Here is a 56,634-nt window from a genome sequence, read left to right on the forward strand (position 1 = left end):
GGACGAAGTCCATCGCGAAGCGACGCCGAAGGCGCCCTTGACTTTGGAGGGGCGGCCCCGTACGCAAGCGCCACCCCACCACCCGAACACCCCATATCCCCATTCGAGAGCCCGTCTCGCGCCACCGCCCGAACACCCCTTGAGAACGGCCTGAGCGCCCATGGGCCAACAACGAGCACGCCCTCGGTTCTGGTTACATAACCCGAGGTCGGAAGACACAGACCCACATAGAGCCCCAGCCCCAGCCCCAGCCCCAGCCCCAGCCCCAGCCCCAGCCCCAGCCCCAGCCCCAGCCCCAGCCCCAGCCCCGAGGATGATCGGTGAAGCTGCGTTGCTCGGTTCGCGCGATCGTTCTTGATGAAGAGGACCGCGTCCTGCTCTGCCGTTTTGTCTTTCCCGAAGAGGCCGGTGAGGTGGTCGTCTGGGCTGCTCCCGGTGGAGGTGTCGAGGACGGCGAGACGCCGCTTGCCGCGCTGCGTCGCGAACTGCGTGAAGAGGTGGGCTTGGCGGTCGGCGCCGATCCTCCGCATGTGTGGCATCAGGAGGTCATCGGTCCCGGCTACGCCGCCGGTCACGACGGCGTGATCAATGACTACTTCGTCGTCCGCACCGCGTCGTTCCAGCCTCGGGGCTCCATGTCGGACGACGAACTGGCCGGCGAGCACATCGTCGGTTTCCGCTGGTGGCGGCTTGAGGACATCGCCCGTCACCGCGGTCCCGAGGTGTTCTCTCCGCGCGACCTCGCCGCACTGCTGGGCGCGCTCATCACCGGCGAGGTCCCGGACGCACCGGTGCAGCTCGGCCTCTAAGACCGGTACAGGCTCAGCCTCTAAAACCGGCGCAGGCTCAGCCTCTAAGACCGGTACAGCTCGGCCTCTCAGACCGGCTCAGCTCAGCCTCCAAAACAGGTGCAGCTCGATCTCTGAAACAGGCACATCCACTCCGGACGACGGCCGACCGCCCCCTCTCCCCCTAGGAGCTTCGGCAGGTCACCGGTCAGTGGGTCTCGCACGCTGTCGGTGGTGGCGGGCATCATGGCGGGCATGACCTTCCAAGCGAGCGGCGCTTTCGACATCGACGCGTGGGAAGCCGAGAAGCCCTATGACGAGCAGGGCGGCAACAAGCTGACGCGGGTCCACGTCCGCAAGACGTTCCACGGGGACCTGGTCGGCATCAGCACCACCGAGCTGATCACGGTGGAGTCGGCGGCCGGGCCGGTGGCGTACGTGGGGATCGAGCACGTGCAGGGGATCCTGCACGGCCGGGAGGGCACGTTCGTGCTGCAGCACAGCGCGGGCACCGAGGACGGCACGCCCGGCACCCAGTGGCTGCGCTGGCTGATCGTGCCGACGTCCGGGACCGGGGAGCTGGCGGGCATCCGCGGCGTCGGGCAGATCACCGTCACCGACGGCGGGCACACCTGGTCGCTGGAGTACACGCTGGACTGACGCGCGGGACGTAGCGGCGCCGCGCCTGCCGGTAATGTTTCGGCCATGCCCCCGGCCAGTACCGACGCGACGCGCGAGCGGATCATCGACGCCGCCGAGGCGTGCTTCTCCCGGTTCGGCGTGGCGAAGACCACGGTGGAGGACATCGCCGCCGCGGCGAAGCTGTCGCGGGCGACGGTGTACCGGGCGGTCAGCGGCGGGCGGGACGAGCTGATCCTCGCGGTGGTCGTGCGGGACCTGCACCGCTTCCTGGACCGGCTGGCGGTGCGGTTGCGGCGCGAGCGGTCGGTGCCGGAGGCGATCGTCGAGGGAACGATGGACGCCGTCGAGTACGTCCGCAACGAACCGACGATCGCGCATTTCCTGGTGCCGGAGGCGGCGGGGCACATGCAGGCGGCGGTGGCGGGCGCGGCGGAGCACGTCCTGGCGCTGTGCTGCGACTATGTGCGGCCCTATTTCGAGCAGGCGCAGCGGCAGCGGACGCTGCGTCCCGACATCGAGGTCGAGGGGACGGTGGAGTTCCTGTTCCGGATCATCACGTCGCTGATCGTGATGGACCGGGAGCGGGAGCCGGACGACCTGCGCCGCTTCCTGCGCACATACGTGGTGCCGGGGATCGCGGGGCTCTGATCGGGCGCGGGGGCGTGTCCGCACCTACGAGACGGTAGCTTGCAAGGAATCGACGGCGCGGACCGGAAGGGGTCGGGGCGATGGTTGCGGATTTCACGAGGCGGAGGCGTTCGGCGGTGCAGCCGAGCCCGGTGTTCCTCGTGATCGTGGCGGCGACCGTCATCTGCGGCCTGCTCACCTGGCGGTACGGGGACAACCCGGCCAAGGGGGCGCGGGTCTCGCTGTTCGGTTTCGTGATCGCGGCGTGGGTGCTGTCGCTGTGCGTGCACGAGTTCGGGCACGCCTACATCGCCTACCGGTCCGGCGACCGGAGCGTGGCGGCGAAGGGGTACCTGACGCTGAACCCGCTGAAGTACTCCGACATGCTGCTGAGCTTCCTGATCCCGGTGGTGTTCATCCTGCTCGGCGGGATCGGCCTGCCCGGTGGGGCGGTGTGGATCGAGCGGCACCGCATCCCCGGCCGGCTGCGGCACAGCCTGGTGTCGGCGGCGGGCCCGCTGTCCAACGCCATCTTCGCGATCATGCTCGCGGTGATCTACAAGAACTTCGCGGCGCAGGGCCACGCGGTGTTCTGGCTGGGGCTGGCGTTCCTGGCGTTCCTGCAGGTCACGGCGGCACTGCTGAACCTGCTGCCGATCCCGGGGCTGGACGGCTTCGGGATCGTCGAGCCGTACCTGCCGCGCCGCCTGGTGGACCAGATCAGCGGGTACGGCGGCTACGCCTTCCTGGTGCTGATCGCGCTGCTGTGGATCGGGCCGATCAACCGGGGCTTCTTCCACCTGATCTACCACATCACGGACGCGCTGGGGATCGGCGCCATCTCGATCGAGATGGGCCACTCGCTGTTCCTGTTCTGGCAGAGCTGAGGCTAGTCCCCCGCGCCCCCGGCGCCGCCCGCATCGTCGGCACCGCGCGCGCCTCCCGCGGCGGTTCCCTTGCCGGCCTCCGCGCGGGGACGGCCCGCGAGGTGCCGGACGATCCGCCGGAGCTGTTCTGCGTAGTGCTCCTGGAACTCGGGTGAGTCGGGGCTGAGGCCGAAGACGCGGTGGACGGCGAGCGGCAGCACGACGGGCGCGGCGACGACGGCCATCATCACGAGCATGACCGCGGCCGGGTCCAGGTCGTCGGCGAGCTCGCCCTCGGCCTGGCGCCGCACCAGCTCCGACAGGTCCTCGCGCTCGATCGGCGGTTCGCCGTCGAAGGTGCCGGTGAGGCCGCGCAGGGCGTTCAGCCGGGTGCCGCGCGGGTCGTCGAGGGCGTGCCGCAGGTAGCGGATCAGCACCTCGTCCAGGCCGATGTCCGGGTCGTTGAACCGGGCCTCGGTCTCGCGCCAGTGGACGGAGATCTCCCGGTACAGCCCCTCCTTGCCGCCGAAGTAGTAGTTGATCAGCTGTTTGTTCACGCCGGCGCGGTCGGCGATGTCCTGCACGCGGGCGCCCGCGTAGCCCTTGGCGGCGAACTCGTCCAGGGCCGCGTCGAGGAGCAGCCGCCGGGACCGCTCGGCGTCCAGCTTGCGCTCGCCCGGGCCGGGCGCGCGCCGCGGCCGCCTCGTCTCCTCCGTCACGCCGTTCATCGTACCGCCCGGCTGACGGCGTCATACATCCGGCTGGTTGACGAGTTCATCCATTTGGTTGAAGATGGGCGGGACACCCCCGAGGGAAAGAGAACGAACGATGATCCTTGTCACCGGAGCCACCGGCAACGTCGGCCGCCACGTGGTCGGCGAGCTGCTCTGCGCGGACGTGAAGGTCCGCGCGCTGACCCGCGACCCCACCACCGCGCGGCTGCCCGGCGAGGTGGAGGTCGCCCGCACCGACGAGATGCCGCTGGACGGCGTCACGTCGATGTTCCTCAACCCCGCCGTGTTCTGGAACGGCCTGGGCGACGTGCTGGAGCGCGCCCGCGACCACGGCGTCCGGCGCGTCGTCATGCTGTCGTCGGCGGCCGCGCTCGACGACGACCCGCGCAACGTGATCGGCGCCCACCACCTGGAGTTCGAGCGCGCGATCGAGGCGACCGGCCTGGAGTGGACGTTCGTGCGCCCCGGCGAGTTCGCGACCAACGCGCTCGCCTGGGCGGACGCGATCCGCGCCGGCGAGCCGGTGCGCGAGCCGTACGCGCGGGCCCGCAGCACGCCGATCCACGAGCGCGACATCGCCGCCGTCGCCGCGCGGGCCCTGCTGTCGGACGGCCTCGTCGGCGCGAAGCCGGTGCTCAGCGGGCCCGAGGCGCTCACGCATCCGGAGATGGTCGAGATCATCGGCGCCGCCGCCGGCGTCCCGGTCCGGTTCGAGGAGATCTCCCCCGAGCAGGCGCGGGAGGAGATGCTGAGCCGCCCCTACATGCGCGAGGGGATCGTGGACGCGCTGCTGCGGGTGCGCGCCGAGGCGGTGGACCGGGAGCCGGAGATCTCGCCGGAGGTCGAGCGCATCACCGGACGTCCCGCCCGGACGTTCGCCGAATGGGCCGCGGACCACTTCTGACGGCCGCGCCGCACTGAGTCCTGCCCTCCGCCCGAAAGCGGAGGGCAGGACGGATAACGGCCGGGCAGGCCCCCGCCTTGCCCGGCCGTACGCTTGTCAGCCCCCGGCCTGCCCGGATCCCCCGGCCCTATCGGACGGCACCGCGGGGTCCGGCGCCCCGGCAGGGCGGCGCTCCTTGTACTGTTCGCGCGCCCAGACGAACCAGTCGCGGCGCATGGCCATGAAGCGCTTGCCGTACTCCATGGTCAGCCGGCCGTTGCCGGTGAGGCCGCCCTCCTCCTCCCACGGGACGATCTCCTCGAGCCGGGCGAGGTCGTCGAGCCGGCCGGAGAGGGCGTCGATCATCCGGTCCATGTAGGCGACGGCCTCCTCGGGCGCGATCTGGTCGAGGAAGAAGACCCGCAGCATCACCTCGTCGCGGCGGTTCGGCTTCGGGTCGGTGTCCACCATCCAGTGGTGCAGCTCGTCCCGGCCCGCGTCGGTGATCGCGTACTCCTTGCGGCCGCGCGGCCCCTCGGCGGAGACCTCGATCAGGCCGCCGTCGGTGAGCTTGCCGAGCTCGCCGTAGAGCTGGCTCTGGGTCGCCTGCCAGACCGTCCCGAGCGAGATCTCGAACACCTTCAGCAGGTCGTATCCGCTGGCGCCGTCCATCTCGGCGAGCAGCCCCAGCAGCGCGTGTCGCAGGCTCATGACTCGATTGTGACACGTCGCTGTTGACATGTCGATTGTGACACGTCTAGCTTCTGACATGTCGAAGTTGGAACGTCGCTCCCGACGAGAGGCTCGCGCCATGCTGCTCTACTACCTCCGGACCTTCCTCCCCTGGATCCTGCTCGCCGTGGTGAGCGGCTGGAGCGACCAGGCCGGCGCGGCGGCCGGCCTCGGGGCGGCCCTCGTCCTCCTCGCCCAGGACCTGCGCAGGGGCCACCGGCTCGACTCGCTGATCCTCGAACTGTCGACCATCGTCTTCATGGCGCTGCTGACCGCGCTCTCCTTCGCCGCCCCGGACTCGTCCCTGCTGGACTACGGCGCCTCCCTGGCGATCGGCTGGCTCGCGCTCACCGCCTGGGGCACGCTCCTCGCCGGACGGCCGTTCACCGAGGGCGTCGGCCGCCGCGACGTCAGCGCCGAGATCGCCGCGACGGACCTGTTCAAGCGCATCACCACGGTCATCGCGATCGTCTGGGCCGTCAGCTTCACGGTCATGGCGCTCGTCCTGGCCTACGTGCAGCACGCCGCGCCGGACGACACCGCGCTGCTCGTCGCCGTGAAGATCGCCGGATTCACCGTCCCGATCGTCTTCACCGCCCGCTACCCCGAGATCGCGCAGAAGCGGTACTTCGCCCGCCACGGCATCGACCGCGAAGCCGTCCGCTGAGCGCCGCCGCACCGGGAACGCCCAGGTAAGGCCCCTCGAACGGCTCAGCGGAGGACAGCGCATGGAGACGACGCGGAACGCCGGCTGGCTGGAGGGCGCCCTCGCCCCGGTCCCGGACGAGATCGACGCCACCGGCCTGGAGGTCACCGGAACGCTCCCTCCCGAGCTGACCGGACGGTACTTCCGCAACGGCCCGAACCCGCTGCCGGGCAGGCCGAGCGGTCACTGGTTCACCGGGCCCGGAATGATCCACGGCGTGCGGCTCCGCGACGGGCGCGCCGAGTGGTACCGGAACCGGTGGGTGCGGACCAGGACGTTCCTCGACGAGGACGCCCGGTTCGCCGCGGACGACGGGACGCTCGACTTCACGGCCGTCCCCGCCAACACCCACGTCGTCCCGCACGGCGGCAGGATCCTCGCGCTGGTCGAGATCGGCTTCCCTTACGAGATAACGCCGGACGCCGGGACGGTCGGGCCGTGCGACTTCGGCGGGACGCTCACCACCGCGATGACCGCGCATCCCAAGCAGGACCCGGTGACCGGCGAGCTGCTGTTCTTCGGCTACGGCGTGCTCCCGCCGTACCTGACGTACCACCGGCTGTCGGCGGACGGATCGCGGGTGGTGGAGAGCCACGAAATCGAGGTTCCGGGACCGACGATGATGCACGACTTCGCGATCACCGAGCACCACGTGGTCTGGCTGGACCTCCCCGTCGTGTTCGACCTGGAACTGGCGCTGGGCGGCCGGGGCATGCCGTTCCGCTGGGACGACGCCTACGGCGCCCGGCTCGGCGTCATGCGGCGGGACGCGCCCGGCGACGTGCGCTGGTTCGGCATCGACCCCTGCTATGTCTTCCACGTCGGCAACGCCCACGAGGACGCCGCCGGACGGATCGTGCTGGACGGCGTCCGGTACCGGCCCGAGGACTTCACCGCGATCTGGAAGGAGATCGGCGGCTCGGTGAACCCGGCGCGGGACGCGGCGCGCGACCCGGCGCAGCATGCGGCGCGCTCCGGGAGCGCGCACCTGTACCGCTGGACCCTGGACCCCGCCACGGGACGCGCCGTCGAGGAGCGGCTCGACGACCGGAACGTGGAGTTCCCGACCCACGACGACGCCCGGACCGGCCGCCGCCACCGCTTCCTCTACACGGTCGCGGGGGACGCCGTCGTGAAGTACGACCTGCTGGACGGTTCCTCGTCCGTGCGGGAGTTCGGAGAGGACGCGTCGGTGGGCGAGGCGGTCTTCGTCCCCGCCGAGGGGGCGCGCGGGGAGGACGAGGGCTGGCTGATGTCGATCGTCTCCGGGCCGTCCAGTGCCGAACTCGTCGTCCTGGACGCGGCCGACCTGTCGCGGACGGCGAGCGTGCGGCTCCCCCGCCGGGTTCCGGCGGGCTTCCACGGCAGCTGGATCCCGGACGCCTGAGCGGGTACGGACCGCCGGGCGGGGACACCCGGCCGCCTAGAGTGATTTACTAGCGAGTACACAAGTGCAAGTAACCACTTACCAGGCTCCTCCCGGGAGGTTCCGCATGTCCGTGGCCACGGAGAGCACCGAGACGTTCGCGTCCCTGAACCCGGCCACCGGCGAGGTCGTCGGCGAGCACCCCGTGCACGACGCCGCCGCCGTCGCGCAGGCGCTCGAGCGGGCCCGCGAGGCGGCCGGCTGGTGGCGCGCCCTCGGCTGGAAGGAGCGCCGCCTCCGGCTGCTGAACGTCAAGGGGGCGCTCACCCGCAACCTCAACCGGATGGCGGAGGTCATCCACCAGGAGACCGGCAAGCCGGTGCAGGACGCCCAGCTGGAGACGATCATGGCGATCTCCCACCTGGACTGGGCGGCCCGCAACGCCCGCAAGATCCTCGGCCCGCGCACCGTCTACCCCGGCCTCATGGCCATCAACCAGCGCTGCGAGCTGGAGTACCAGCCGCTCGGCGTGGTCGGCGTCATCGGCCCGTGGAACTACCCGATCTTCACCCCGATGGGCTCGATCGCCTACGCGCTCGCCGCCGGCAACGCGGTCGTCTTCAAGCCGTCGGAGTTCACCCCCGGCGTCGGGCTGCTGCTGGCCGAGCTGGTCGAGGGCGTCGTCCCCGAGCACCCGGTGCTGCAGGTCGTCACCGGCCTCGGCCCGACCGGCGCCGCGCTCGCCTCGTCCCCGGACGTCGACAAGATCGCCTTCACCGGCTCCGGCCGCACCGCGAAGCGGGTGATGGCCGCCTGCGCCGAGAACCTCACCCCGATCGTCGCCGAGTGCGGCGGCAAGGACGCCTGCATCGTCGACTCCGACGCCGACCTGGACGCCGCCGCCGACGCCGCGCTGTGGGGCGCGATGTCCAACGCCGGCCAGACCTGCATCGGCGTCGAGCGGATCTACGTGCTGGACGACGTCTACGACCGCTTCCTCGGCAAGATCACCGAGAAGGCGAAGGAGCTGCGGCCCGGCTTCGACCGCGAGGCCGCCTACGGCCCGATCACCATGCCGGGCCAGCTCGACGTCATCGAGCGCCACATCAAGGACGCCCTCGCCAAGGGCGGCAAGGCCGTCGTCGGCGGCGCCGAGTCGGTCCGCAAGCCCTACGTCGAGCCGGTCGTGCTCACCGACGTGCCGGACGACTCGTCCGCCGTCTGCGAGGAGACGTTCGGCCCGACCATCACCGTCCACCGGGTCAAGGACCTGGACGAGGCGGTCGAGAAGGCCAACCGGACCAGCTACGGCCTCGCCGGGACGATCTTCTCCGGCAGCAGGTCCCGGGCGATGGACGCCGCCCGCCGGATGCGCTCGGGCATGACGTCCATCAACGCGTTCGCCGCGTTCGCGCAGGTCGCGGCGCTGCCGTTCGGCGGCGTCGGCGAGTCCGGCTTCGGCCGCATCCACGGCGCGGACGGGCTGCGCGAGTTCGCCCGCCCGAAGGCCATCACCCGGCAGCGGTTCGCCACCATGAACCTGACGTCGTTCGGCCGCACGGAGAAGGAGATGGCGCGCGTCCTCGGCCTGATCAACATGATCCACGGCCGCCGCTACAAGCGCTGAGGCACGGGCGGCGCCCGCGACGCGGGACCGCAAGCGGCGCCCGCCAGGTGCGGGCGCCGCACCGGCGCGGCGGCTCAGGCGATGGTGAAGCCGCCGTCCACGGGCAGGATCGTGCCGGTCACGTAGGTCGCGCCGACGAGGTACGCGATCGCCTCGGCGACGTCCTCGGCGGTGCCGACCCGCTTGACCGCGAGCCCGCCCGCGGCCTCGGCGAACTGCGCCTCCCGGTGCTCGTCCGGCAGGAACGACCACCACGGGGTGTCGACGACGCCGGGCGCGACCGCGTTCACCCGGACCGGCGACAGCTCGGCGGCCAGCGGCGACACGATCCGCTCGATCGCGCCGTTCACCGCGGCGAGCGCCGCCGTCCCCGGCAGCGCCGCGCGGGCGGACGCCGCCGACACGAAGGTGATCGACCCGGTCACCTTCGCGTGCTGGATCGCCGACAGATACGGGAACAGCTTCCCGTCGAACGCGGCGCGGACGTCGGCCAGCCGCGCCTGCCCGATCGGGCCCATGCCGACGGCGCCGGGGCTGAAGGCGAGCACCAGGTGGTCGATCTCGCCGGTCCGCTCGAAGAACGCGGCGACCGCCTCCTCGTCGGTGCCGTCGACCCGTTCCGCGGTCGCGGACTTCACCGCGGCGAACTTCGCCGGGTCCCGGCCGGTGACGATCACCTCGGCGTCCCGCGCCGCCAGCAGTTCCGCGGCCGCCAGCCCGATGCCGGAGGTCCCACCCATGATCACAACGCGCATTCCGCGCCTCCATTTCAAGACGTGACGTCTCGATATTAAATCGAGACGCCGCGTCTTGTAAACTGGCCCGCATGGGACGGCCACGCAGCGAGACGGCACGGCGCGCGATCCTCGACGCCGCGATGGAGGGGCTCCAGGAGCACGGCTACGCCGCCCTCACCATGCAGGGCATCGCCGCCGCCGCCGGCGTCGGCAAGCAGACGATCTACCGCTGGTGGCCGTCCAAGGCCGACGTCGTCCTGGACGGCCTGGTCGAGCTCGCCGACGAGCGCATCACCGTCCCGGACACCGGCTCCCTCCCCGGCGACCTCGCCGAGTTCCTCGCCGCGACGTTCCGGGAGCGCGGCCAGCGCCCCGTCCTCATCGGCCTGATGGCCGAGGCGCTCCTGGACCCGGCGTTCGCCCGCGCGTTCCGCGACCGGTTCCTGTTCGCCCGTCGCGCCGCGCTCCGCGGCATCCTCGACCGCGCCGCCGAGCGCGGCGAGATCGCCGCCGGCACCGATCCCGAACTGCTGATGGACGTCGTCTACGGCGTGCTGTGGTACCGGCTCATGCTCGACCACGCGCCCCTGGACGAGTCCGCCGGGCAGGCCCTCACCGACCTCCTCGTCCGCGCCGTTTCCTGAGGTCAGACCCGTCCGCCTAAGGCGTCCGGCACCGCCTACGCCGCCCTCTAAGGCACCTGAGCCTCAGGCGCCTGGAACTAAGGCGTCCTAAGGCGCGCGAATAGGGCGTCGTCCCGATGTGGGCCCCGGGGCCTTAGGGCGAACCTTGTACATGTCGGGCCAAGAGGGCCCGGCGGAAACAAGGAGCAGGGCATGTACAGCACGGACATCAGCCGGGTCATCATCGCCGACCGCGTACGCGAGCGGCAGGCCGAGGCGCGCAACGCCCGTCGCGCCCGCCTCGCCAAGGCGCTCAAGCGCTGAAGCACGACCCGACCTGACCGAACCGCACGACGACGACGAAGGGAGCCGACCATGATCAGCTACGAGTTCATGAAGATCGCCGGAGAGGACCGGGCGCGCAGGCTGCGGGCCGAGGCCCGGCAGGCGCGCCGCGCCCGCCTCGCCAAGGCGCTCAAGCGGTGAAGCCCGCACAGCGACCCGAGCCGCCAACGCCCCCGTCATCCGACGGGGGCGTTCTCCGTTCACCGGGTCGTTCCCGACCGGCTCATTTCAGCAGGACGGCGCCGATGTTCTCCCGGGCCTCCAGGACCGTGTGCGCGCGGGCCGCCTCGTCCAGGAAGAACTCGGCGTGCACGCGGGGGCTCAGCTCACCGGACGCGGCGGCCTCCAGCGCCCGCTCCGCGGCGGCGCGCTGCTCGGCCGGCGGCTTGGCGAACGCGATCCCGAGCGCGCCGACGACCGTGAGCCCGCGGGCGCCGATCACCCGTGCGTCCAGCGGCGCCCACTCTCCCGACGTGAAGCCGTAGATCCCGATCCGGCCCCGTCCCGTGGCGGCCGCGTCCATGGCCCGCGCCGCCGTCGCGCCGCCCACCGCGTCGAGGACCACGTCCACTCCGCCGCCGGTCGCCTCGACCACCTCGTCCGCCCAGCCCTCCTCGCCGTAGTCGACGGTGAGGTCCGCGCCGAACCCGGCGGCGGCCGCGAGCTTCGCCTCCCCGTGCGCGGCGGCCACGACCCGCGCCCCGGCCGCCGCGGCGAGCTGGACGAGCAGCGACCCGACGCGTCCTGCGGCGGCGGTGACCAGGACCGTCTCGCCCGCCTCGACACCGGTCCCGGCGAGCAGTTCGAGCGCGACGGCGCCGGCCTGGAAGGCGGTGAGGGCGGTCCGGAGGTCCAGGGCGTCGGGAACCGCGAAGACGCCGCTCTCCTCGGCGACGGCGAGCTCGGCGTAGCCGCCCCTGTTCTGCGGGGTGGTGGCGACCACGCGGCGGTCGACGAGGGACGGGTCGTCGGCCTCGACGACGCGCCCCGCGACCTCGATGCCCGGAACGTACGGCAGCGGGAACGGGTGGCGGCCCGAACGGACGATGACATCGCCGAACAGCACGGCCGAGTAGTCGACGGAGATCAACACCCGGCCCGCCGCGCGGACGGGGTCGGGGACCTCTTCGAGGCGCAGGACGTCGGGTGCGCCGAAGGCGCGGACCTTGATGGCTTTCATGAGACAATGTGTCTCGTATGGGAGGATCTGTCCACAAGGTTCAGACCGGGCGATCCGTCCCAGCCGAGACAGGAGCCGGAAATTGCCCCGTAAAGAGGACCTGCGAGTGCGGCGGACGCGCACCCTGCTCCGCGAGGCGCTGATCGACCTGATCGGCGAGCGCGGCCTCGAACGGGTCACCGTCGGCGAGATCACCGAGCGCGCGATGGTCAGCCGGGCCGCGTTCTACCGCAACTACCGCGACAAGTACCACCTGGTCGAGCAGGTCTTCGACGAGGCGACGGCCGCGCTGTTCGGCGAGGTCGGCGGTGACGAGCGCCCGCCGCGCGAGCGCTGGACCGCGTTCTTCGAGCACATCGGCGAATACCACCGGCTGTACGGCGCGCTGCTCGGCCGCAAGGGCAGCCCGTGGTTCGCCGACCGGATGCGCGCCTCGCTGGCCGCCATGGTCACCGAGCACCTCTCCGGTGCCGGGCCGTCCGCGCGGGCGTCCGCGGACGGCCTGGTGCCGACCGTGCTCGGCGCGATGTTCGTCCAGTCGATCACCTGGTGGCTGGAGCACGACCGGGCCATGCCCGCGGCAGAGATCGCCGCGCGGACCGGCGAGATGGCGGGCGCCCTGCTCCGCGGGGCGGGCGCCGACCCGTCCTGACCGCCGCGGCCCCGTCCGGGGTTCGAGCTGGTCAGCGGTTGGCGGGGCGGAGCGGGGTGCGGCCCCGGATGAGGTCGGCGGCGCGCTCGGCGATCGCGATGGTGGGGGCGTTGGTGTTGCCGCGCGGCACCGACGGCATGACGGAGGCGTCCACGACGCGCAGGCCGTCGACGCCGCGGACGCGCAGCTCGGGGTCGCAGACCGCGCCGTCCGAGCCGCCCATCGCGCAGGTGCTCGTCGGGTGGAAGAGCGTCGCGCACTCGCGGCGGACGAACGCGGCGATCTCCTCGTCGGTCTGGACGCCCTCGCCGGGCGCGTACTCGCCGCCGGCCAGATGGGCGAGCGGCCCGACCGCGGCGATCTCGCGGGCCTGCCGGACGCCCGCGACCAGGACGTCCAGGTCGGCCTTGTCGGCGAGGTAGGCGGGGTCGATCAGCGGCTTGGCGTACGGGCTGGCGGACCGCAGCGTCAGCGACCCGCGGCTCGCCACGGCGATGGCCGTGACCAGCACCGACAGCAGCCGCTGGGACGGCTCGACGAGTCCCTGGTCCAGGAACGGGGTCGGCAGCACGTGGTACTGCAGGTCCGGCGCGGGCAGGCCGCCGGCCGTCCGGACGAACCCGCCCGCCTCGGCGAGGTTGGACGCGTACGGCCCGCGCGCGAAGGCGGCGTGGAGCGCCAGCGAGCGGGCGTTCGCCAGCTCCCACAGCGCCTTGGTGCGCGGGGTCGCGAACATGACGTTCACGAACGGGTGGTCCTGCAGGCCCTGGCCGACCGGGGAGTCGGCGACGACGTCGATGCCGTGCGCACGCAGGTGCCCGGCGGGGCCGACGCCCGACAGCATCAGCAGTTGCGGGGTGTTCACCGCGCCGCCGGACAGGATCACCTCCGTCGAGGCGCGCGCCTCGACCGTCTCGCCGCGCGCCTCGTACCGGACCCCGGCCGCCCGCCCGTTCTCGATCAGGACGCGGGTGGCGAGCGCGTCGGTGACGACGGTGAGGTTGGGGCGCCGCAGCGCCGGGCGCAGGTAGCCGTCGGCGGCCGACCAGCGCCGCCCGCGCCGCTGCGTGACCTGGTAGAACCCGACGCCGTCCTGGTCGGCGCCGTTGAAGTCGGGGTTCGCGGCCAGCCCGAACGCCATCGCCGACCGCACCCACGCCTGCGTCAGCGGGTGCTTGTAGCGCAGGTCCTCGACGCGGAGCGGGCCGCCGGTGCCGTGGTACGGGGTCGCGATGCGCTGCTGGTCCTCGGCGCGGCGGAAGTAGGGCAGCAGGTCCTCGTAGCCCCAGCCGTCGCAGCCGTACGCGTCGCGCCAGGTGTCGTAGTCGTGCCGGCTCCCGCGAATGTAGATCATCGCGTTGGTGGACGAGCTGCCGCCGAGGGTGCGGCCGCGCGGCCAGTACACCGCGCGCCCGGCGGCGTGCTCCTGCGGGACGGTCGTGTAGTCCCAGTCGTACGGGCCCTTGATCAGGCTCGCGACCGCCGCCGGGATGCGGATCTCCGGCGCGTCGTCGGGCGGCCCGGCCTCCAGCAGCAGGACCTTCGCCGACGGGTCCTGCGACAGCCGGGCGGCCAGCACGCAGCCGGCGCTGCCCGCACCGACGATCACGTAGTCGTACACGCGACGAACACTACCGAACGGTTTTCCGACGTCATCGGGCCGTCCGGGGCCGCCGGGCGGCGCCGCCCGCACGGCCCGGCGCTAGTGTGACGGCCATGGCGAAGAACAGGGAGACCCCCGTCGTCCTCTCGCGGATCTACACCCGGACCGGCGACGACGGCAGCACCGCGCTCGGCGACGCGTCCCGGACGAGCAAGACCGACCCCCGCCTGGCCGCCTACGCCGACGTGGAGGAGGCCAACGCCGCGATCGGCGTGGCCCTCGCCCTCGGCGGCCTGCCCGACGGGCTGAAGGCGCTGCTGGTCCGCGTCCAGAACGACATGTTCGACGTGGGCGCCGACCTGTGCGCGCCGGTGGTGGCCGACCCCGAGTACCCGCCGCTGCGCGTCGACCCGTCCTACATCGAACGGCTCGAGGCGGCGTGCGACGAGTACAACGCCGACCTGCCGGCGCTGCGCAGCTTCATCCTGCCCGGCGGCAGCCCCGGCGCCGCGCTGCTGCACGTGGCGCGGACGGTGACGCGGCGCGCCGAACGGTCCGCGTGGGCCGCGCTGGAGGCGCACGGCGCCGCGCCCGTCGGCGAATCGGGCGGCACCGCCCCGGACGCCGCCGACCGGGGCGTCAACCCGCTGACCGCCAAGTACCTCAACCGGCTGTCGGACCTGCTGTTCATCCTGTGCCGCGTTGCGAACGCCGAGCACGGCGACGTGCTGTGGAAGCCGGGCGGCGAGCGCTGACACGCGCGCCACCGGATGGGGTGGGGTTAGCCCCACCCCCGGGACGCCTGCCCGCCTCCTGTCGGCCCGGCCCCCCGGTCCGGCAGGCTGTCGCATGACGGGGTGCAGGGCGAGCGGCGGGGAGAGACGCGACGTGAGGACACTGGCAGGCGCGGCGGTGCTGGCCGGCTCGGCGGTGCTGGCGGGCGGGGCGCTGGCGGGCTGCGGGCTCAGCTTCAGCCGCCACACCGAGGACCGCACCTACACCGCGCCGGACGGCGTCGGCGCGCTCAAGGTGTCGCCGGGCGACGGGGCGGTGCGGATCACCGCCTCCGACTCCCCCGGCATCACGGTCACCGAGCATCTGCGCTGGTCCAACGGGCGCAACAAGCCGCAGCCGCGGCACGACGTCGGCGGGCGGACGCTGTCGCTGTCCGCGAGGTGCGGGCACAGCGTGATCGGCTCCAACCCGTGCCGGATCTCCTACGAGATCCGGGTGCCGCGCGCCACGGCCGTCGAGGTGCACGGCGGCTCCGGCTCGATCCGCGTCACCGGCCTGGCCGGCGCGGTGAGGCTCCACGGGGACACCGGCGCGGTCACCGCGACCGACCTGCGCACCTCCGCGGCGACCCTCAGCGCGGGGTCGGGCAACGTGCGGGTGTCGGGCCGCGCCGCCACCGCCGACCTCCGCGCCGACACCGGGTCGATCACCGCGACCGGCCTGACGTCCGACCGGCTGACGGCCCGGACCGGCGGCGGCGAGGTCCGGCTGGGCGGCCGCATCGCCTCCGCCGAGGTGCGCACCGACACGGGCGCGCTGCGGGCCGACGGCCTCACCGCCGACCGGCTGGCCGTCGAGACCAACGCCGGGACCGTCGCGGTCGCCCTGGCCGCGGCGCCGAGCAGCGTCCGGGCCACCACCGACACCGGCTCCGTCCGGCTGCGGCTGCCCGCCGACCGGCCCTACGCGATCACGCTGTCCACCGACACCGGCGGCAAGCGGATCGACCCCGGCGTCCACCAGGACTCGGCGGCGCCCCGGCACGTCACGGTCAAGACCAACGCGGGCGCCATCTCGATCAAGCCCGCCTGAGCAGGCCCCGCGCCGCCGCCGGCGGCGCTCACCGGACCAGGTAGGGCCCCTGCCATTCGGGACGGTACGGGGCCGCCGGCAGCGCCTCGACGCGCGCCTCCCCGTTCACCGGCAGCGTGCTGGCGGCGAACCGCTGCGTCGCGTACGCGACGCCGTCCACGTTGGTGTCGAGCAGCTTGAGGTCGACGTTCTTCATCCGGTCGCACTTGGCGTGGTAGCACGGGTCGTACGCCTTGCCGGGCCTCCCGCCGTACGCCTTGGCCTCCGCCGCGGTCTTCACGCCCTCCGCGCCCGTCTCGATGCCGCCGGCCGGGATGCCCTTCGCGACGAACGGCCCGTAGTCCGACCGGCCGTCGAACGCCGTCTGCGTCACCGGCAGGTGCCGTCCGGCGAAGTAGTCGCGGAAGACCTTCTCGATCGCGCCGGACCCGGCGGGCGGGACGGTGCCGAGGCGCCCGGAGTGGTCGCCGTCGTAGACGGCGCGGGTGCCGTTCGGCGAGCCGAGCATGTCGAAGTTCAGGGCCAGCGCGATCCTGCCGCGCTCGGCGGCGCTCAGCGACCGCACGTAGTGCGTGGACCCGACGAGGCCCTCCTCCTCGGCGCCCCACCAGGCGAACCGCACCCGGTTCCGCACGTCCCTGCCGCCCAGCTTGCCGATCTTCTCCGCGACGGCCAGCAGCGCCGCCGCGCCCGTCGCGTTGTCGTTGATGCCGGGGCCCGCCGGGACGCTGTCGAGGTGCGCGCCGACCAGCACGACGTTGCCGGCCCGGCCGCGCCGCGTGTCGGCGACGACGTTGCTCGCCGACCGCTTCCCGTGCGCGGCGTCGACCTTCACCCGCATCCTCAGGCCGCCCTTCTTCGCGGCCTTCGCCAGCTCGGACCCCGCCTGGTAGGACGGGCCCACGACCGGGATCGGCGCGAGCCTCTCCACCGTCCCGTTCACCGGGCCCTTCTCGCCCGGCTTGTTGAAGATGATCGCGGCGGCGGCGCCCGCGGCCCTCGCCTTGGCGACCTTCGTCGCGAAAGCGCACGTCCCGCGCTGCATCAGCGCGATCGAGCCCTTGCGGAAGCCCGCGAAGTCGCCGCTCTCGCAGCCGCTCGTCCCCTCGCCCGACGACGGCAGGTCCACCGCCGCCACCGGGGCCGTCACCTGGCCCACGCCCGAGTAGGCGAACGTCAGGAAGTCCGTCCCCACCTTGTAGGACGCCTTCGACGGCGCCACGCGCGCCAGTACCGGAGCCGTCCGCTCCCGCCAGTACGGGAACGTGAACCGCTGCACCCTCGGCGCGAACCCGGCCTTCTTCAGCCGCCCCACGACGTACCGGACGGAGACCCCGAACCCCTGCCCGCCGACCGCGCGGTTCCCGCCGTTGTAGTCGGCGATCTCCTGGAACGCGGACAGGTGCCGCTGGACGTCCTTCAACGTGACCAGCTTCGCCAGATCGGGCCGCGCCTGCGCCGCCGGCGCGGGCGCCCGTGAGGTCGTCGGAGCGGGCACAGGCCGGGACGGTTCCGCCTGCGCACCCGGCCCGACGGCGGCCAGCGCGCCCGGGACGGCGGCGGACAGCGCCACGGCGGCGCCGGTGAGCAGCTTGCGCACGTGCACTCCTGCGGAGACGGGAACGGAGCTCTGACCAGGGACGATCATGAACCCGCGACCCGCCCGCCTCAAGGATCACCGAGCGGACCAGGCCGTATCGATACCGCCGCCTTACCCTGCGCAAGCCGACACGCCCGGCGTCACGCCGCCCGGGTCACTCCGGCGGGTGCACCTCCACCGGGAAGCCGGGCGGCGCCGCCTCCAGCCACGCCAGGAACCCGGTCAGCGCCGCCGCGCCCATCGCCAGCTCCATCACGTGCGCGCCGTCCCGCACCTCGATCACGCTGACGTCCGGCAGCAGGCCGTCCGCCTCGTCGGGCCCCGGTGCCCGCCGGTTGGACACGACGAGGCCCCGGCGGTGGATCACCTGCCGGGGCCTTCTCCGGAAACCGAACACGCGGTGCCAGTGCAGCTCGTCGCCCCGGTACCGGCCGATACCGAGGCGCCACACCCCCGGAGCGGCCTCCGGGCCGGCGGTCTCCGCGGGCAGCGTGCGCAGGCTGCACTCGACCGCGCCGCCGCCGCGGACGAACAGCCAGCGGCGCACGGCCATCATTACGAACACGAGCGCGGCCACCAGGACCAGCCCGGCGAGCACCCCGCCCGCGTCAAGTGCCAGGTGCCCGCCCAAGTCCCCCCGCCGTTCGCTCGCGCTGAAAACTAGACCTCTATGCCCGCCGCGCGCAGCCGCGCCCGGGCCCGCCGCTCCGGCGTCGCGTCCTCGCCGCCGCCGGCCATCGCGTCCTCCAGCGCCTGCCGCGCGTGCTGGACGTCGATCTCCTCGCCCACCTCGGCCTGCTCCGCCAGGATCGCGACCTCGTCGCCCGCGACGGAGAAGAACCCGCTGCCGACCATCGCGCTGACCCGCTCGCCGCCGTCGGCCGGCTCGATGGTCACCACGCTGCCGTCCAGCAGCACGCCCAGCACCGGGGCGTGGCCCGGCAGGATGCCGAGCGAGCCCTCGATGGTCTGCGCGACCACCATCTTGGCCTCGCCGGACCAGATCTCGCGCTCCGGCGACACCAGCCCGACCTTCAGGGTTGCCACGTCTCAATCCTCCGAATACTGGAGCGGTTCCGGCGGGGCGCCCGGACGAGCGGTCCGGGCGCCCCGCCGGAGCGGACTACTTCTCCAGCTCCTTGGCCTTCTTCTCGACGTCCTCGATGCCGCCGCACATGAAGAACGCCTGCTCGGGCAGGTGGTCGTACTTGCCCTCCGCCAGCGCCTTGAACGAGGCGATCGTCTCGTCCTTCGGCACCGTCACACCGGGCTGGCCGGTGAACTGCTCGGCCACGTACATCGGGTGCGACAGGAAGCGCTCGATGCGCCGCGCCCGCTTGACGGTGACCTTGTCCTCCTCGGAGAGCTCGTCGATACCGAGGATCGCGATGATGTCCTGCAGCTCCTTGTACTTCTGCAGGATCCGGATGACCTCCTGGGCGACCGCGTAGTGCTCGTTCCCCAGGATCTGCGGGTCCATGATCCGCGAGGTGGAGTCGAGCGGGTCCACCGCCGGGAAGATGCCCTTCTCGGAGATGCTCCGCGCCAGCGTGGTCGTCGCGTCCAGGTGCGCGAACGTGGTGTGCGGCGCCGGGTCGGTGATGTCGTCGGCGGGCACGTAGATCGCCTGCATCGAGGTGATCGAGTGACCGCGCGTCGAGGTGATCCGCTCCTGCAGCACGCCCATCTCGTCGGCCAGCGTCGGCTGGTACCCCACCGCGGACGGCATGCGCCCGAGCAGCGTGGAGACCTCCGAACCGGCCTGCGTGAACCGGAAGATGTTGTCGATGAACAGCAGCACGTCCTGGTTCTGGACGTCGCGGAAGTACTCCGCCATCGTCAGCGCGGACAGCGCGACGCGCAGCCGGGTGCCCGGCGGCTCGTCCATCTGCCCGAACACCAGCGCGGTGTCCTTGAGGACGTCCGCCTCGTCCATCTCCACCCAGAGGTCGTTGCCCTCACGGGTGCGCTCGCCCACGCCGGCGAACACCGAGGTGCCGCCGAAGTTGCGGGCGACGCGGCGGATCATCTCCTGGATGAGGACGGTCTTGCCCACACCCGCGCCGCCGAACAGGCCGATCTTGCCGCCCTTGACGTACGGGCACAGCAGGTCGATGACCTTGATGCCGGTCTCCAGCATCTCCGTCTTCGACTCCAGCTGGTCGAACGCCGGGGCCTTGCGGTGGATCGGCCAGCGCTCGTTGATCTCCAGCGACGCGGTCGGGGCGTCCAGCGCCTCGCCGAGGGCGTTCCACACGTGGCCCTTGGTGACGTCGCCGACCGGCACCGCGACGGACTCGCCGGTGTCGACCACCGGCGCGCCGCGGACCAGGCCGTCCGTCGGCTGCATCGAGATCGCCCTGATCATGTTGTCGCCCAGGTGCTGGGCGACCTCGAAGGTCAGGGTCTTCTCCTCGCCGCCCAGCGTGATCCGGGCGTGCAGCGCGTTGTAGATGTCCGGGATGGCGTCGGCGGGGAACTCCACGTCGACGACCGGGCCGATGACGCGTGCGACGCGCCCGGTCGCGGTCGCCGTCTCTACCTGTGCAGTCATTTCACTCCCCGCCAGACTCGGCGAGCGCGTCAGCGCCACCGACGATCTCGCTGATTTCCTGGGTGATCGCGGCCTGCCGCGCCTGGTTCATCTGGCGCGTGTAGACCCCGAGCAGATCATTGGCATTGTCGGTCGCCGACTTCATCGCCCGCCGCACCGACGCCTGGAACGACGCCGCCGACTGCAGCAGCATGTGGAAGATGCGGCTCTCGACGTAGTTGGGCAGCAGGAGGTCGAGCGCCGCCTGCGCGGACGGCTCGAACTCGTAGGTCGGCAGGACCTGCCCGTCGCCGTCGCCCTCGGTGACCTCCAGCGGCATCAGCCGCCGGACCTGCACCTTCTGCGTCAGCATCGACACGAACTCGGTGTAGACGACGTGGATCTCCCCGACCCCGCCCTCGGCGTCGGTCTTCAGGAAGTCCTCCGTCAGCCGCCGCCCGATCCGCTCGGCGCTGGCGAAGTCGGGCCGGTCGCTGAACCCGTGCCAGGTCTCGGCGAGCTCCCGGCCCCGGAACCGGTACCAGTTGATGCCCTTGTTGCCGATGACGTACGGGACCGGCTCGCGGCCCTGCTCGCGCAGCGCGGTGATCAGCGACTCTGCCTCGCGGATGACGTTGGCGTTGTAGGCGCCGCAGAATCCGCGGTCCGAGGTGATGATCAGCACCGCGCTGCGGTTGTCGGTCGGCTGCTCGTGCAGCAGCGGGTGGTCGATCCCGACACGGTGGCTCACCAGCGCGGACAAGGCCTGCGTGATCCGGTCGGCGTACGGCTTGGAGGCCGCCACCGCCTGCTGGGCCTTGACGATCCGCGACGTGGCGATCATCTCCTGGGCACGCGTGATCTTGGCGGTCGACTTGACCGTCTTGATCTGCTGCCGGAGTTGACGAAGCTGTGCGGCCATGGCCGTCAGCCCTTCTTGACGCGGGTGATCGTCTCCTGCTCGACGGCCTCGTCCTCGATCGCCTCGACGGGCTCATCCGCGCCCAGCAGGTCGCCCTCGCTGGTCTGGAAGCCCTTCTTGAACTCCGTGATGGTGCTCTTGAGGCTGGTGAGGTCGTCGTCGGACAGCTGCCCGGTCTCCCGGATCGAGGTCAGCAGGCCGGCGTCCTCGCGCTCCACGTAGTCGAGGAACTCGCGCTCGAAGCGGCGGACGTCGGCGACCGGGACCTCGTCCAGCTCACCGGACGTGCCCGCCCACACCGAGATGACCTCCTGCTCGACCGGGAACGGCGAGCCCTGCGGCTGCTTCAGCAGCTCGACCAGGCGCGCGCCGCGCTCCAGCTGCGCGCGCGACGCCGCGTCCAGGTCCGACGCGAAGGCGGCGAACGCCTCCAGGTCGCGGAACTGCGACAGCGCCAGGCGCAGCGTGCCGGCGACCTTGCGCATCGCCTTGATCTGCGCCGAGCCGCCGACCCGGGACACCGAGATACCGACGTTGATCGCCGGCCGGACGCCCTGGTTGAACAGGTCGGTCTCCAGGAAGCACTGCCCGTCGGTGATCGAGATGACGTTCGTCGGGATGTACGCCGAGACGTCGTTGCCCTTGGTCTCGATGATCGGCAGGCCGGTCATCGAGCCGCCGCCCAGGTCGTCCGACAGCTTCGCGCAGCGCTCCAGCAGGCGGGAGTGCAGGTAGAAGACGTCGCCGGGGTAGGCCTCGCGGCCCGGCGGGCGGCGCAGCAGCAGCGACACCGCGCGGTAGGCCTCGGCCTGCTTCGACAGGTCGTCGAACACGATCAGGACGTGCTTGCCCTGGTACATCCAGTGCTGGCCGATCGCCGACCCGGTGTAGGGGGCGATGTACTTGTAGCCCGCGGGCTCGGACGCCGGGGCCGCCACGATCGTGGTGTACTCCAGCGCGCCGGCCTCCTCCAGCGACCGCCGCACGTTGGCGATCGTGGAGCCCTTCTGGCCGACCGCGACGTACACGCAGCGGACCTGCTTGGCCGGGTCGCCCGAGTCCCAGGCTTCCTTCTGGTTGATGATCGTGTCCACGCAGACCGTGGTCTTGCCGGTCTGCCGGTCACCGATGATCAGCTGGCGCTGGCCGCGGCCGATCGGGGTCATCGCGTCGATGGCCTTGATGCCGGTCTGCAGCGGCTCCTTGACCGACTGCCGCTGCACGACGGTCGGGGCCTGCAGCTCCAGCGCCCGCCGCTCGGTGCTCTCGATCGGGCCCTTGCCGTCCAGCGGGTTGCCCAGCGCGTCCACGACGCGGCCGAGGAAGCCGTCGCCGACCGGGGCCGAGAGGACCTCTCCGGTGCGGCGGACCTTCTGGCCCTCCTCGATCTTGCTGAAGTCACCCAGCACCACGGCGCCGATCTCGCGCACGTCCAGGTTCAGAGCCAGGCCACGGGTACCGTCCTCGAACTCGAGGAGTTCGTTGGCCATCGCCGAGGGCAGGCCCTCGACGTGGGCGATACCGTCGCCGGAATCGACGACGGTGCCGACCTCTTCGCGCGCGGCGGCCTCGGGCTCGTACGACTGGACGAAGCGCTCCAGCGCGTTCCGGATCTCATCCGGACGGATCGTCAGCTCCGCCATGATTCCTCTCTTGCTCCCTTTGGGGTCAGCTCTGCCGGCGTCAGCCGGTGCCGAGCCGCCGGCGGACGTCGTCCAGCCGTCCGGCGATCGTGCCGTCGATGATCTCGTCCCCGATCTCAATCGACAGGCCGCCGATCGCCGTGGGGTCGAGCTCGATGTTCAGGTGTACTTCGTGGCCGTAGGCGGCGGCGAGCACCGCGGCGAGCCGGGTGCGCTGCGCGTCCGTCAGCGCGACCGGGGTGCGGACCAGCGCGACCAGCCGCTGCCGCCGCTGGGCGACGATCCGGCCGTACTCGGCCAGCCCGCCTTCCAGGCTACGTCCTCGCGGGCGCAGCACCAGTTCCCTGATCAGCGTCAGCGTGGCCGGCTGGACCTTGCCGTCCAGCAGCGCCTCGACCAGGCCCGCCTTGCGCTCGGCGGGCAGGCCGGGGCCGGCGAGGGCGCCGCGCAGCTCGATCTCGCCCTCGAGGACCCGGGAGAAGCGGAAGAGCTCGTCCTCCAGGTCGTCGAGCCGGCCGGCCGCCTCCGCCCTGGCGGACTCGGCGGTGACCGCGAGGGCCTCCACCGCGTCCGACAGCTCCGAGGGGGTGGACCAGCGCATCCGGACCACGTCGGCGACCAGCCCGAGAGCGGCCGGCGACACCTTGCCCTCCAGCAGGATCCGGACGAGCTGCGCCTTGTCGGCACCGTCCCGCGCCGGGTCGGAGACCGCCCGCCGCAGGCCGTGCTCGCGGTCGATCAGGTGCAGCACCGCGAACAGGTCGTCGCCCAGCCCGTCGAGGTCGGGGCCGGCGGAGGAGATGACCGCCTCCAGCCGCTCCCTGGCCTCGGCCAGCGACGCCCTGCTCACCGCTCCCGTGATGGTCATGATGTGATCTGCTCCTGCGTGCGGGCGCGCTCCTCGAGCTCCTCGAGGAACCGGTCGACCACCCGGCTCTGGCGGGCGCTGTCCTCAAGGGACTCGCCCACCACGCGGGAGGCCAGCTCGACCGACATCGAGCCGATCTCGGCGCGCAGCGAGGACAGCGCCTGCTGGCGCTCGGCCTCGATCTGCGCCTTGGCGGCGTCGATGATGCGGCGCGCCTCGGCCTGGGCCTGCTCCTTCATCTCGGCGATGATCTGAGCGCCCTGCTCCTCGGCCTTCTTGCGCAGCTTCGACGCCTCGATCGCGGCGTCCTTCTGCTGGGCCTTGTACTGCTCCAGCGTCTGGCGGGCCTCCTCCTGCGCCTGCTCGGCGCGCTTGAGACCCCCCTCGATCGCGTCGGTCCGCTCGTCCAGCGTCTTCTGGATGCGCGGGGTGAGGATCTTGCCGACGACGACCAGGACGACGACGAAGGAGAAGATCCCGACGACCAGCTCGTACGGGTGCGGCATCAGAGGGTTGTTCTGCTCCGCGGCCAGCACGGACGCTGACGTGATCATGTGTGCAGCCCTCCTCGGGTCCGGCTCCTGATCAGACGCTCTTGAAGATGAACGGCGCGACCAGGCCGATCAGGGCGAGCGCCTCGGTGAGGACGAAGCCCAGCAGCATGTTGGTGCGGATCACGCCGGTCAGCTCCGGCTGGCGGGCGATCGCGTTGACGCCCTGGCCGAAGATGATGCCGATGCCGATGCCCGGGCCGATGGCCGCGAGGCCGTAACCGATCGCGGTGACGTTACCGTTCACGGCGGCGAGGACTCCCGTCATGGGTTCATTCCTTTTCTGTCGGCCGGCGGAGTGTCCGCCGGTCTGGGCTTTTCGAGGTTGTCGGTTTCGGGGCGCGCGCCGGGGGGCACTGTCCGACCCGGAGGTCTAGTGATCGGCTTCGAGACCGCTCTGGATGTACATCGCGGCCAGCAGCGCGAACAGGAACGCCTGCAGGAACTGGATCAGCAGCTCGAGGGTGGTCATCAGGATGGTGACGATCACCCCGATGATGCCGACGCCGAACCCGGCGACGGTGGGCTTCTCGAACAGGAACCAGAAGCCGACGAGGCTGAAGAACGCGAGGATCGTGTGGCCCGCGAACATGTTGGCGAAGAGCCGCACCGCGTGGGTGAACGGGGCGATGATGAAGGTCGAGAGGTACTCGATCGGCACCAGCAGGATGTAGACGGGCCAGGGCAGGCCCTTCGGCAGCATGTTGGTGAAGTACTTCGCGCCCTGGTGCCGGATGCCCAGGTAGACCTTCAGGATGTACACGAATCCTGCGAGCACGGCCGGGTAGGCGATGTGCGAGGCGATCGGGAACTGGATGACCGGGAAGACGGCCATGATGTTCCAGATCCAGATCAGGAAGAACAGCGACATCAGCAGCGGCATCCACTGCTTGGTGTTCTTGCCGAGGAACGGCCTCGCGACCTGGTCCCGGACGAACATGTAGCCGACCTCGCCGAGGTTCTGCGCGCCCCGCGGCACCAGCTTCGGCTTGGCGAAGGCGGCCCAGAAGAACGCGCAGACGACCAGGGAGCCGACGACCGCGAAGAGCACCGGTTTGGTCAGCCAGCTCGGCGCGCCGTCGAAGAGGGGCGGAAAGTCGAAGATCTCAGGCCCGGGGGCCTGGAACTCATCTCCACCGGAGGAGGCGAGGACCGTCAGCGCGTTCACGCGGCGTTCCCTTCATCAATGTGGTGATGTTTCACGTAGGCTTCTTCGGCGGCGGGGCCGCTCAGACGGAGTGGCGACCGTACTTGACGTAGACCAGGTAGATGGCGAGCGTCACGCCGATGATCAGGCCGACCGGGATCAGCCACTGCCACCCGCTCCACCAGGCCAGCAGCCACCCGATCCCGCCCCAGATAGTCATGCCGGACAGGAGGTAGCTGGGCACGGACCAGGCGACGTCGGCGAATTCCCGCTGGCCGTCCTCCGGCCGGGGCTTCTGCTCGCTCATCGCGCTCCGGACGATAGCAGGCCATGCCTGCGGTGGTCATATTGGAGTAGTCCGCCCGGACCGTGCGAGGCGGGATCATCACGGACTCCGGTCCAGGGCGCTTTCGGGGTCGTCAACGTAGGGCCTCCGCTGTAGGGCGACGCGGAACTCGGCGGCGATCCAGCACAGGGCCAGGGCGATCACCGCCCAGCCGAACACCGTGGTGTTCCAGAGGGAGACCCCGTCCATCGCCGTGACCAGCACCATCACCGCGAAGATCTTCACCACGTAGCTGGCCAGCGCGGCCAGCATCATCGTCTGGGCGGAGATCTTCCCGGCCCAGGAGACCGCGATCGCGCTGATGGAGAAGAAGATGAGCACCACGACGGTGGCCAGCGCCGCCGCCAGCGCGCCCTTGCCGCCCGCCGTCAGCAGGCCGATCAGGACGGCGCCCACCCCGACCGCCCCGGTCGGGATCGCGGCGCCGCGGAGCATCCGGGCGTCGGAAGATTGCATGAGGGCTCCGGCTGGTCACGTTCAGTGGTCGTCTCTTGTTCGTGAAAGGTATCACAAGCGTCCGGAATGTCCACAATTACCCTAGAGGTAACGCCCTGCCCGGGTGGTTTCCGGGCTGCGGGCCACACTCGCACCACGGACCTTAACCCAGGTCACGGCGCCCGATCCGGGGAACGGCCGGGACGCGCCGCGGGCCGCGGACCGCGGCGGACACGAGGCGTGAACACTGCGAGAGGGAGGTCGCCCCGCCCGCTCCGCACGTTCGATCCGAATGGTATTCGACGCGCTGTAGTAGACCGTCCGTCCGGCGGTCAGACCGGCAGTTGCGGGCGGGCGGCGGGCTGCTGCCCCGTGTCGCCCGGCTCCGCCGCGGCGTTCCGCCGCCGGCCGCGCGGCCGGCCGAGCCGCAGCATCAGCACGACCCCGGCGACCGCCACCACGACCGTGACCCCGAGGGTGATCCACGCGGCGTCGAACAGTGCCAGCCCGACCAGCCCGGACGCCAGCAGCCCGACCCAGAAGTACATGATCAGCACGGCCCGGCGGGTGGAGTGGCCGAGCTGCAGCAGCCGGTGGTGCAGGTGCTGCTTGTCCGGCGAGAACGGCGACTTGCCCTGGTTCGTCCGGCGCCACACGGCCAGCAGCATGTCCATGAACGGGACCGCCGCGACCGCCGGCACCAGCAGCAGCGGCACGTACAGCGGGAACAGCCCGTTCGACAGCACCGCCGGGTCGAACTGCCCGGTCAGCAGGATGGTCGACGCGCTCAGCAGCAGCCCGATCAGCATCGAGCCGGTGTCGCCCATGAAGATCTTCGCCGGGCTGAAGTTGTGCGGCAGGAAGCCCAGGCACATCCCGAACAGCACCGCCGCGGTGAGCGTCGCCCCGCTCAGCGTGGTCATCCCGTTGGTCTTGGTCAGCAGGTAGGCGTAGCCGAACAGGCCGAGCGCGGCGATCCCGACGACCCCGGCCGCCAGCCCGTCCAGGCCGTCGATGAAGTTCACCGCGTTGATCGTCGCGACCACCACGAACACCGTCAGCGGCACCCCGTAGGCGGGCGGCAGCGACAGCGACTCCCCGTTCGGCAGCGGGATCGAGTAGATCTGGATGCCCTGCATGATGAAGATCCCGGCGGCGGCCACCTGCCCGGCGAACTTGGTGAGCGGGTCGACCTCCCACCGGTCGTCGGCGATCCCGACCAGCACGATCAGCCCGCCCGACATCAGCAGCGCCTTGCCCACCCCGATGTCGCCGGCGGCCAGCACCTTGCGCATCTCCGGCAGCCCGGACGCGACGACCAGCGCCGCCACCATCCCGCCGAACATCGCCAGCCCGCCCAGCCGGGGCGTCGGGATGACGTGCACGTCGCGGTCCCGGGGGACGGCCTGCGCGCCGAACCAGACGGCGAAGCGCCGGACGGCGGGCGTCAGCAGGTAGGCGACCAGCGCGGCGACCAGGATGGTCAGCAGGTACTCCCGCAACTCCCCTGCGCCTCCCTTCGCCGATCACCGCCGTCCGCGACCGCGCCGTCCGCGATCACCCTGCGACATGCCCCGATTGAACGCACCGTCACCGCGCCGGGGTTCCCGACCGGGTAAGACGATCGTCGATCACGATCGGTTCGCCGTCACGACCGGCCAACTCTAGTCCCACCGGGCCACATCCGCCGCATATCGCGCCGTCCCGGACGTCGTGGAGCACATCACGGCCGTCCCGGCGATCACCAGCGCGAGGCCCGCCAGCGACCGGTCCCCCAGCGAGAACGCCCACGGCCCGCGGTCCAGCACGTCGTCCGCGGCGTCCGACAGGACGAGCAGCGCGCCCACCACCGCCAGCGCCGCGCCCGCCCTGCGGTGCGGCGCCGGCCTCCGCGCCGCCAGCGCCACCGCGGCCAGCGCCAGCGCGAGCACCGCCGAGCCCGGCCAGGTCCCCGCCCAGTGCGGCCGGGCGTAGTGCGGCGGCGGGACGGCCACCGCGTGCTTCGGCAGCCGGACCCGCACCGTCATCCCCTCGTGCGGGGCGAGGGCGCTCTGCATGAAGTCCACCGCGTACCGCCCGTCGCGGACGCCGAGGCAGCGCGTCGTCGCCCCCGGCGAGCCCGCCCGGCACGTCGCGTGCCGCAGCGGGACCGGCGCCTCCACCCGGACGACGGCGTCCCCGATCGGCACGTCCCAGCTCGTCCCGATCGCGTCCCAGACCAGCTCGTCGTGGTCGGCGTACGGGGTGAACGCCCAGCCCACCGCGTACTCGATCACGTACGCCTGGCGGCCGCGGACCTCGCGGTGCCGGTCCCCGACGGTGATCTGCAGGTCGTTCAGCCAGCGCATGGTCCGGGCGCGGGCCGGGGCGCCCGTCGACGAGCCCGCGCTGACGTCCCGCACGTCGAACAGCCGGTTCGCGCGGCGGAACGGCACCCGGCGCACGATCCCGTGCTCGCCGCCCCGGTCGAAGTCGTAGGTGATCGTCTCCCGGACGCGCACCACCCCGTCGCGGCCCAGCGTGAGGACCACGTCGTAGGTCGGGATGCTCTCGCGCGGCACGGGCGCGGCGGCCGCCGCGGGCAGCAGGAAGACCACGGTCACCAGGACCACGCCCGCGGCGATCACGGGCCTCCGAACACGGCCGCGCATTCCCCGAATGGTCTCACCGTTGCGCGCGCCGTGCCGGCAAGACCCGCCGCGCACCGCCCGCCGGCCGCGCCGCCGGATGAATGAGATCTTCGTCATGACCGGCCGTCCGCGGCGCCGTGGCGCACCGGGGAAGCCCGTCCGGAACCCCTCGGGAGACGGGTTCCGGCCCCGGCGCGTGCCGCGTCCGGACTGTTGGACGCGGGGACGGCCGCGCTGGTTCAGGTGAACCGATCTTTTCGGCCGCCCCTGGCCGTACGGTAAGAAAACCGTAAAGATGATCTTGGTATCACTGCTAGGTTATCCGCCGCTAACCCGTGATTCATGAGCATGGAGGGACCAATGCGGCGATTCGCAGCCGTAGCCCTGACCGCCGGCGCACTCCTGACCGGCACGGCCCTCGCCGGCGCTCCCGCCGAGGCCGCCACCACCCACAGCTGGGCGCCCTACAACTCCTACGGCGGCGTGAGCGCCTGGGGCACCTACACCCGCCAGGGCGGCAGCACCTACGTCACCGGATACCTCCGGGACAGCAAGAAGAACGGCTGGACAGCCTGCGTCCGGTTCCTCTTCACCGAGGGCACCAAGAAGTACTGGTCCCGCTTCAAGATCGTCGGCTACACCTCCAGCGGCACCCAGTACAACTACGACGGCAAGGCCACCGTCAAGATCAAGACCAGCTCCTCCTACAGCTGGCACCTGTGGGTCCAGGAGTGCGGCCGCAACAAGAAGACCGGCCAGTACCTCTACGGCAAGGGCAAGAAGCTGTTTTAACTGCATTCCCCTCGGCGGTCGGGCCCTGGGGGCCCTCCCTTCAACGGGCAACGCGGCGATCGCTGCATCGCTCCGACTCGCCCTGGGGGCTCGCTGCGCGATCAAGTTCTCGCACGCTCGAACTTGGCTTCGCACGCGATCGCAACGCTGAGGTCGGCGCCGGCTGAGGTCACGGACGGGGCCGTGACCGTCGGCGGTGGCCGGACATAGAACGGCCGGGCAGGTGATTCCCTGCCCGGCCGTTTCTGCTTGTGCCGGTGTCTACTCGTCCTTGGGCTTTGCCGTGGGCTCCGTGGGCGCCTCGGGGTCCGGCGCGTCGGCCGGCTCCGCCGGAGGCGTCGCGGATTCCGCGGGTGCGGCGGCGGGCTCAGCGGGGGCGGAGGCGGGCTCAGCGGGCGCCTGGGGCGCTTCGGCCGCGGGCTGCTTGGTGAGGGAGGGCTTGGACTCCACGGCGGCGGAGGGGGCCGCTGTGAGCTCCGCGGGCTCGGGAGCCTCGTCCTCCTCCGTGAGCAGCACGCCGACCACGGAACGGATCTTGTCCTCGGGGATGGCGCCGACCCGCAGGAGGCGCGGCACCGACCCCGTCAGGTCCACGATCGTGGACGGGTCGGCATGCCCCGACCGGCCCCCGTCCAGGTACACCTGGACCGAGTCGCCGAGCATCTTCTCCGCCTCCTCGGCGGTGCGCGCGGCGGGCTCGCCCGACAGGTTCGCGCTGCTGACGGCGAGCGGCCCGGTCTCCTTGAGCACCTCCACGGCCAGCTCGTGCATCGGCATCCGCACGGCGACGGTGCCCTTGGTCTCGCCGAGGTCCCACATGAGGTTCTGGTTCGCGCGGAACACCAGCGTCAGCGCGCCCGGCCAGAACTCGTCGATGAGGTCCTGGCCGTAGGTGCCGAGATCCTCGACCAGCGCGGTCGCGGCCCGGACGGAGCCGACCAGCACGGGCGGCGGCATGTCGCGGCCGCGGCCCTTGGCGTCCAGCAGCGCCTGCACGGCGGCGGGCGTGAACGCGTCGGCGCCGACCCCGTACACCGTGTCGGTCGGCAGGACGACCAGCTCGCCGCGCCGCACGGCCGAGACGGCCTCGGCGATTCCACGGGTGCGCTCCATCGGCTCGGAGCAGTCATAACGTCGGCTCACGGTCGCCCGTCTTCCCATCTCGCGGCGCTCGTCCTCTGGCACGCCCCAGGATAGCCGCGCCGCGCGGCCTGCCCGCGCCGCATGCGGCTAGTCGGCGGCGAGGCGGGCGGTGACGAACCGGTCCCGGTTGGTGAGGTCGCGGCGGTTGCGGACGTCCCGCCAGCCGTTCTCCTCGGCGAAGATCCAGTACACGCCGTTGCCCTGCAGGTCGCTGTGCTCGACCGCGACGTAGCCGCCGGGGCGCAGCAGCCGGCGGGCGGTGCGCTCGACGACGCGGATCGCGTCCAGGCCGTCGTCGCCGCCGCCCCACAGCGCGTCCGCCGGGTCGTGGTCGCGGACGTCGGGGGGCACGTACTCCCACTCGCTCATCGGGATGTACGGCGGGTTGCTGACGACGAGGTCGACGGTGCCGTTCAGCTCCGGGAGGGCGGCGGCGAAGTCGTCGAGGTGCAGGCGGACGCGGCCGCGCTCGTCGAGTTCCTCGATGTTGCGGGTCGCGTGCACGAACGCCTTGGGGTCCTTCTCAACGGCATGCACGCGCGCGCGGGGCGCCTCCAGGGCGATCGACAGGGCGATCGCGGCCGACCCCGTCCCGAGGTCGACGACCAAGGGGTCGCGGACATCCATGTCGCGGAGCGTCTCCAGCGCCCAGCCGACCATCACCTCGGTCTCCGGGCGCGGGACGAACACGCCGGGGCCGACCTTCAGCTCCAGGTAGCGGAAGAACGCCCGGCCCGTGATGTGCTGGAGCGGCTCGCCGGCCTCGCGGCGCGCCACGAACTCCCAGAACCGGGCGTCGAACGCGCTGTCGGGCACGGCGTGCAACTCGGAGCGCTTCACCCCGTGCACGGCCGCGGCCAGCTCCTCGGCGTCGGCGCGCGGCGACGCGGCCCCCGCGTCCGCGAGCCGCGCGGTCGCCCTGGCGATCTCGTCCAGCAGCAGCTTCATGCGCTCATGACTTCTGTGCTTCGGCCAGCCGGCGTTCCATGTCCGCGTCGACCAGCGCCTGCGTCACGTTGTGCAGGTCGCCGTCGAGCACCTGGTCGAGGTTGTAGGCCTTGTAGCCCACGCGGTGGTCGGAGATCCGGTTCTCGGGATAGTTGTAGGTGCGGACCCGCTCGGACCGGTCCACGGTGCGGACCTGGCTCTTGCGCTCGGCCGCCGCGGCCGCGTCCGCCTCCTCCTGCGCCATCGCCAGCAGCCGGGACCGCAGGATCCGCAGCGCCTGCTCCTTGTTCTGCAGCTGGCTCTTCTCGTTCTGGCAGGAGACGACGACGCCGGTCGGCAGGTGCGTGATGCGGACCGCGGAGTCGGTGGTGTTGACGCTCTGCCCGCCCGGCCCGGACGAGCGGTACACGTCGATGCGCAGGTCGTTCGGGTCGATCTGGACGTCGACGTCCTCCGCCTCGGGCGTCACCAGGACGCCGACGGCGCTGGTGTGGATACGGCCCTGCGACTCGGTCGCGGGCACCCGCTGCACCCGGTGGACGCCGCCCTCGTACTTCAGCCGCGTCCAGACGCCCTCGTCCTGGGAGCCCTTGGCCTTCACCGCGACCGTGACGTCCTTGTAGCCGCCGAGGTCGGACGGGTGGGAGTCGAGGACCTCGGTCTTCCAGCCGACCCGCTCGGCGTAGCGGAGGTACATCCGCAGCAGGTCGCCCGCGAACAGCGCCGACTCCTCGCCGCCCTCGCCCGCCTTGACCTCCAGGATCACGTCCTTGGAGTCGTTGGGGTCGCGCGGGACGAGCAGCCGCCGCAGCCGTTCCTCCAGCTCGTCCTTGCGCTTGCCGAGATCGGCGGCCTCGGCCGCGAACGTCTCGTCCTCGCCGGCGAGCTCGCGGGCGGCGGCCAGGTCGTCCTCGGTGGACGCCAGCTCCCGGTGCGTCTCGACGATCGGCCGGAGCTCGGCGTACCGCTTGCCGAGCCGCCGCGCCAGGGCCTGGTCGGCATGGACGGACGGGTCGGAGAGCCGCCCCTCGATGTCGGCGTATTCGCTGATGAGTTCGTCGAGATTCACGGTGTGTCCTGGCCCGTTCCGGCCCGGGGGCCGCGGCGGCCTCCGGATGCCGACTCCGAACGGCCCGGGGACCTGGAGAGTCCCCGGGCCGCCCCTGGTCGCTGTGCGGCGCTCCGCGCCGCGCGGCTCGGCGCTACTTGCCGGCCTTCTTCTTGCCGAAGCGCTGCTCGAAGCGCGCCACCCGGCCGCCGGTGTCGAGGATCTTCTGCTTGCCCGTGTAGAACGGGTGGCAGTTCGAGCACACGTCGGCGTGGATCACGCCGTTCTCGGCGGTGCTGCGGGTCTCGAAGGTGTTGCCGCACGTGCACGTCACGGTCGTGACGACGTAGTCCGGGTGAATGTCGGGCTTCATGGGTTCTCCTCGCATGAGGCGGTCGCCGGGCGCCCCCGCTCGCACGGCCGTCCGGCGTGGTCGTTTCCACGCGACGGCGCCATGGGAGATCCGGGAGGCGTGAACCGGTACCGCAGCGGTTGCAGTCCAAGTGTGCCAGATACCCGAACGTGCCGAGGTCACCGGTCATTCCCGATCTCCGATCGGGTGGCCCCCGGGTACCTGGCCGGTTCAGCCGTCGGCGCGGCCCAGGTAGGCGAGGACGGCCATCACCCGGCGGTGCCCGCCCTGCGCGGGCTGCAGGTCGAGCTTGGCGAAGATGTTGGAGATGTGCTTCTCCACCGCGCCCTCGGTGACGACCAGGCTCTCGGCGATGGCGCCGTTGGCGCGTCCCTGCGCCATCAGCCCCAGCACCTCCCGCTCGCGCGGCGTCAGCGCCTCCAGCGGGTCGCCGGTGCGGCGCCGGCCGAGCAACTGGCCGATCACCTCCGGGTCGATGACGGTCCCGCCGGCGGCGATCCGGCGGACCGCGTCGATGAACTCCGCGACGTCCGACACCCGCTCCTTCAGCAGGTAGCCGACGCCTTCCGCTCCGCCGCCGATCAGGTCCGTCGCGTACCGCTCCTCCACGTACTGCGACAGGACGAGGATCGGCGTGCCGGGGCGGCGCTCGCGGACGGCCAGCGCCGCGCGCAGCCCCTCGTCGGTGAACGACGGCGGCATCCGCACGTCCACGATGGCGAGGTCCGGCTCGTGCTCCTCGACGATCCCGAGCAGCCCCGGGCCGTCCCCGACCGTCGCGACCGTCTCGATCGCCGCGTCCGCGAGCAGCCGGACGAGCCCTTCGCGCAACAGCACCGAATCCTCGGCGATCACTACCCGCATGCGCCCATTATCGGGCCTCGCGGGCGGCGCCGGGCCGCGTCACCCGGGGCTCACCAGGGGGTCACCAGGTGCAGGGCAGGTCCGCGCGGATGATCGTGGGCCCGCCGGGCGGGCTGTCCACGATGAGCATCCCGTCGATGGTGGCGGCCCGGTCGGCCAGCCCCGCCAGCCCGCCTCCGGTCCGCGCCACCGCCCCGCCGACCCCGTTGTCGGTCACCTCGACGACGACCCAGCGGTCCTCCCGGACGACCCGGACGGACGCGCGGGTCGCCCGCGCGTACTTGGCGATGTTGGCCAGCGCCTCGGCGACGATGAAGTAGGCGATGCTCTCCACCGCGGCCGGCGGCCGCTCCGGCAGGTCGACGGAGACCTCGACGGGCACCGGCGCCCGCCCGGCCAGCCCGGACAGCGCCGGGTCCAGGCCGCGGTCGGTGAGGATCGCCGGGTAGATGCCGCGGGCGAGGTCCCGCAGCTCGGTGATGGCCTCCTTGGTGCCGGCGTGCGCCTGCTCGATCAGCGCCCGCGCGCCCTCCGGGTCGTCGTCGAGCTTCGCGCGGGCGCGGCCGATGTCCATCGCGACGGCCAGCAGCCGCTGCTGCGCGCCGTCGTGCAGGTCCCGCTCGATGCGGCGGCGCTCGAACTCCGCGGCGTCGACGCCGCGCGCCCGGCTGGCCCGCAGGTGCGCGGTCCGCTCCCGCAGCTCCATGTTCTCCGCCTGGGACGCGCTCGGACCGAGCATCAGCCGGGCCCACGCCGCGTGCGCGATCGCCATCCCGCGCGTCACGTACATCGCCGCCGCCAGGACGACCAGTCCCGCCGCCGACACCGGCAGCGCCTCGAACGGGTTCCCGGACCAGTACGTCACCGGCCCGAGGTTGATCTCCATGCCGCCGCCGAACAGCACGATCAGCGGCATGAACAGCAGCGTGCCCGTCAGCGCCCACGCGACGGCGGACACCATGAACTCCACCAGCGCGATGGGGAACAGCAGGACGAGGTAGGCGAGGTCCTTCCAGGTGGCGGGGTCGGCGGCCATCGACTTCAGCCGGACGAACGGGTTGCGGCCCTCCGGCCGCGGCCGGTACGGGTCGGGGACGGTGACGCCGAACGCGGCCCGCACCAGCCGGCGGTCCAGCCGCGCGCCGAACCGCCACGCCACCATCAGCAGCGCGAGCAGCGGGAACCCCACCCAGATGATCAGGGTGCCGAGCGACAGCGCCAGCCCGGCGGCCAGGACGACGAACCAGCCGAGCCCGAACGCCAGGCTCACCGCCAGGTACAGCGCGGACGTCCAGGTCACGGCGGACCGGGCCATCGCCGCGGGCCGCCACGGGCCGTCCGCGACGGACGCGGCGCGGCCGCCCGCCCGGGTCGCGCCCCCACCGGGGCTCCCGGCGCGCGCCGTCGGGTCCCCGGCGCCCCCGATGTCCCTGCTCAGCTCGCCCACGTCGTCCCTCCACGCCCGTTCCAACCTACGGTGCAAGCCTGCCTTCCGGGGCGCCCGGCCACCATGGAGGTCCCCGCCGGATCGGGGTGGGGCTAGCCCCACCATCGGCCTCCGGCACCGGTCCCGCCGTCCGGCGGCGGGACGCGGAACGCCCCCCGTCCGGGACGCGGAACGCCCCCGCCCGGGACCCGGGCGGGGGCGTCGCGGCGCGTGGATCAGCGGTCGTCGGAGACCGTCGTCTTCTGCACCTGCAGCAGGAACTCGGCGTTGGACTTGGTCTCCTTCATCTTCTCGATGAGGAGCTCCAGCGCCTGCTGGGTGTCGAGGGCGTGCAGCACCCGGCGCAGCTGCCAGACGACCCGCAGCTCCTCCGGCGCCATGAGGATCTCCTCCTTGCGGGTGGACGACTGGTCGACGTCCACCGCCGGGAAGATCCGCTTGTCCGCGAGCGACCGGTTGAGCTTCAGCTCCATGTTGCCGGTGCCCTTGAACTCCTCGAAGATGACCTCGTCCATCCGGGAGCCGGTCTCGACCAGCGCGGTGGCGAGGATCGTCAGCGAGCCGCCGTTCTCGATGTTGCGGGCCGCGCCGAAGAACCGCTTGGGCGGGTACAGCGCGGTCGAGTCGACACCACCGGACAGGATGCGGCCGGACGCCGGCGCCGCCAGGTTGTAGGCCCGGCCGAGGCGGGTGATCGAGTCGAGCAGCACGACGACGTCGTGGCCCAGCTCCACCAGCCGCTTCGCGCGCTCGATCGCCAGCTCGGCGACCGTGGTGTGGTCCTCGGCGGGACGGTCGAAGGTCGAGTGGATGACCTCGCCCTTCACCGTCCGCTGCATGTCGGTGACCTCTTCCGGACGCTCGTCCACGAGGACGACCATCAGGTGGCACTCCGGGTTGTTCTTGGTGATCGCGTTGGCGATCGCCTGGAGCACCATCGTCTTGCCGGCCTTCGGCGGCGACACGATCAGCCCGCGCTGGCCCTTGCCGATCGGCGAGACCAGGTCGATGATCCGGGTGGTCAGGATGCCCGGGTCGGACTCCAGCCGCAGCCGCTCCTGCGGGTACAGCGGGGTCAGCTTGGAGAAGTCGACGCGGCCCTTGGCCTGCTCCGGCTCCATCCCGTTGACGGTGTCGAGCCGCACGAGCGCGTTGAACTTCTCGCGCCGCTCGCCCTCGCGGGCCTGCCGGACGGCGCCGGTGATGACGTCGCCCTTGCGGAGGCCGTTCTTGCGGACCTGCGCCAGCGAGACGTACACGTCGTTCGGGCCGGGCAGGTAGCCGGTGGTGCGGACGAACGCGTAGTTGTCGAGGATGTCGAGGATGCCCGCGACCGGGATCAGGACGTCGTCCTCGCTGATCACCGGCTCCTCGTAGCGCTCGCGGCCGCCGCGGCCACGGTTGCGCTCGCGGAACCGGCGCCCGCGCCGGCTGCGGCCGCCCTCGTCGTCGTCGTGCTGGCCGCCGCCGCCCTGGCTCTGGCCGCGCTGCCGGCCGCCGCCGTCGCGGTCGCTCCGGTCACCGCGCTCGCCGCGGTCACCACGCTCACCGCGGTCGCCACGCTCGCCGCGGTCGCGGCCCTCGCCGCGCTCACGGCCGCCGCGCTGGCGCTGCCGCCCGCTCTCGCGGCCCTCGCGCCCGTCCCGGCCCTCGCGGCCGCCGTCGCGGCCGGACTCGCGGCCGCCCTGGGCCTCGCCGTCCTCGGAGCCGCCGCCCTGGGCCGCGGCGGGCTCCCGGTTCTGCCGGTCGTTCTGCCGGTCGCCGCGCTCGCCCCGGCCCTCGGACGCCCCCCGGTCCTGCTTGTCCGCCGCGCGCGCGCTCTGCCGGCCGCCCTGCCGCTCGGCCTTCTCGGGCCGGCCTTCCTGCTTGTCGGCCTGCCGGTCGGCGGCGGGCTGCTCGGCCGCGGCCTCGGGGATCGCGACCTGCTCGGCCGTCTCGCGCTTCGCCGCGGCGCGGGTGCGGCGCGGGCGCTCGGCCTTGGCCGTCTCGGCCTTGCCGGCGTCCTGCGCGCCCTTGCCCGCGGCGGCCTCGCCGGCCCCGGCGGCGGCCTTGGCAGCGGCTCCCTGCTCGCCCGCCGAGCCCTGCCCCTGGCCGCCCTGCTTCTCCTGGATGGCCGCGATGAGCTGGCTCTTGCGCATCCCGGTCACACCGGTGATGCCGAGGCTGGACGCGAGAGCCTTGAGCTCGGGCAGCACCATGGCGGACAGGCCCGTGCCGCTCCGGCGGCGCCGGGGGGCGGTGGGCTCCGCGCCGTTCTGCGCGGCGTCGGCCGCGGGTGCCGTGCTGGATGCGTCCGTAAGGAGTTCGCTGGATTCGCTCACTAAGGGTCCTTCCCAGGGAGCGGGCGTCGGCCGGCGTTCGGCCAGTCAACCCGGTAATACGGCCCGGCGGGGGCGCCGAGTCGGGCTCCGCTGATCACGATGGGGCCGGGATCGGCGATTTTCTGGGCACAGCCAGATGATGGACGGGACGGTTCGCTCGCACGTGTCCCCGCTACCGCCACGTCCGAAGTTTCGCTGGAATGCCTGACAACGGAATGTCACGGTGTCGGGGAGCCTGGTACGCGGGACCGACACGGCCGGAGGGCCGGACAGGCGACGCGCGGCTGACGAGCACGCTGCCCCGAACGGGGCATCTGGTGCGGCAATCAGCCTAACATCACCAGGGCACACTGCTATTCCCCAGAGGTCGATGTCTTCGCATTTTACCTAGGTGGATCTTGCGGGGACCCGCACCGGCCGGAGCGCCGCGACGGCCCGGACCGCACCCGGCCCGCCCCGGCGCCGCGTCAGCTCCGGCGGCCGGGTTCACCGGGCACGACGCATGCGCCGCGGGTCGCGACGTCCAACGGGTGTTCGTGCCACCCATTACCCACTCGCGCAGCCATCGAATCAACTCGTGATGCGTTTGTGAAGGCCAGGACAGTCGGTCCTGCCCCCGAAATCACCGCGGGCACTCCGGCGGAACGCAGCCGTTCGACGAGTTCCGCGGACTCCGGCATCGCGGGGGCGCGGTAATTCTGGTGCAGCCGGTCCTCCGTCGCGTCCAGCAGCACCGCGTCGCCGAGGCCGTCGCGCAGCGCGGCGACGAGCAGCGCGGCGCGTCCGGCGTTGGCGGCGGCGTCGGCGTGCGGGACGGTCTCGGGCAGCAGCCCGCGCGCCCGCTCGGTCGCCAGGCGCTGCTCGGGAACGAACGCCACCACCTGCCTGACCTGCGGTTCCAGCCGGACGAGGCGCGCGCCGTCCGGGGTCGTCCAGGCGATGGTGAGGCCGCCCGCGAGGCACGGCGCGACGTTGTCGGGATGCCCCTCGATGTCGGTCGCGAGGCGCAGCGCGGCGTCGTCGTCCATGAGGTCGCCGTGCGGGTGCAGCGCGCGCGCCGCGACGATCCCCGCGACGATGGCGGCCGACGACGAACCGAGCCCCCGGCTGTGCGGGATGCGGTTGCGGCATCGCAGACGGATGCCCTTCGGCTGGCCGGCCGGTTGGCCGGGTCCGGCCGCGGCGAGGTCGTCCAGCACGTCGAAGGTCCGGCGCAGCACCTTCACGATCAGGTGCCGCTCGCCGCGGTCGGCGACCTCGGCGCCCTCGCCGTCCACCTCGATGGACACCCCGTCGCCGGTCAGCGCCACCTCGACGTCGTCGTACAGCGCCAGCGCGAGGCCGAGCGAGTCGAAGCCCGGCCCCAGGTTGGCGCTCGTCGCCGGCGTCCGCACCAGGACGGACCGCTCCGGCGCCCCCATCAGGTGAGGCCGAGCGCGGAGGCCGCCTCGTGGGCGTCGACGCGGACGACGGTCGGCGCCGGCGCGCCGGAGATCGCCCAGTCGGGGTCCTTCAGGCCGTTGCCGGTCACCGTGCAGACCACCCGCGTCCCGGGCTTCACCACGCCCTGCTCGGCGGCCTGGAGCAGGCCCGCGACGCTCGCCGCGGACGCCGGCTCCACGAACACGCCCTCCTCCCGGGCGAGCAGCCGGTAGGCGGCGAGGATCTGCCGGTCGGTGACCGAGTCGATCGCGCCGCCCGACTCGTCGCGCGCGGCGATCGCGAGGTGCCAGGACGCGGGGTTGCCGATCCGGATCGCGGTCGCGATCGTCTGCGGCTTCAGCACCGGCTCGCCCTTGACGAACGGGGCCGCGCCGCTGGCCTGGAAGCCCAGCATGCGGGGCGTCCGCGTGGCGACGCCGTCGGCGGCGTACTCCTTGTAGCCCATCCAGTACGCCGAGATGTTGCCGGCGTTGCCGACCGGCAGGCAGTGCACGTCCGGCGCGTCGCCGAGCGCGTCCACGATCTCGAACGCGGCGGTCTTCTGGCCCTGCAGCCGATACTTGTTGACCGAGTTGACCAGCGCCACCGGATAGTCGACGGACAGCTTGCGGGCCAGCTCCAGGCAGTCGTCGAAGTTGCCGTCCACCTGCAGCAGCCGCGCGCCGTGCACCAGCGCCTGCGCCAGCTTCCCCATCGCGATCTTGCCGTTGGGGACGAGCACCGCGCACGTCATCCCGGCCCGCACCGCGTACGCGGCGGCCGACGCCGAGGTGTTGCCGGTCGAGGCGCAGATGACCGCCTTGGCGCCGTCCTCGGCCGCCTTGCTGATCGCCATCGTCATCCCGCGGTCCTTGAACGAACCGGTCGGGTTGAGGCCCTCGACCTTCAGGTGCACCTCGCAGCCGGTCAGCTGGGAGAGCCGGACGGCCGGCACCAGCGGCGTGCCGCCCTCCAGCAGCGTCACCACGGGCGTCGCGTCCGTCACCGGAAGCCGGTCGCGGTATTCCTCGATGAGGCCGCGCCACACGCGGGCGTTCCCGTTCACGTCAGTGTCTCCTTGGCTGACCTGCGAATGTGGACCCGGATTCTACCGGGATCTCACTCCTCGCCCTCGACGCGCATGACGCTGGCGACCTCGCGGACGCTGTCCAGCCCGCGCAGCCCCTCGACGACCGCCGACAGGGCCGCGTCCGGCGCCCGGTGCGTCACCACCACGAGCTGCGCCTCCTCGCCCAGCCCCACCTGCCGGACGGCCTGGATCGACACCTCGTGCCGGGCGAACTCCTCCGCGACGGTGGCGAGGACGCCCGCCTCGTCCGTCACGTCCAGGTGGATGTAGTAGCGGGTGACGGTCTCGCCCATCGGCAGCACCGGGAGCTTCGCGTACGTCACCTCGACCGGGCCCGGCGTGCCGCCGACGACGTTGCGCGCCACCGCGACCAGGTCGCCGAGCACCGCAGACGCCGTCGGGGCGCCGCCCGCGCCCGCGCCGTAGAACATCAGCGACCCCGCCGACTCCGCCTCGACGAACACCGCGTTGTAGGCCTCGCGGACGCTCGCCAGCGGATGCGTCCGCGGGATCATCGCCGGGTACACCCGCACCGACACCCCGCGCCCGTTCCGGCCGTCCCGGCCGTCCCGCGCGCCGCCGTCCGAGGGGACGCGCTCGCAGATCGCGAGGAGCTTCACCACGCAGTCCATGCCCTTGGCGCCCGCCACGTCCGCCGCGGACACCTCGGTGATGCCCTCGCGGTGCACGTCCGCCGCCGTCACGGGGGTGTGGAACGCGAGCTGCGCCAGGATCGCCGCCTTCGCCGCCGCGTCGAAGCCCTCCACGTCCGCCGTCGGGTCCGCCTCCGCGTACCCGAGCGACTGCGCCTCCTCCAGCGCCTCGTGGAACCCGGCCCCGGCGGAGTCCATCTGGTCGAGGATGTAGTTCGTCGTGCCGTTGACGATGCCGAGCACCCGGTGCACGTGGTCGCCGACCAGCGACTCCCGCAGCGGCCGCAGCAGCGGGATCGCGCCCGCCACCGACGCCTCGTAGTACAGGTCGGCGCCGTACTCGCGGGCCGCGGCGAACAGCGTCGCCCCGTCCTCGGCCAGCAGCGCCTTGTTCGCGGTGACGACCGACTTGCCGGTCTTCATCGCCTCCAGGATCAGCGTCCGGGCCGGCTCGATCCCGCCGATCACCTCGACGACGATGTCCACGTCGTCCCGCGTGACCAGCGCCTGCGCGTCCGTCGTGACCAGCTCCGGGTCGACGCCCGCGCGGACCCGCTCGGGCCGCCGCACCGCGACCCCGGCCAGCTCCAGCGGCGTCCCCACCCGCGCCGCGAGATCGTCGGCCTGCTCGCGCAGCAGCCGGACGACCTCGCTGCCGACGACGCCGCATCCCAGCAGCGCGACCCGCAGCGGGCCACGTTCGGGTTTCACGCTCCGACCTCCGCATCCGCATCCAGCCGCAGCAGGTCCTCGGCGGTCTCCCGGCGGACGATCACGCGCGACCTGCCGTCCTTCACCGCCACCACGGCGGGCTTCGGGACGTGGTTGTAGTTACTGGCCATCGATCGACAGTACGCACCGGTCGCGGCCACCGCCACCAGGTCCCCCGCCGCAATATCTTCGGGGAACCAGAGGTCCCGCACGACGATGTCCCCGCTTTCGCAGTGCTTGCCGACAAGCCTACTGAGCATGGGGGACGCCTCGGACGACCGGCTGGCGAGCGCGCCGGTGTACTCGGCGCCGTACAGGGCGGTCCGCAGGTTGTCGCTCATCCCGCCGTCCACCGACACGTACGTCCGCAGCCCCTCGACGTCCTTCACCGTGCCGACCTCGTACAGCGTCACGCCGCCCGGGCCGATGATCGCCCGGCCCGGCTCCACCGTCAGCCGCGGCATCGCCAGCCCGTACGCCCGGCACTCGTGCGCCACGATCTCCCGGAGGCCGTCCGCCATCGACTTCGGGTCGTGCGGCTCCTCCCCCGGCACGTACGCGATCCCGTAGCCGCCGCCGAGGTCCAGCTCCGGCAGCTCGATCCCGTGCTCGTCGCGGATCGCCACCAGCAGCTCCGCCAGCCGGTGCGCCGCGACCTCGAACCCGTCCACGTCGAAGATCTGCGACCCGATGTGGCTGTGCAGCCCCACCAGCTCCAGCTGCCTGAGCGCCAGCACCCGCCGGACCGCCTCCAGCGCCGCCCCGGAGCTGCGGGAGAACCCGAACTTCTGGTCGTCGTGGGCGGTCGCGATGAACTCGTGGGTGTGCGCCTCGACGCCCGTCGTGACCCGCACCATCACCTTCGGCCGGACGCCCCGCTCCTGCGCCAGGTACCCGAGCCGCGCGATCTCCTCGAACGAGTCGACCACGATCCGCCCGACCCCGACCTCCAGGGCCTTGTCCAGCTCCCAGGACGCCTTGTTGCTGCCGTGCAGCGTGATCCGCTCCGTCGGGAAGCCCGCCGCCAGCGCCACGGCCAGCTCGCCGCCGCTGCACACGTCCAGCCCGAGGCCCTCCTCCTGCAGCCACCGCGCCACCGCCGTGCACAGGAACGCCTTGCCCGCGTAATGCACGTCACCGTCGTGGAACGCCGCCGCGTACTCCCTCGCCCGGGACCGCACGTCCTCCTCGTCATAGACGTACAGGGGCGTCCCGTACTCCTTCGCCAGGTCCCGCACGTCGACGCCGCCGATCGTCAGCACGCCGTCCGCACGGGCCGCGCCGCGCGGCCACACGTGCGCGTCCAGGGCGTTCAGGTCGTCCGCCGGCCCCGCCGGGTGGTCTTCGGGCAGGACGTCCGCGTGCCGGGGCCCGGCAGGGTGAACTCGACTCATATCCGCTCTCTAGGGGTCTCACCGATCATCTTCAGGCCGTTGCCGAGGGCGACGCGCGCGGCCCGCGCCAGTCCGGCGCGTCCCGCGTGCACCGCCCCGGGTTTCTCGTCCCCCAGGGGCACGGCCGGGCACCGCTCATGGACGTCGTGGTACGCCCCGGCGACCCTCTCCAAGCAGAACGCCAGCGGCCTGGCGTCGCCTTCCCGTTCGGCCTGCGCGGCCCGTCCCGGCACCTCCGCGAGGGCCCCCACCAGCCGCGTCTCCGCGTCCGCGGGCTCCACCAGGGCGCCTTCGCCGACCCCGAGCTCCCGGGCCCACCGCCCGACCCAGCAGGCCCGCGCGTACGCGTACCGGACCGAGAACCCGGGGTTCTCGAACGTCCGCGGCCGATCGTCCCACCCGAACCGCGGGACGCGGGCCAGACCGTAATCGAGATCCCGCAGGATCCCCTCCACCACGTCCGCCGCCGGTACCTCGACCCGCACGAACCCGCGCCCGCTGACGGTCCCCCCGACCCGTGCCGCGATCGCCTCGGGCCCTATCCCCAGCACCAGCGCCACGGGGCTCTCGAAGACCCCGGCGCCGCGGGCGAGGACGAGCACCTCGTCGGGCACCGCGACGTCCAGCCCGCCCGCGGCGACGGCATCGCGCGCCGCCGCCACCAGGGCATCGCTCACCTCGGCCGGAGTCACTCTGGTGAGACTATCCGACCACTATCTGGACACCGCAGCGAGTTTCCGCACCGTCTGGATCAACTGGTTCGGGTCGAACGGCTTCGTCACATAGGCGTCCACACCGATCTCGTGCCCGCGCCTGACGTCGTGCTCCTGCGCCCGCGCCGTGATCATCACGACCCGGATGTGCGCGGTCCCCGGGTCCTCCCGGAGCCGGACCGCCGTCACCCACCCGTCCAGCCGCGGCATCATCACGTCCAGCGTGATCACGTCCGGCCGCACCTCGACCACCTTCTCCAGGCAGTCCTGACCGTCCACCGCGGTCGAGACCTCGAACCCCTCGAGTTGCAGGTTCACGGCGATGAGCTGCCGGATCACCTCGTCGTCGTCGACGACCAGCACGCGTCCCAGAGGCTCGGTCACGGCCTTGAAGTTAGTCGACTCCACCCTGGAACGCACGGCGAACGTCCACGTACGCGTCACCCCGCCAACCCTGGTAACCTTCAACACGCGCCGCACAGCGACGCAAGGGCCCCCTTAGCTCAGGGGATAGAGCAACGGCCTCCGGAGCCGTGTGCGCAGGTTCGAATCCTGCAGGGGGCACCCAGAGATCACCACCAGAAACCCGTTACGACCTGGGAAAACAGGCCGGACGGGTTTTTCCATTTGTGCAGCCCTGTGCAACCGGCCGCCGCCAATGGCCGCCGTCTGGGGGCTCACTGTGAAACAGACATCCCGGCGCCCCACGATCGGGGCCGCCGATGACGTGCGCCAGGGCGCCCAGCGGCCACGTCCAGATCCCGCGCTCCCTCATCTACTCCCCCGACCACAGCGGCTTGGCCGTCTGGACGTGGGCGATGTACGAGACCCTCATGCCCCACGGCCTGGACGGCGGCCGCGCCCCCGCCACCGCCCGCCGCCGCTTCCTGGCCGAACGAGCAAGCAGCGTCCTACACCGCCCCCACGAGACCAGCGAACGCTACGCCCCGTCTCCGCCTAGACCCTCGACATGGTCTGGGCCGGACGCCGCCGCCTCGCCGACACCATCTCGGCCGAAGCCTGGCGCCTCTATACAGCCGCGGTAGACCGCGCCCACCGCAACGGCAAGCCCCACCCCTTCGACGCCACCACGTCCCGCCTCGCCTCAGCCCTGAACGCTCCCAGGCCACCGCCAGCCGCCGCTTGACCGAGTTGAAAAGGGCCGGCCTCTTCGACGCAAGAAGGACTCACATCTACCGTCCAGTGGCTGGGGCAAGCTCATCCTCGCCCACAACAAGCCCATTGCCGGCAAGGCCTGAACGGGCAGCGGCCAGGTTCACAAGGACCGTGGCCTCAAGGGCCGCGGTCGCCGCGAAGTCCGCGTGGTGTGCATCCCGCCCCGAGCTGGTCGAGTTGCTTCGCGAGCACATCCGTCGGTTCGGCGTCGTGTCGGAGGGCCGACTCTTCCGCTCCGTCAATGGCGGGATCATCCATCCCTCGACGTACTGCGCGTCTGGCAGCGCGCTCCCTCGAGCGGTCTGAGTCCTGACGAGCGGAAGTCACCGGTCCTGGGCCGCCCGTACGACCTCCGCCGCCACGGTGGCGTGCTTTTGACGCCTGTATGCCGGCGTCCCGGCGCCTCAGGTGGCCGAGTGGGCGGGTCACAGCCTCGAAGTGCTGCAGAAGATCTACGCCAAGGTCGTCGCCGGCTTCAACGACGTCTGATTCCAGCGTATGGACGACGTGCTGGACGGCCACCCCGGCTCCACCATCGAGGGAGACAACTGATAACCGCCCAAGGGTTCGTCGGAGTCGCGGCCCCGGGGGCGGCGGCCGTCTACCCCGAACTACGGCAGCGGCTTGCGCATCAGCGTGCACATCGTTTCGTATCGGGTGGTGGTTCCGTCCGGGCCTTCCACCACCCACGAGTCAGGCGCGCTCCCGTAGGCGACGTAGCCGAGCCGCTCATACAAGGCGCGGGCCCGCGGGTTGCTCTCTTCGACGCCGAGTTCAGCGCTGTCCAGCCCGCGAGCGCGGATCCGCTGCTCGGCAGCCTGAATCAGAACGGTGCCGATCCCGCACGACTGCAGCGCCTCATGCACGGCCAGTTGCCAGAGGGTTCCCGCGCCAGGCGTCTTGGCGTAGTCGACTCCGCCGACCGCCACCGGCAGACCGGAAGGCGGGCAGACGGCGAGGTAGTCCACCTCGCCACGCGCGGCCCGATCCAGAGCCTTGGCCATGCTCACCAGGTGAGTGGCCGACCCGGACCAAGCGCACGAGGGAAGATCCTCATGGGTCAGGTCGCGGACGGTCAGCGACACCGTGATGTCGGCCATGAGCACTACCTCTCGCTCTCCGGTGACCCAGCGGTGGCGGGGCCGGCTAACGCTAACGCCGGACGTCTTCACTCCGCGATCGAGTTCGCGGAGCATCAACTCTCAGCGCGGGGCCAGGGGCCAACCACGAACCGACACCAGCGGCAGTGTCCCTGCCGGTCAGAACCTTGTATATGCGGCCGCGTGCCAAGCCACCGTTCATCGCCGTTCACGGAACATACGTGGAACGGCACCGAGGTCATCTCACCAGGTCAGCCCGGGCCATATGCGAAGGGCCCTTTACAGAGCACCGAGGTGAAGGGCGACCGCCTGACGAGTGGGAAGATCAGGTCGCGCGACGTCACCTGAACTGGCAGCTTCAATACCGGCGCGGGCCCCTTCTTCGTGGCCGACGAGCACTTGGACGAGTTCGCGGCGACCCACTCCGGCATGATCGGTGAGGCGCACCCGGCACGTGCGCACGGTGCCAGCAGGTCGGCAGCGTGCTTTTCTCGTGGATTCCGGCAGCGCGGTGTCCTCATGGCCAAGGGCACCTCCATCAACCTGACCGCAACTGCCGGCGCGTGGCAGAGCGGCAGTGGGCTCGTAGCACCGCGGGCTTCACGACCTTCGTCCACCGGTGCGATGCAAGATCAAAGAAACCGTCGAGCACGCCGCGCGATTCCTACGGAGTATCCACCACCGCCAGATACATGATCGCGTGTGGCCGCAATTGCTCCTTGACGCTCCTATGGCGCTCGCTCATGTTGACGTCGTGAGCACAGCACAACAGCCGACGACCTCGCATGGCAAGCGGGCAGCCGACATCATCGCGGTCATAGCCGGTCTCGCAGGCATCGCGGGCCTCGCGATTACCGGTGGCAAACTGGCCTATGCGCACTTTTATCCGGCGGAACCACAGCGGACCGCTCTGCATGTCTTCGATCCATGGGAGGGGCGCGCAGAGGACGTACGGAATCCGTCACTCACAGCGGGTTGCGATCAGCCCTCCCGAGCCAAGTTCGCCGCGAACACCCACCGCTGCTTCTTGAGCGACCACACAGTCGAAGACCCCTGCTTTGAACCCTCCTTCGGCGACGGTTTCGAAGATCTGAAAGGAAAGGAGATCATCTGCGTCGGCGCCCCTTGGGAGCACGCCCGAGTAGCGCACCTGGACGGACCGCCGCACAACATCACGGACACGACATCCCCGCCATCAGCGGGAAAGGAGAGCGCCGAAACACTTTGGGCCTTCCAACTGGCCAACGGCGATCACTGCCTACACCATCCTGAAGGCGTGCAAGAATACATCAACGGACGTCCCGTTCTCTTTCAGTGCCAGCGAGGGAACGTTCTTGACGTGAGCGCAAAAGGCCAGCTCTGGCGCGCCACATACTTCAAGAAGAGAGCACGAGAAAGTGACGACATAGCACTCAAGAAGGCATGGTTCTAGGGGAGGTCGGAAGTACAGGCGCTTCATAAAGGGGTGTCGCCGACGGACGACATCGCACGACAATGACTGAGCCGGTCGTTTCCGGCCATGTACAGCCCTTTTCGCGATAGGTCGCCGCTCGATGGATCCTTGCGGCGGCCCGGCGGTTTGGCATCCGCCGGGCCACCGGGTGGTCAGAGGTCGAGGCCGCCGCCCTTTTCGCGGGCGAGGAGCCGACGGCGCCCGTCTTGGCGTGGTCTGGCGTCATAGTGGGGCGAAAGTGGTGGTTGAGGGGGGATTGTCGGTGGGGGCGACGAGGACTCGGCCGTCGGAGAGGTTGTAGAACCAGCCGTGGACGCGCAGGCGGCCGTGGGCGAGGCCGCGGGCGACCTTGGGGTAGCGGCGGAGCTTTTCCAGCTGGGCCAGGAGGTGGAGCTGCCCGGGATCGGCCGGCGTTGGGGCCGCGGGGCGGCGAGGACGCTGGTTGGTGCGGGTGAGCCACCACCAGGTGGTGAACGCGCTGATGGAGAGGCCCCCGGGCCTCAGCGTGCGGACGGCTCCACAGTCGGAGTGACCGCAGACCACGATGTCGGTGACGCCCAGGACACAGACCGCGTATTCGATGGTGGCGGCTTCACCGGTGGGGCGGCCGGGCCGGTGGGGCGGGACGACGTTGCCGACGTTGCGCAGCTCGAAGAGCTGGCCCGGTCGGGCTCCGGTGAGGAAGGCCGGAGAGACGCGGGCGTCGGAGCAGGCGATGAACAGCGCTTCGGGTCGTTGCGGCGCCGCGGTGCTCCTTGCGGTCTGGGGACGGGGGCTCGTGGACGGGTGCGGGGTGATGGTGCGGGCATGCCGGATCAGCGACTCCATGGCGGGTCTCCCACGGTCGATGGAATGAGGGGGTCATCGGCGACGTCGCGCCGCGCAGGGCTCGGCCCCGGGCGCGTGGCGTTTGATCAGAGTCGGAAGATCTGCAGCGATGACGGCGTCAAGGAACGCGCCGAATGCGTCCGGGCATGCCATCTCCCCAGCGATGAGCGCGAGAGCCCTGCCCCGCGTTCCAGGCCCGCTTCGGACGCGGCCGCGCCGGGATGGCAGCCGGCGACGGTCGGGGCCTCGCCGACGAGTCGCTGGCGTGGTGCGATGCCTCGCTCGCATTGGCCTGCGGTGCACCAGCGGGGGTGGGCGTCCTTCCCTCCATGGGAGGCGGCGGCCATCGTGTCCGCCATCAGGGCGACGGACGCGACGCCTTTCGCGAGGGTCTCCGACCGTGCGGCCTGTTCGAGCTGGGACCCCGCCAGGGGCAGGCGCGCGGTCTCGTGGTGCCCGTCGGGATTGGCGGCGAGGTGGCCGGTGAGCAGCAGGGCGAGCACCAACACCAGCAGGCGTGTCGTGCGGGTGAGGCAGGTCGCCATCCTGGTGTCCATCCGATCCTCGGAACCCTGGTACCAAGCCACCGAATATCACTGTGCGTAGCTAATCGTAGAGCATGCATTACCCAAAGTCACCACCAACGACCCGGGGAGACGTCGGCGTCGCCCTCCGACCACAGGGCCAGGCGGCCAGCGCTGGGCGTTCGGACCCTCTGAGCTGCGGCGATGCCGGTGATTGACATTATGCAGGTGAATGCCTGCATAATGGGTGGCGTGAATCGGGAAGCCACTGCGATGGACGCGGCCTTCAAGGCGCTGGCCGATCCGACCCGGCGCCTGCTGCTCGACCGGCTGCGGGAGCGCAACGGGCAGACGCTGGGCGAGCTGTGCGAGCGCCTGGAGATGGCGCGCCAGTCGGCGACGCAGCACCTGAACGTGCTGGTCGACGCTGGCCTCGTGACCGTGGTGCGGCGCGGGCGGCAACGGCTGCACTACCTCAACCCGGCACCGATCCACGAGATCGAGCAGCGCTGGATCGCGGAGTTCGAGAGGCCGCGGCTGGAAGCGCTCAGCGCCATCCGGAACCAAGCCGAGGAGTACGCCATGACCGAGACGGCCGTATCCGTGCCGACCTACGTGTACGTCACCTACATCCGCGCGAGCGCCGAGCAGGTGTGGCGCGCGCTGACCGACGCCGATCTGACGGCGCGCTACTGGGGGCACGCCAACGTCTCCGACTGGCAGCCGGGGTCGTCCTGGGAGCACCGGCGCACGGACGGTTCGGGGGCCGTCGACGTCGTCGGGCGGGTCCTGGAGGCGGAGCCGCCGACCCGTCTCGTGATCACCTTCGAGGACCGTCCGGACGCCGAGCTGGAGCGGGAGCCGTCGGTGGTCACGTTCCTCGTCGAACCGCACGAGGAGATCGTCCGGCTGACGGTGACCCACGAGAACCTGCCCGACAAGGAGATGCTGAACGGGATCTCGCAGGGGTGGCCCGCCGTGCTGGCGAACCTCAAGTCCCTGCTCGAGACCGGTGACGTCCTTCCGCAGGCCCCCTGGGAGATGTGACGTCCCGTGGAGAGCACCCGGCTTGAGGCGGCCTACGGTGGGCTGCTCGACGCCGCCGTCACCGTGGACGGGGCGGTCGCGGCGCCGCCGCCCGGTGAGTGGACGGCCGACCAGATCCTGGCGCACGTCTCGCTCATCACGTCGGCCACGATCGCGGCGGCGTCGGCGGTCGCGTCCGGCGTCCACACCGCGTACGACAACCGCGTCGCGCTCGACACCTGGACCATCGACCGCGTCATCGCGCTCGCGGGCGGCGGCGCCGGGCTCCGCGACCGCGTCCGGCGGCAGGCGGACGCCCTGTGCGCGCTCAGCGGGCCGGCGTTGAGCGACGCGGAACTCGACACACCCGTGCCCACGCGGCTGCTGTCCAACGGCGCCTGCCTGGTCGATCAGCCCCTGCCGCTGCGGGACCTCCTCACAGGGCTCGCCGAGACGGAACTGCCCGGCCACACGCAGCAGATCCTGTCCCTCGTCACCGCGCCCGCTGGCCTCTGAACGCCGCGCCGCAAGCGCGGTGGGCGACGGTCCTCGACCAAGGCTTTGCCATCGGCGGCAGGTCGGCGGGCCGGTGGCGGGGCGCCCCGACCATACGGTTCTGCCAGTCCCGACGTCGCTGGGAGATCGTGTGTCGTCCATCGCGCCCGGCCGCCGCCCCGCCGGCCTGGCCCGCCTCGGCTCGTTCTGCGCCCGCCACCCCGGCTGGGTGCTCGCCGCGTGGCTCGTCCTGCTGGTGGCCGCGCTCGGCGGCCGCAAGGCCGTCGCCCCCGTCTTCAGCGACCAGGTCAGCCTGCCCGGCACCCAGTCCGATACCGGCGCCGGCCTGCTCGCCGCGTCCGACCCCGCCGCCGGGCGGCCCAGCGGGGTCGTGGTGTTCCACGTCGGCGCCGGCACCGTGGCGGCGCACCGGCAGGCGGTCGACCAGAGCCTCGACGACCTGCGCGCGCTACCGCACGTCACCGGTCTCTCCACCCCGCTGACCAGCACCGACGGCCGGACGGTGTCGGCCACCGCGACGTTCGACGAGCAGCTGAGGAAGCTCGGCCACGGGTACACGAGGCACCTCGACGACGCGACCGCCCCGGCACGGGACGCGGGTGTCGGGGTCGGGTACGGCGGGGACTTCACCCAGATCGTCCGGCCGCCCGCGAACGACCTCGCGAGCGAGCTCGTCGGCATCGGCGCCGCGCTGGTCATCCTGCTCCTCGCGTTCGCCAGCGTCGGCGCGGCCGTGACACCGCTGGTCACCGCCCTGATCGCGGTGGCCGTGGGGACGGGTGTGGTCGGCATCCTCGCGGGCGTCATCACCTTCGCGACCGCCGCGCCGACCCTCGCGACCATGCTCGGGCTAGGCGTCGGCATCGACTACGCGCTGTTCCTGACCACCCGGTTCCGCCAGGACCTCATCGACGGCCGCCCGCCGGTCGAGGCCGCCGGACGGACCGCGGGCTCCAGCGGCCACGCCGTCGCGGTCGCGGCGCTCACCGTCGCCGTGGCGCTGCTCAGCCTCTACGCCAGCGGCCTGTCGTTCATCGGGAAGCTCGGCCTGGCCGCGACGATGGCCGTCCTGATCAGCGCCGCCGCGGCGATGACCCTCGTCCCGGCCGCGCTCGGGCCGGCGGGCCGGCACATCGACCGGCTCTCGGTCCGCGCCCCCGTCGCGGAGTCCTCCAGCGGCCACGACGCCTGGCGCCGGTACGCCGCGATGATCGAGCATCGCCCGTGGACGTTCCTCGTCGCCGGTCTCGCGCTGCCCGTCGTGTGCGCGGTGCCGGTGTTCTCCATGCGGCTCGGGCATGTCGACGCGGGCGCCGACCCGTCCGGTAGCGCCACCCGCCACGCCTACGACTGGATCGCCGGCGCCGGCGGGCCGGGGTTCGGGCCGGGCGCGAACGGCCCGTTCACCGTCGTCGCGGACGTCCGGCACGCGACCGTCCCGGCGAGCCAGATCAGCGCCGATCTCTCGCGCGCGCTCCAGGGGACGCACGGGGTCGCCGGCGCCACCCAGCCGCAGCCGAGCCCGGACGGCGCGCTCCTCGTCTCCACCGTCACACCCACCACCGGGCCTCAGACCTCGGCGACGTCCGACCTGTTCCGCACGCTGACCGACCGGACGCTGCCCGGCGCCCTGCGCGACACCGGCGCGAGGGCCTACCTCACCGGCAGCACGGCCGCGCAGCTCGACTTCCGCGACACCGTCGCGCGGCGCCTGCCGATCATCATCGGGATCGTGCTGGTCCTGGCGTACCTGCTGCTGATGGCCGTCTTCCGCAGCCTGGTGATCCCGCTCAAGGCCGTCGCGCTGAACCTGCTCACCACGGCCGCGTCGTGGGGCGCGCTCGTCGCGGTCTTCCAGTGGGGATGGGGGGACGCGGTGCTGGGCCTTCCCAAGGGGGTCCCGATCGAGTCCTACGTGCCGATGATGATGTTCGCGATCGTCTTCGGCCTGTCGATGGACTACGAGATCTTCCTGCTGTCGCGGATGGCGGCCGGGTGGCGCGAGACCCGGGACAACACCCGTGCCGTGGCCGGCGGGCTGGCCGTCACCGGACGAGTCATCTCCAGCGCGGCGCTCATCATGACGGCGGTGTTCCTGTCGTTCACCGCGTCGCCCACCGTCGTGGTGAAGATGCTGGCGCTCGGCCTGGCCTTCAGCGTCGTCCTCGACGCGACCGTCATCCGGCTCGTGCTGGTGCCCTCGCTCATGTTCCTGATGGGCGGATCGAACTGGTGGATCCCGCGCCGCCTGGACCGCCTGCTCCCCCGCCTACACGCCTGACGCGTTCCCGCTTCGCGGGCCGTGCCGGCGGATCGTCTCGGCGACGATGCCGGCGGTCACCCGCAACGGGGCGGTGTCGTGGCCGGTGCGGCTCAGGACGAGGGCTCCCTCGAACGCGGCGAAGACGTAGGTCGCCAGGTCGTCCGCGGGTTCGATGCCCTCGGACGCGAAGCGCCGCGCCGTCGCGGCGCGCCAGCCGGCGAACACGTCCGCGCAGGCGTGGCGCAGCGGCTCGCTGGTGGTGGCCGCCTCCAGCGCGACGGTGGCGATCGGGCAGCCGTCGGCCCATCCGGAGGTCTCCAGGGCTTCGGCGCTGAGCCGGAACATGTCGCGGACGGCCTCGTCCGCGCCTCCCTCGGCCCGCTCGTAGACGAGCTCGAAGAGCCGCAGGTAGCGCGCGCCCGAATGGCCGACGGTCTCGATGCCGAGCTGCTCCTTCCCGCCGGGGAAGAAGTGGTAGAGCGAGCCCCAGGGCGCCTCCGCCTCCGCGGTGACCTGCTTCAGCCCGGTCGCCGCGTACCCCTGCTCGCGGAACAGTCGCGCCGCCGCCTCCAGCAGCCGCGCCCGCGTGTCGGAACCCATGCCGGCAGCCTAGCCCTTGCTCTCGCTAGATCGATCTATCTAGTATCGCTCGGCATGATCCGCACCGCGCGCCACGGCGACATCCACCTCATCACCCTCGACCGCCCCGACCGCCGCAACGCCGTCGACGGCCCCATGGCCGAGGCGCTCGCGGAGGCCGTCGGCGGCGCCGAACGCGACGAGGAGGTCCGCGCCATCGTCCTCACCGGCGCCGGCGGCGCCTTCTGCGCGGGCAACGACCTCAAGGCCATGGCGGCGGGCGACTTCCCCGTCCCCACCCCGGACGGCCCGCCGCCCATGCGCGTCACCCGCACGCCCCCGGCCAAGCCCGTGATCGCCGCCATCGAGGGCTACTGCTTCGGCGGCGGCTTCGAGCTCGCCCTCTGGGCCGACCTGCGGGTCGCGTCCACGACCGCCGAGTTCGGCACCCTCAACCTGGCCCGCGGCCTGCCGTGCCTGGACGGGGCGACCGTGCGCCTCCCCCGCCTCGTCGGCCAGGGCCGGGCGCTCGACATCCTCCTGACCGCGCGGCGCGTCCCCGCCGACGAGGCCCTCGCCTACGGCCTCGTCGACCGGCTGGCCGAGCCCGGCCGGGCGCTGGAGCAGGCCCTGGAGCTGGCCGGCGCGGTGGCGCGCCTGCCGGTCGAGGCGCGGAACGCCGCGCGCCGCTCCGTCCTGGAGCAGTGGGCCCTGCCGGAGGACGAAGCGGCCGGGAACGAAGCGCGCCTGGCTCTGGGGTCGTGAAGCTCCGAGGGCGCCAGGCGCGAGGGCCGCAGCCGGGCGCGGGCGCCTGAGCCGGGACGGGGCGTCAGCGCGACGTCCAGATGGCGATCGCCAGGGCGGCGCGGTCCTCGAAGTCGAGCGGGTCGCGGCCCGTCAGCGCCTGGATCCGGGACAGCCGGTGGCGCAGCGTGCTGGGATGCAGGGACAGCGCGCGCGCCGTCGCGCCGACCGCGCCGCCCCGGTCGAGGAACGCGCGCAGCGTCTCGACGAGCCGCCCGCCGTGCGCCTTGTCGTAGTCGGCGAGCGGACGGGCGATCTGGTCGGCGAACGGGGCGATCTGCTCCGGGTCCAGCCGTCCGAGCAGCGCCCGGAACGTGGCGAGGCCGGAGGCGTGCACGACGCCGCCGGTGCGGCGCGCCGCGTCCAGCGCGGCCCGCGCCTCCGCCAGCGACCGCGGCAGATCCCGCAGGGGGCCGGGGGTGCCGATGCCGGCCACGTCCGTCCCGGCGTACTCGTCCCCCGTGATCATGAGCGCGACGTCGTCGTCCAGGCCGAGGACGCCGGGCGCGCCGGACGCCTCGGGCGCGTCCGCGGCCGGCATCGCGACCGCGACCAGCAGGGCCGGGTCGAGCCCCGCCTCCTCGACCCGCGCACACAGCGTCTCCGGCGACGCCAGCCCGTGCTGGATCTCGTACAGCAGCCGGCCGATCTCCTCCCGCTCGTCCCACTCCTCGCGGGTGGACGCGAGCCGCTCGGCGAACCACTCGGAGAAGCCGAGGAACGGGACCCCGTCCGGGACCTCGACCAGCGGCAGCCCGAGCCGCTCGCAGTGCCGGCGGAGCGCGTCCGGGACGGCCTCGGTGACGTCGCCGACCCCGTAGGCGATCGCGCCGGCGCGGCCGGCCTTCACCGACGTGGCGAACGCGGCGCACGCGTCCGCGTCCCGCAGGGCCGCCCCGACCGTCAGGACGACCTCGTGTCCCCGCAGGTAGGGGGCGGGATCGAGCAGCTCGGTCGAGTGCGCGGAGCGGATCGGCCGGTCCAGCCCGGCGGACCCGGCGACCAGCCGCAGCCGGAAGCGCGGGACCTCCAGGAGGTGCCGGACGGTGAGGCGCGGCATCGCGGGATCGCTGGTCACACCGTCACCTTCTCACCCCGCCCCGGCGGGGCGAACGGGCCGGGCGCCACCTTCCGGCGAAGGTCACGGCAAGCCCCGCGTCCGGCAGTGCATTTGGCCAAGAATCGGCCATGACCCTTGCCACCTGGGCTAATGCCGGGTTTGCCTGGGTGCTCAGGAGATGGGGAGTGCGCATGCGTGAGCGAGTCGCGCTCGTGACCGGGGCGGCCGGCGGGATCGGCGGCGCGATGGTGCGCGAGCTGGCGGGACGCGGCTGGACGACGGCCGCGCTCGACCTGGGCCCGGCCCCCGACGCCGCCTACACGGCCGGGGTGGACGTCGCCGACCCCGACCAGGTCACCGCGGTCGTCCGCCGGATCGAGCGGGAGATGGGCCCGATCGAGGCGGCGCTGTGCGCGGCGGGGCACTACGCGATCGTCCCGGTGTCCGACATCGCCTGGGCGGACTGGACCCGCATGCTCCGCGTCCATCTGGGCGGGCTGGTGAACGTGTGCCGGGCGGTGACGCCCGGGATGGTCGAGCGCGGGCACGGCGCCGTCGTCGGCGTCGCGGCGGGCCTCGCGCTGGGCGGCGGCGACGCGGAGGCGCACTACGCGGCGGCGAAGGGCGCGGTGATCGGGCTGGTCCGGTCGCTGGCGGCGGAGCTCGCGCCGTCCGGGGTGCGGGTGAACGCGGTCGCGCCGGGCCCGACCGACACGCCGCTGCTGCCGCCCGACTCGCCATGGCGCCGCCCCGCCTTCGTCCAGGCCCTGCCGACGGGCCGGCTGGCATCCGCGGAGGAGATCGCGCTCGCCGCGGCGTACCTGGTGGAGGACGGGACGTTCTGCGCCGGCGAGATCCTGTCCCCCAACGCCGGGGCGGTGATCTGATGGCCCTCGCGCTGGTCACCGGCGCCGGCGGCGGCCTCGGCGCCGCCGTCGCGCGGCGGCTGGCGGCGCAGGGGCACCACGTCGCGCTGAACGACCGCCCGGACCGTCCCGTCGGCGAGCTCGCCGCCGAGCTGGACGGCGTCGCCGCGCCCGCCGACGTGTCCGACCCCGACGCCGTCCGCGACATGGTCGAGCACATCGAGCGCCGCACCGGCGACCACATCGGGATCCTCGTCGCGAACGCCGCGCACACCACCCTCGCCCCGTTCGCCGAGCACGACCTCGACGACTGGTGGCGGGTCGTGGACGTCAGCCTCGGCGGGACGTTCGCGTGCGCGCAGGCCGTCCTGCCCGGGATGGTGGAGCGCGGCGGCGGCCGGATGGTCCTCGTCTCCTCCGAATGGGGCGTGACCGGACGGCCCGACGCGACCGCGCACTCGGCGGCCAAGGCGGGCATCATCGCGCTCGCCAAGTCGCTCGGCCGCGAGCTCGCCCCGCTCGGCATCGCCGTCAACGCGATCGCGCCCAGCATCATCGGCACCGGGCTGATGGAGGTGGACGCGGCGGCCGCAGGCGTCACGTGCGAGGAGATCCGGGCCCGGTACGCGGCGCGGGTGCCGCTCGGCCGGATCGCCGCCCCGGAGGAGATCGCCGCGGCGATCGCGTTCCTGGCCGACGACCGGCTGCCCGCGCTCGTCGGCCAGATCCTGCACGTCAACGGCGGCACGACGCGCACGCGCGCGTGAGCCGGCGCGCCGGTCAGTCCGGGAGGGCCTCGACGGAGCGGCGGACCTGCGCCTCCAGGACGGCGAGCAGGTGCGCCGGGAGATCGATCAGCGACCGCTCCAGCAGGGCCGGACGGTCGGCGACCGACTCGATGGCCCGG

At 72.2% G+C, this 56,634-nt stretch carries 58 protein-coding genes and 1 tRNA gene (1 of these 59 only partly in view); 21 read left to right on the plus strand and 38 right to left on the minus strand.

Translation table 11 applies throughout. The features are described from left to right. The first annotated feature begins 320 nt into the window (after positions 1-320). The 4 genes from ABT299_RS28085 to ABT299_RS28100 all read left to right on the plus strand — a co-directional run bounded on the left by ABT299_RS28085 (position 321) and on the right by ABT299_RS28100 (position 2,944). A complete protein-coding gene (locus ABT299_RS28085; protein WP_500252538.1) occupies positions 321-809 on the plus strand; it encodes an NUDIX hydrolase in 489 nt (162 codons plus the stop codon). 234 nt (positions 810-1,043) lie between these two features. Then, complete coding sequence (locus ABT299_RS28090; protein WP_500252539.1) at positions 1,044-1,448, plus strand: DUF3224 domain-containing protein; 405 nt, start codon at positions 1,044-1,046, stop codon at positions 1,446-1,448. A gap of 45 nt (positions 1,449-1,493) precedes the next feature. Beyond that, complete coding sequence (locus tag ABT299_RS28095) at positions 1,494-2,078, plus strand: TetR/AcrR family transcriptional regulator (protein WP_500252540.1); 585 nt, start codon at positions 1,494-1,496, stop codon at positions 2,076-2,078. Between the two features lie 116 nt (positions 2,079-2,194). Continuing rightward, the gene (locus ABT299_RS28100; protein ID WP_347256911.1) at positions 2,195-2,944 is read left to right on the plus strand and encodes a site-2 protease family protein; all 750 of its coding nucleotides are present in this window, start codon (positions 2,195-2,197) and stop codon (positions 2,942-2,944) included. A 2-nt stretch (positions 2,945-2,946) separates the two neighbouring features. On the opposite strand, the gene ABT299_RS28105 is transcribed toward ABT299_RS28100, so the two are convergent. Continuing rightward, positions 2,947-3,642: a TetR/AcrR family transcriptional regulator gene (locus tag ABT299_RS28105; RefSeq protein ID WP_500252541.1), complete on the minus strand. Its 696-nt coding sequence runs from the start codon at positions 3,640-3,642 to the stop codon at positions 2,947-2,949. 109 nt (positions 3,643-3,751) lie between these two features. On the opposite strand from ABT299_RS28105, the gene ABT299_RS28110 reads away from it, so the two are divergent. Next, the gene (locus ABT299_RS28110; protein WP_500252542.1) at positions 3,752-4,561 is read left to right on the plus strand and encodes an NAD(P)H-binding protein; all 810 of its coding nucleotides are present in this window, start codon (positions 3,752-3,754) and stop codon (positions 4,559-4,561) included. Between the two features lie 96 nt (positions 4,562-4,657). Here ABT299_RS28110 and ABT299_RS28115 read toward each other — a convergent pair whose 3' ends face one another. Next, on the minus strand, positions 4,658-5,251 hold the full coding sequence (locus ABT299_RS28115) for a PadR family transcriptional regulator (protein ID WP_500252543.1): 594 nt from the start codon (positions 5,249-5,251) through the stop codon (positions 4,658-4,660). Between the two features lie 100 nt (positions 5,252-5,351). Between ABT299_RS28115 and ABT299_RS28120 the strand changes: the two genes are divergently transcribed. From ABT299_RS28120 to ABT299_RS28130, 3 genes are all read left to right on the plus strand, one after another. Next, positions 5,352-5,939, plus strand: a complete 588-nt coding sequence (locus tag ABT299_RS28120; protein ID WP_500252544.1) for a hypothetical protein — start codon at positions 5,352-5,354, stop codon at positions 5,937-5,939. 61 nt (positions 5,940-6,000) lie between these two features. Further along, entirely contained in the window at positions 6,001-7,365 is a 1,365-nt protein-coding gene (locus ABT299_RS28125) for a carotenoid oxygenase family protein (RefSeq protein ID WP_500252545.1), read from the plus strand. 106 nt (positions 7,366-7,471) lie between these two features. Next, the gene (locus tag ABT299_RS28130; RefSeq protein WP_387032446.1) at positions 7,472-8,971 is read left to right on the plus strand and encodes an aldehyde dehydrogenase family protein; all 1,500 of its coding nucleotides are present in this window, start codon (positions 7,472-7,474) and stop codon (positions 8,969-8,971) included. Positions 8,972-9,045: 74 nt separating this feature from the next. On the opposite strand, the gene ABT299_RS28135 is transcribed toward ABT299_RS28130, so the two are convergent. Continuing rightward, positions 9,046-9,726: an SDR family oxidoreductase gene (locus ABT299_RS28135; RefSeq protein ID WP_500252546.1), complete on the minus strand. Its 681-nt coding sequence runs from the start codon at positions 9,724-9,726 to the stop codon at positions 9,046-9,048. Between the two features lie 71 nt (positions 9,727-9,797). Between ABT299_RS28135 and ABT299_RS28140 the strand changes: the two genes are divergently transcribed. After that, the gene (locus ABT299_RS28140; protein WP_190861990.1) at positions 9,798-10,352 is read left to right on the plus strand and encodes a TetR/AcrR family transcriptional regulator; all 555 of its coding nucleotides are present in this window, start codon (positions 9,798-9,800) and stop codon (positions 10,350-10,352) included. 547 nt (positions 10,353-10,899) lie between these two features. Here ABT299_RS28140 and ABT299_RS28145 read toward each other — a convergent pair. Next, positions 10,900-11,856: a zinc-binding dehydrogenase gene (locus ABT299_RS28145; RefSeq protein WP_500252547.1), complete on the minus strand. Its 957-nt coding sequence runs from the start codon at positions 11,854-11,856 to the stop codon at positions 10,900-10,902. Positions 11,857-11,938: 82 nt separating this feature from the next. Here ABT299_RS28145 and ABT299_RS28150 point away from each other — a divergent pair, with 82 nt between their 5' ends. Beyond that, entirely contained in the window at positions 11,939-12,508 is a 570-nt protein-coding gene (locus ABT299_RS28150; protein ID WP_387032442.1) for a TetR/AcrR family transcriptional regulator, read from the plus strand. 31 nt (positions 12,509-12,539) lie between these two features. Here the strand turns inward: ABT299_RS28150 and ABT299_RS28155 are convergent, their stop codons facing one another. After that, entirely contained in the window at positions 12,540-14,129 is a 1,590-nt protein-coding gene (locus ABT299_RS28155) for a GMC family oxidoreductase (protein ID WP_500252548.1), read from the minus strand. 95 nt (positions 14,130-14,224) lie between these two features. On the opposite strand from ABT299_RS28155, the gene ABT299_RS28160 reads away from it, so the two are divergent. Together ABT299_RS28160 and ABT299_RS28165 are read left to right on the plus strand one after the other, a co-directional pair. Next, complete coding sequence (locus ABT299_RS28160; protein WP_190861999.1) at positions 14,225-14,866, plus strand: cob(I)yrinic acid a,c-diamide adenosyltransferase; 642 nt, start codon at positions 14,225-14,227, stop codon at positions 14,864-14,866. Between the two features lie 133 nt (positions 14,867-14,999). Then, positions 15,000-15,938, plus strand: a complete 939-nt coding sequence (locus ABT299_RS28165) for a DUF4097 family beta strand repeat-containing protein (RefSeq protein WP_500252549.1) — start codon at positions 15,000-15,002, stop codon at positions 15,936-15,938. Between the two features lie 28 nt (positions 15,939-15,966). Here the strand turns inward: ABT299_RS28165 and ABT299_RS28170 are convergent, their stop codons facing one another. The 14 genes from ABT299_RS28170 to ABT299_RS28235 all read right to left on the minus strand — a co-directional run bounded on the left by ABT299_RS28170 (position 15,967) and on the right by ABT299_RS28235 (position 28,634). Beyond that, entirely contained in the window at positions 15,967-17,538 is a 1,572-nt protein-coding gene (locus ABT299_RS28170) for a M20/M25/M40 family metallo-hydrolase (protein ID WP_387032433.1), read from the minus strand. 154 nt (positions 17,539-17,692) lie between these two features. Then, positions 17,693-18,169 carry a DUF2550 domain-containing protein gene (locus tag ABT299_RS28175; RefSeq protein ID WP_500252550.1) on the minus strand — a complete coding sequence of 159 codons (477 nt, stop codon included), beginning with the start codon at positions 18,167-18,169 and terminating at the stop codon, positions 17,693-17,695. 29 nt (positions 18,170-18,198) lie between these two features. Continuing rightward, complete coding sequence (locus ABT299_RS28180) at positions 18,199-18,585, minus strand: F0F1 ATP synthase subunit epsilon (protein WP_387032430.1); 387 nt, start codon at positions 18,583-18,585, stop codon at positions 18,199-18,201. Between the two features lie 76 nt (positions 18,586-18,661). Beyond that, a complete protein-coding gene (gene atpD / locus ABT299_RS28185) occupies positions 18,662-20,092 on the minus strand; it encodes a F0F1 ATP synthase subunit beta (protein WP_387032428.1) in 1,431 nt (476 codons plus the stop codon). A 1-nt stretch (position 20,093) separates the two neighbouring features. Further along, entirely contained in the window at positions 20,094-20,993 is a 900-nt protein-coding gene (locus ABT299_RS28190) for a F0F1 ATP synthase subunit gamma (protein WP_190862011.1), read from the minus strand. 5 nt (positions 20,994-20,998) lie between these two features. After that, positions 20,999-22,636, minus strand: coding sequence for a F0F1 ATP synthase subunit alpha (atpA, locus tag ABT299_RS28195; protein WP_190862013.1), 1,638 nt, complete (start codon positions 22,634-22,636; stop codon positions 20,999-21,001). Positions 22,637-22,676: 40 nt separating this feature from the next. Further along, positions 22,677-23,504 (minus strand): F0F1 ATP synthase subunit delta, encoded by an 828-nt coding sequence (locus ABT299_RS28200; RefSeq protein WP_190862015.1) that lies wholly within the window; start codon positions 23,502-23,504, stop codon positions 22,677-22,679. Then, positions 23,501-24,058, minus strand: a complete 558-nt coding sequence (locus ABT299_RS28205) for a F0F1 ATP synthase subunit B (protein WP_190862017.1) — start codon at positions 24,056-24,058, stop codon at positions 23,501-23,503. Before ABT299_RS28205 ends, ABT299_RS28200 begins: the two co-directional genes overlap by 4 nt. 31 nt (positions 24,059-24,089) lie before the next feature. After that, a complete protein-coding gene (atpE, locus tag ABT299_RS28210; RefSeq protein WP_173099009.1) occupies positions 24,090-24,323 on the minus strand; it encodes an ATP synthase F0 subunit C in 234 nt (77 codons plus the stop codon). 105 nt (positions 24,324-24,428) lie between these two features. After that, positions 24,429-25,223, minus strand: a complete 795-nt coding sequence (gene atpB / locus ABT299_RS28215) for a F0F1 ATP synthase subunit A (protein WP_190862019.1) — start codon at positions 25,221-25,223, stop codon at positions 24,429-24,431. Positions 25,224-25,284: 61 nt separating this feature from the next. Beyond that, positions 25,285-25,509, minus strand: coding sequence for a hypothetical protein (locus ABT299_RS28220; protein WP_387032423.1), 225 nt, complete (start codon positions 25,507-25,509; stop codon positions 25,285-25,287). 78 nt (positions 25,510-25,587) lie between these two features. After that, positions 25,588-26,004, minus strand: a complete 417-nt coding sequence (locus tag ABT299_RS28225; RefSeq protein WP_190862023.1) for a Cg1360 family ATP-synthase-associated protein — start codon at positions 26,002-26,004, stop codon at positions 25,588-25,590. Positions 26,005-26,315: 311 nt separating this feature from the next. After that, entirely contained in the window at positions 26,316-27,485 is a 1,170-nt protein-coding gene (locus ABT299_RS28230; RefSeq protein WP_190862025.1) for a glycosyltransferase family 4 protein, read from the minus strand. Positions 27,486-27,647: 162 nt separating this feature from the next. Next, a complete protein-coding gene (locus tag ABT299_RS28235) occupies positions 27,648-28,634 on the minus strand; it encodes a DUF2207 domain-containing protein (protein WP_500252551.1) in 987 nt (328 codons plus the stop codon). Positions 28,635-28,973: 339 nt separating this feature from the next. Between ABT299_RS28235 and ABT299_RS28240 the strand changes: the two genes are divergently transcribed. Next, positions 28,974-29,405: a hypothetical protein gene (locus ABT299_RS28240; protein ID WP_190862030.1), complete on the plus strand. Its 432-nt coding sequence runs from the start codon at positions 28,974-28,976 to the stop codon at positions 29,403-29,405. Positions 29,406-29,666: 261 nt separating this feature from the next. Here the strand turns inward: ABT299_RS28240 and ABT299_RS28245 are convergent, their stop codons facing one another. From ABT299_RS28245 to ABT299_RS28305, 13 genes are all read right to left on the minus strand, one after another. After that, positions 29,667-30,548, minus strand: a complete 882-nt coding sequence (locus ABT299_RS28245; RefSeq protein WP_500252552.1) for an L-threonylcarbamoyladenylate synthase — start codon at positions 30,546-30,548, stop codon at positions 29,667-29,669. A gap of 87 nt (positions 30,549-30,635) precedes the next feature. Next, positions 30,636-31,496: a peptide chain release factor N(5)-glutamine methyltransferase gene (gene prmC, locus ABT299_RS28250; RefSeq protein WP_387032417.1), complete on the minus strand. Its 861-nt coding sequence runs from the start codon at positions 31,494-31,496 to the stop codon at positions 30,636-30,638. A gap of 4 nt (positions 31,497-31,500) precedes the next feature. Then, on the minus strand, positions 31,501-32,565 hold the full coding sequence (gene prfA / locus ABT299_RS28255) for a peptide chain release factor 1 (protein ID WP_190862036.1): 1,065 nt from the start codon (positions 32,563-32,565) through the stop codon (positions 31,501-31,503). 133 nt (positions 32,566-32,698) lie between these two features. Beyond that, positions 32,699-32,917 carry a 50S ribosomal protein L31 gene (gene rpmE, locus ABT299_RS28260; RefSeq protein ID WP_151544542.1) on the minus strand — a complete coding sequence of 73 codons (219 nt, stop codon included), beginning with the start codon at positions 32,915-32,917 and terminating at the stop codon, positions 32,699-32,701. Positions 32,918-33,127: 210 nt separating this feature from the next. Continuing rightward, on the minus strand, positions 33,128-33,781 hold the full coding sequence (locus ABT299_RS28265; protein WP_190862038.1) for a response regulator transcription factor: 654 nt from the start codon (positions 33,779-33,781) through the stop codon (positions 33,128-33,130). A gap of 61 nt (positions 33,782-33,842) precedes the next feature. Continuing rightward, positions 33,843-35,228 carry a sensor histidine kinase gene (locus ABT299_RS28270; protein WP_500252553.1) on the minus strand — a complete coding sequence of 462 codons (1,386 nt, stop codon included), beginning with the start codon at positions 35,226-35,228 and terminating at the stop codon, positions 33,843-33,845. Positions 35,229-35,443: 215 nt separating this feature from the next. After that, on the minus strand, positions 35,444-37,549 hold the full coding sequence (gene rho / locus ABT299_RS28275) for a transcription termination factor Rho (protein ID WP_500252554.1): 2,106 nt from the start codon (positions 37,547-37,549) through the stop codon (positions 35,444-35,446). 467 nt (positions 37,550-38,016) lie between these two features. Then, positions 38,017-38,970: a homoserine kinase gene (gene thrB / locus ABT299_RS28280; RefSeq protein WP_500252555.1), complete on the minus strand. Its 954-nt coding sequence runs from the start codon at positions 38,968-38,970 to the stop codon at positions 38,017-38,019. Further along, positions 38,970-40,037: a threonine synthase gene (gene thrC / locus ABT299_RS28285; protein ID WP_190862044.1), complete on the minus strand. Its 1,068-nt coding sequence runs from the start codon at positions 40,035-40,037 to the stop codon at positions 38,970-38,972. Before thrC ends, thrB begins: the two co-directional genes overlap by 1 nt. Before the next feature lie 53 nt (positions 40,038-40,090). Then, positions 40,091-41,425, minus strand: coding sequence for a homoserine dehydrogenase (locus ABT299_RS28290; protein WP_500252556.1), 1,335 nt, complete (start codon positions 41,423-41,425; stop codon positions 40,091-40,093). Continuing rightward, positions 41,422-42,819, minus strand: a complete 1,398-nt coding sequence (lysA, locus tag ABT299_RS28295) for a diaminopimelate decarboxylase (protein ID WP_500252557.1) — start codon at positions 42,817-42,819, stop codon at positions 41,422-41,424. The genes ABT299_RS28290 and lysA overlap by 4 nt, the downstream gene beginning before the upstream one ends. Next, on the minus strand, positions 42,816-43,511 hold the full coding sequence (locus ABT299_RS28300) for a DALR anticodon-binding domain-containing protein (RefSeq protein ID WP_500252558.1): 696 nt from the start codon (positions 43,509-43,511) through the stop codon (positions 42,816-42,818). The genes lysA and ABT299_RS28300 overlap by 4 nt, the downstream gene beginning before the upstream one ends. Before the next feature lie 21 nt (positions 43,512-43,532). Then, positions 43,533-43,895 (minus strand): response regulator transcription factor, encoded by a 363-nt coding sequence (locus ABT299_RS28305; protein WP_190862106.1) that lies wholly within the window; start codon positions 43,893-43,895, stop codon positions 43,533-43,535. Positions 43,896-44,024: 129 nt separating this feature from the next. On the opposite strand from ABT299_RS28305, the gene ABT299_RS28310 reads away from it, so the two are divergent. Continuing rightward, positions 44,025-44,096: transfer RNA gene (locus ABT299_RS28310), tRNA-Arg, on the plus strand. Between the two features lie 1,223 nt (positions 44,097-45,319). Here the strand turns inward: ABT299_RS28310 and ABT299_RS28315 are convergent. Beyond that, positions 45,320-45,808: a GNAT family N-acetyltransferase gene (locus ABT299_RS28315; protein WP_500252559.1), complete on the minus strand. Its 489-nt coding sequence runs from the start codon at positions 45,806-45,808 to the stop codon at positions 45,320-45,322. A gap of 754 nt (positions 45,809-46,562) precedes the next feature. Here ABT299_RS28315 and ABT299_RS28320 point away from each other — a divergent pair. Beyond that, entirely contained in the window at positions 46,563-47,240 is a 678-nt protein-coding gene (locus ABT299_RS28320; RefSeq protein WP_500252560.1) for a hypothetical protein, read from the plus strand. A gap of 243 nt (positions 47,241-47,483) precedes the next feature. On the opposite strand, the gene ABT299_RS28325 is transcribed toward ABT299_RS28320, so the two are convergent. Together ABT299_RS28325 and ABT299_RS28330 are read right to left on the minus strand one after the other, a co-directional pair. Further along, positions 47,484-48,089 (minus strand): carbonic anhydrase, encoded by a 606-nt coding sequence (locus ABT299_RS28325; protein ID WP_190862058.1) that lies wholly within the window; start codon positions 48,087-48,089, stop codon positions 47,484-47,486. An 86-nt stretch (positions 48,090-48,175) separates the two neighbouring features. After that, positions 48,176-48,646 (minus strand): hypothetical protein, encoded by a 471-nt coding sequence (locus ABT299_RS28330; RefSeq protein WP_500252561.1) that lies wholly within the window; start codon positions 48,644-48,646, stop codon positions 48,176-48,178. Positions 48,647-48,865: 219 nt separating this feature from the next. Between ABT299_RS28330 and ABT299_RS28335 the strand changes: the two genes are divergently transcribed. From ABT299_RS28335 to ABT299_RS28345, 3 genes are all read left to right on the plus strand, one after another. After that, positions 48,866-49,660, plus strand: coding sequence for a metalloregulator ArsR/SmtB family transcription factor (locus ABT299_RS28335; protein ID WP_206700150.1), 795 nt, complete (start codon positions 48,866-48,868; stop codon positions 49,658-49,660). Positions 49,661-49,666: 6 nt separating this feature from the next. Next, complete coding sequence (locus ABT299_RS28340; RefSeq protein WP_500252562.1) at positions 49,667-50,155, plus strand: hypothetical protein; 489 nt, start codon at positions 49,667-49,669, stop codon at positions 50,153-50,155. 130 nt (positions 50,156-50,285) lie between these two features. Further along, positions 50,286-52,436 (plus strand): MMPL family transporter, encoded by a 2,151-nt coding sequence (locus tag ABT299_RS28345; protein WP_500252563.1) that lies wholly within the window; start codon positions 50,286-50,288, stop codon positions 52,434-52,436. On the opposite strand, the gene ABT299_RS28350 is transcribed toward ABT299_RS28345, so the two are convergent. Then, positions 52,425-53,018, minus strand: coding sequence for a TetR/AcrR family transcriptional regulator (locus ABT299_RS28350; RefSeq protein ID WP_387032348.1), 594 nt, complete (start codon positions 53,016-53,018; stop codon positions 52,425-52,427). The two genes, ABT299_RS28345 and ABT299_RS28350, sit on opposite strands and share 12 nt — an antisense overlap. A gap of 54 nt (positions 53,019-53,072) precedes the next feature. On the opposite strand from ABT299_RS28350, the gene ABT299_RS28355 reads away from it, so the two are divergent. Further along, positions 53,073-53,762, plus strand: a complete 690-nt coding sequence (locus tag ABT299_RS28355; protein WP_500252564.1) for an enoyl-CoA hydratase-related protein — start codon at positions 53,073-53,075, stop codon at positions 53,760-53,762. A gap of 64 nt (positions 53,763-53,826) precedes the next feature. On the opposite strand, the gene ABT299_RS28360 is transcribed toward ABT299_RS28355, so the two are convergent. After that, the gene (locus ABT299_RS28360) at positions 53,827-54,879 is read right to left on the minus strand and encodes a PucR family transcriptional regulator (protein WP_387032345.1); all 1,053 of its coding nucleotides are present in this window, start codon (positions 54,877-54,879) and stop codon (positions 53,827-53,829) included. Positions 54,880-55,052: 173 nt separating this feature from the next. Between ABT299_RS28360 and ABT299_RS28365 the strand changes: the two genes are divergently transcribed. Both ABT299_RS28365 and ABT299_RS28370 read left to right on the plus strand, forming a co-directional pair. Beyond that, the gene (locus tag ABT299_RS28365) at positions 55,053-55,748 is read left to right on the plus strand and encodes an SDR family NAD(P)-dependent oxidoreductase (protein WP_190862070.1); all 696 of its coding nucleotides are present in this window, start codon (positions 55,053-55,055) and stop codon (positions 55,746-55,748) included. After that, complete coding sequence (locus ABT299_RS28370) at positions 55,748-56,494, plus strand: SDR family NAD(P)-dependent oxidoreductase (RefSeq protein ID WP_190862072.1); 747 nt, start codon at positions 55,748-55,750, stop codon at positions 56,492-56,494. Before ABT299_RS28365 ends, ABT299_RS28370 begins: the two co-directional genes overlap by 1 nt. Positions 56,495-56,507: 13 nt before the next feature. On the opposite strand, the gene ABT299_RS28375 is transcribed toward ABT299_RS28370, so the two are convergent. Continuing rightward, positions 56,508-56,634, minus strand: the end of a protein-coding gene (locus tag ABT299_RS28375; protein ID WP_500252565.1) for a bis-aminopropyl spermidine synthase family protein. It continues 1,553 nt past the right edge of the window; the window shows 127 of its 1,680 coding nt (coding positions 1,554-1,680); its start codon lies beyond the right edge, outside the window; it ends in the stop codon at positions 56,508-56,510.

It is taken from the genome of Spirillospora sp. NPDC000708, assembly GCF_040299565.1.
Taxonomy (GTDB): domain Bacteria; phylum Actinomycetota; class Actinomycetes; order Streptosporangiales; family Streptosporangiaceae; genus Spirillospora.

Coding starts and splice junctions, on each gene's coding strand:
- ABT299_RS28090 (WP_500252539.1), top strand. CDS start 1,044: ATGACCTTCCAAGCGAGCGGCGCTTTCGACATCGACGCGTGGGAAGCC.
- ABT299_RS28095 (WP_500252540.1), top strand. CDS start 1,494: ATGCCCCCGGCCAGTACCGACGCGACGCGCGAGCGGATCATCGACGCC.
- ABT299_RS28110 (WP_500252542.1), top strand. CDS start 3,752: ATGATCCTTGTCACCGGAGCCACCGGCAACGTCGGCCGCCACGTGGTC.
- ABT299_RS28115 (WP_500252543.1), bottom strand. CDS start 5,251: ATGAGCCTGCGACACGCGCTGCTGGGGCTGCTCGCCGAGATGGACGGC.
- ABT299_RS28120 (WP_500252544.1), top strand. CDS start 5,352: ATGCTGCTCTACTACCTCCGGACCTTCCTCCCCTGGATCCTGCTCGCC.
- ABT299_RS28125 (WP_500252545.1), top strand. CDS start 6,001: ATGGAGACGACGCGGAACGCCGGCTGGCTGGAGGGCGCCCTCGCCCCG.
- ABT299_RS28130 (WP_387032446.1), top strand. CDS start 7,472: ATGTCCGTGGCCACGGAGAGCACCGAGACGTTCGCGTCCCTGAACCCG.
- ABT299_RS28135 (WP_500252546.1), bottom strand. CDS start 9,726: ATGCGCGTTGTGATCATGGGTGGGACCTCCGGCATCGGGCTGGCGGCC.
- ABT299_RS28140 (WP_190861990.1), top strand. CDS start 9,798: ATGGGACGGCCACGCAGCGAGACGGCACGGCGCGCGATCCTCGACGCC.
- ABT299_RS28145 (WP_500252547.1), bottom strand. CDS start 11,856: ATGAAAGCCATCAAGGTCCGCGCCTTCGGCGCACCCGACGTCCTGCGC.
- ABT299_RS28160 (WP_190861999.1), top strand. CDS start 14,225: ATGGCGAAGAACAGGGAGACCCCCGTCGTCCTCTCGCGGATCTACACC.
- atpD (WP_387032428.1), bottom strand. CDS start 20,092: ATGACTGCACAGGTAGAGACGGCGACCGCGACCGGGCGCGTCGCACGC.
- ABT299_RS28190 (WP_190862011.1), bottom strand. CDS start 20,993: ATGGCCGCACAGCTTCGTCAACTCCGGCAGCAGATCAAGACGGTCAAG.
- atpA (WP_190862013.1), bottom strand. CDS start 22,636: ATGGCGGAGCTGACGATCCGTCCGGATGAGATCCGGAACGCGCTGGAG.
- ABT299_RS28200 (WP_190862015.1), bottom strand. CDS start 23,504: ATGACCATCACGGGAGCGGTGAGCAGGGCGTCGCTGGCCGAGGCCAGG.
- ABT299_RS28205 (WP_190862017.1), bottom strand. CDS start 24,058: ATGATCACGTCAGCGTCCGTGCTGGCCGCGGAGCAGAACAACCCTCTG.
- atpE (WP_173099009.1), bottom strand. CDS start 24,323: ATGACGGGAGTCCTCGCCGCCGTGAACGGTAACGTCACCGCGATCGGT.
- ABT299_RS28220 (WP_387032423.1), bottom strand. CDS start 25,509: ATGAGCGAGCAGAAGCCCCGGCCGGAGGACGGCCAGCGGGAATTCGCC.
- ABT299_RS28225 (WP_190862023.1), bottom strand. CDS start 26,004: ATGCAATCTTCCGACGCCCGGATGCTCCGCGGCGCCGCGATCCCGACC.
- ABT299_RS28235 (WP_500252551.1), bottom strand. CDS start 28,634: ATGCGCGGCCGTGTTCGGAGGCCCGTGATCGCCGCGGGCGTGGTCCTG.
- ABT299_RS28240 (WP_190862030.1), top strand. CDS start 28,974: ATGCGGCGATTCGCAGCCGTAGCCCTGACCGCCGGCGCACTCCTGACC.
- prmC (WP_387032417.1), bottom strand. CDS start 31,496: ATGAAGCTGCTGCTGGACGAGATCGCCAGGGCGACCGCGCGGCTCGCG.
- rpmE (WP_151544542.1), bottom strand. CDS start 32,917: ATGAAGCCCGACATTCACCCGGACTACGTCGTCACGACCGTGACGTGC.
- ABT299_RS28265 (WP_190862038.1), bottom strand. CDS start 33,781: ATGCGGGTAGTGATCGCCGAGGATTCGGTGCTGTTGCGCGAAGGGCTC.
- thrB (WP_500252555.1), bottom strand. CDS start 38,970: ATGGGGGCGCCGGAGCGGTCCGTCCTGGTGCGGACGCCGGCGACGAGC.
- lysA (WP_500252557.1), bottom strand. CDS start 42,819: ATGAGTCGAGTTCACCCTGCCGGGCCCCGGCACGCGGACGTCCTGCCC.
- ABT299_RS28315 (WP_500252559.1), bottom strand. CDS start 45,808: ATGGCCGACATCACGGTGTCGCTGACCGTCCGCGACCTGACCCATGAG.
- ABT299_RS28325 (WP_190862058.1), bottom strand. CDS start 48,089: ATGGAGTCGCTGATCCGGCATGCCCGCACCATCACCCCGCACCCGTCC.
- ABT299_RS28330 (WP_500252561.1), bottom strand. CDS start 48,646: ATGGACACCAGGATGGCGACCTGCCTCACCCGCACGACACGCCTGCTG.
- ABT299_RS28350 (WP_387032348.1), bottom strand. CDS start 53,018: ATGGGTTCCGACACGCGGGCGCGGCTGCTGGAGGCGGCGGCGCGACTG.
- ABT299_RS28355 (WP_500252564.1), top strand. CDS start 53,073: ATGATCCGCACCGCGCGCCACGGCGACATCCACCTCATCACCCTCGAC.
- ABT299_RS28365 (WP_190862070.1), top strand. CDS start 55,053: ATGCGTGAGCGAGTCGCGCTCGTGACCGGGGCGGCCGGCGGGATCGGC.
- ABT299_RS28370 (WP_190862072.1), top strand. CDS start 55,748: ATGGCCCTCGCGCTGGTCACCGGCGCCGGCGGCGGCCTCGGCGCCGCC.